This is a genomic window from Oligoflexia bacterium, assembly GCA_034439615.1.
Classification (GTDB): Bacteria; Bdellovibrionota; Bdellovibrionia; order JABDDW01; family JABDDW01; genus JAWXAT01.
The window spans coordinates 1-57,671 of sequence record JAWXAT010000030.1 but is presented as its reverse complement, the minus strand read 5'-3'; the positions used below and the strand labels follow the sequence as shown (position 1 = coordinate 57,671).

50 protein-coding genes and 1 tRNA gene (1 of these 51 running past the window's edge) are annotated in these 57,671 nt (G+C 38.6%); 31 read left to right on the top strand and 20 right to left on the bottom strand.

Annotation, left to right across the window (positions count from 1 at the left end; translation table 11 throughout):
* The 10 genes from SGI74_06630 to SGI74_06585 form a co-directional block, all read left to right on the top strand.
* Positions 1–1,270 carry the 3' portion of a clostripain-related cysteine peptidase gene (locus SGI74_06630; protein MDZ4677171.1) on the top strand. Its footprint begins 134 nt before the window's first position, so 1,270 of the gene's 1,404 nt are visible here — the last part of the coding sequence; the start codon falls outside the window, past its left edge; its stop codon occupies positions 1,268–1,270.
* 19 nt (positions 1,271–1,289) lie between these two features.
* Positions 1,290–2,813 carry a hypothetical protein gene (locus SGI74_06625; protein MDZ4677170.1) on the top strand — a complete coding sequence of 508 codons (1,524 nt, stop codon included), beginning with the start codon at positions 1,290–1,292 and terminating at the stop codon, positions 2,811–2,813.
* 144 nt (positions 2,814–2,957) lie between these two features.
* Positions 2,958–4,484 (top strand): S8 family peptidase, encoded by a 1,527-nt coding sequence (locus tag SGI74_06620; GenBank protein ID MDZ4677169.1) that lies wholly within the window; start codon positions 2,958–2,960, stop codon positions 4,482–4,484.
* A gap of 181 nt (positions 4,485–4,665) precedes the next feature.
* Positions 4,666–5,292, top strand: a complete 627-nt coding sequence (locus SGI74_06615) for a hypothetical protein (protein ID MDZ4677168.1) — start codon at positions 4,666–4,668, stop codon at positions 5,290–5,292.
* A gap of 92 nt (positions 5,293–5,384) precedes the next feature.
* Positions 5,385–6,656, top strand: coding sequence for an alginate export family protein (locus tag SGI74_06610; GenBank protein MDZ4677167.1), 1,272 nt, complete (start codon positions 5,385–5,387; stop codon positions 6,654–6,656).
* A gap of 22 nt (positions 6,657–6,678) precedes the next feature.
* Positions 6,679–9,810 carry an efflux RND transporter permease subunit gene (locus SGI74_06605; GenBank protein ID MDZ4677166.1) on the top strand — a complete coding sequence of 1,044 codons (3,132 nt, stop codon included), beginning with the start codon at positions 6,679–6,681 and terminating at the stop codon, positions 9,808–9,810.
* Entirely contained in the window at positions 9,810–10,211 is a 402-nt protein-coding gene (locus tag SGI74_06600; protein ID MDZ4677165.1) for a hypothetical protein, read from the top strand. The genes SGI74_06605 and SGI74_06600 overlap by 1 nt, the downstream gene beginning before the upstream one ends.
* 10 nt (positions 10,212–10,221) lie before the next feature.
* The gene (locus SGI74_06595) at positions 10,222–11,502 is read left to right on the top strand and encodes a TolC family protein (GenBank protein MDZ4677164.1); all 1,281 of its coding nucleotides are present in this window, start codon (positions 10,222–10,224) and stop codon (positions 11,500–11,502) included.
* A gap of 143 nt (positions 11,503–11,645) precedes the next feature.
* Entirely contained in the window at positions 11,646–11,978 is a 333-nt protein-coding gene (locus tag SGI74_06590) for a nucleotidyltransferase domain-containing protein (protein MDZ4677163.1), read from the top strand.
* A complete protein-coding gene (locus tag SGI74_06585; protein ID MDZ4677162.1) occupies positions 11,968–12,366 on the top strand; it encodes a HEPN domain-containing protein in 399 nt (132 codons plus the stop codon). The genes SGI74_06590 and SGI74_06585 overlap by 11 nt, the downstream gene beginning before the upstream one ends.
* A gap of 36 nt (positions 12,367–12,402) precedes the next feature.
* Here SGI74_06585 and SGI74_06580 read toward each other — a convergent pair.
* The 6 genes from SGI74_06580 to SGI74_06555 form a co-directional block, all read right to left on the bottom strand.
* Positions 12,403–12,478: transfer RNA gene (locus SGI74_06580), tRNA-His, on the bottom strand.
* Positions 12,479–12,537: 59 nt separating this feature from the next.
* Positions 12,538–15,342: a POTRA domain-containing protein gene (locus SGI74_06575; protein MDZ4677161.1), complete on the bottom strand. Its 2,805-nt coding sequence runs from the start codon at positions 15,340–15,342 to the stop codon at positions 12,538–12,540.
* Complete coding sequence (locus tag SGI74_06570) at positions 15,339–19,295, bottom strand: translocation/assembly module TamB domain-containing protein (protein MDZ4677160.1); 3,957 nt, start codon at positions 19,293–19,295, stop codon at positions 15,339–15,341. Before SGI74_06570 ends, SGI74_06575 begins: the two co-directional genes overlap by 4 nt.
* Before the next feature lie 4 nt (positions 19,296–19,299).
* Positions 19,300–20,358: a hypothetical protein gene (locus SGI74_06565; GenBank protein ID MDZ4677159.1), complete on the bottom strand. Its 1,059-nt coding sequence runs from the start codon at positions 20,356–20,358 to the stop codon at positions 19,300–19,302.
* A gap of 155 nt (positions 20,359–20,513) precedes the next feature.
* Positions 20,514–21,086 (bottom strand): elongation factor P, encoded by a 573-nt coding sequence (gene efp, locus SGI74_06560; GenBank protein MDZ4677158.1) that lies wholly within the window; start codon positions 21,084–21,086, stop codon positions 20,514–20,516.
* 58 nt (positions 21,087–21,144) lie between these two features.
* On the bottom strand, positions 21,145–21,978 hold the full coding sequence (locus SGI74_06555) for a tetratricopeptide repeat protein (GenBank protein ID MDZ4677157.1): 834 nt from the start codon (positions 21,976–21,978) through the stop codon (positions 21,145–21,147).
* 74 nt (positions 21,979–22,052) lie between these two features.
* On the opposite strand from SGI74_06555, the gene ruvC reads away from it, so the two are divergent.
* Genes ruvC through ruvB form a run of 3 tightly spaced genes read left to right on the top strand, consistent with a single transcriptional unit; the run spans position 22,053 to position 24,266 of the window.
* Positions 22,053–22,559, top strand: coding sequence for a crossover junction endodeoxyribonuclease RuvC (ruvC, locus tag SGI74_06550; protein MDZ4677156.1), 507 nt, complete (start codon positions 22,053–22,055; stop codon positions 22,557–22,559).
* Positions 22,556–23,179, top strand: coding sequence for a Holliday junction branch migration protein RuvA (ruvA, locus tag SGI74_06545; GenBank protein MDZ4677155.1), 624 nt, complete (start codon positions 22,556–22,558; stop codon positions 23,177–23,179). Before ruvC ends, ruvA begins: the two co-directional genes overlap by 4 nt.
* 22 nt (positions 23,180–23,201) lie before the next feature.
* Positions 23,202–24,266 (top strand): Holliday junction branch migration DNA helicase RuvB, encoded by a 1,065-nt coding sequence (gene ruvB / locus SGI74_06540; GenBank protein ID MDZ4677154.1) that lies wholly within the window; start codon positions 23,202–23,204, stop codon positions 24,264–24,266.
* On the opposite strand, the gene SGI74_06535 is transcribed toward ruvB, so the two are convergent.
* Complete coding sequence (locus tag SGI74_06535) at positions 24,263–24,532, bottom strand: hypothetical protein (protein MDZ4677153.1); 270 nt, start codon at positions 24,530–24,532, stop codon at positions 24,263–24,265. The two genes, ruvB and SGI74_06535, sit on opposite strands and share 4 nt — an antisense overlap.
* A 221-nt stretch (positions 24,533–24,753) precedes the next feature.
* On the opposite strand from SGI74_06535, the gene lpxC reads away from it, so the two are divergent.
* From lpxC to SGI74_06520, 3 genes are read left to right on the top strand one after another with little or no spacing between them, the layout of a single operon-like run.
* Positions 24,754–25,668 (top strand): UDP-3-O-acyl-N-acetylglucosamine deacetylase, encoded by a 915-nt coding sequence (gene lpxC / locus SGI74_06530; protein ID MDZ4677152.1) that lies wholly within the window; start codon positions 24,754–24,756, stop codon positions 25,666–25,668.
* Between the two features lie 9 nt (positions 25,669–25,677).
* Entirely contained in the window at positions 25,678–26,508 is an 831-nt protein-coding gene (locus SGI74_06525; GenBank protein MDZ4677151.1) for a metallophosphoesterase, read from the top strand.
* Between the two features lie 32 nt (positions 26,509–26,540).
* The gene (locus SGI74_06520) at positions 26,541–27,392 is read left to right on the top strand and encodes a YitT family protein (GenBank protein ID MDZ4677150.1); all 852 of its coding nucleotides are present in this window, start codon (positions 26,541–26,543) and stop codon (positions 27,390–27,392) included.
* Here SGI74_06520 and SGI74_06515 read toward each other — a convergent pair.
* Positions 27,389–28,156 (bottom strand): hypothetical protein, encoded by a 768-nt coding sequence (locus tag SGI74_06515; GenBank protein ID MDZ4677149.1) that lies wholly within the window; start codon positions 28,154–28,156, stop codon positions 27,389–27,391. The two genes, SGI74_06520 and SGI74_06515, sit on opposite strands and share 4 nt — an antisense overlap.
* A 126-nt stretch (positions 28,157–28,282) precedes the next feature.
* On the opposite strand from SGI74_06515, the gene ald reads away from it, so the two are divergent.
* Both ald and SGI74_06505 read left to right on the top strand, forming a co-directional pair.
* On the top strand, positions 28,283–29,389 hold the full coding sequence (gene ald, locus SGI74_06510) for an alanine dehydrogenase (GenBank protein ID MDZ4677148.1): 1,107 nt from the start codon (positions 28,283–28,285) through the stop codon (positions 29,387–29,389).
* A gap of 18 nt (positions 29,390–29,407) precedes the next feature.
* Positions 29,408–29,653 (top strand): hypothetical protein, encoded by a 246-nt coding sequence (locus SGI74_06505; GenBank protein ID MDZ4677147.1) that lies wholly within the window; start codon positions 29,408–29,410, stop codon positions 29,651–29,653.
* 12 nt (positions 29,654–29,665) lie between these two features.
* Here SGI74_06505 and SGI74_06500 read toward each other — a convergent pair whose 3' ends face one another.
* Both SGI74_06500 and SGI74_06495 read right to left on the bottom strand, forming a co-directional pair.
* The gene (locus SGI74_06500) at positions 29,666–30,397 is read right to left on the bottom strand and encodes an MBL fold metallo-hydrolase (protein ID MDZ4677146.1); all 732 of its coding nucleotides are present in this window, start codon (positions 30,395–30,397) and stop codon (positions 29,666–29,668) included.
* Positions 30,367–31,326 (bottom strand): ComEC/Rec2 family competence protein, encoded by a 960-nt coding sequence (locus SGI74_06495; GenBank protein ID MDZ4677145.1) that lies wholly within the window; start codon positions 31,324–31,326, stop codon positions 30,367–30,369. The genes SGI74_06500 and SGI74_06495 overlap by 31 nt, the downstream gene beginning before the upstream one ends.
* A gap of 513 nt (positions 31,327–31,839) precedes the next feature.
* Between SGI74_06495 and SGI74_06490 the strand changes: the two genes are divergently transcribed.
* Genes SGI74_06490 through topA form a run of 6 tightly spaced genes read left to right on the top strand, consistent with a single transcriptional unit; the run spans position 31,840 to position 38,481 of the window.
* Positions 31,840–32,628: a ParA family protein gene (locus SGI74_06490; protein MDZ4677144.1), complete on the top strand. Its 789-nt coding sequence runs from the start codon at positions 31,840–31,842 to the stop codon at positions 32,626–32,628.
* Complete coding sequence (locus SGI74_06485) at positions 32,600–32,836, top strand: hypothetical protein (protein ID MDZ4677143.1); 237 nt, start codon at positions 32,600–32,602, stop codon at positions 32,834–32,836. The genes SGI74_06490 and SGI74_06485 overlap by 29 nt, the downstream gene beginning before the upstream one ends.
* 60 nt (positions 32,837–32,896) lie before the next feature.
* On the top strand, positions 32,897–33,547 hold the full coding sequence (locus tag SGI74_06480) for a tetratricopeptide repeat protein (GenBank protein MDZ4677142.1): 651 nt from the start codon (positions 32,897–32,899) through the stop codon (positions 33,545–33,547).
* Entirely contained in the window at positions 33,544–35,223 is a 1,680-nt protein-coding gene (locus tag SGI74_06475) for a LysM peptidoglycan-binding domain-containing protein (protein ID MDZ4677141.1), read from the top strand. Before SGI74_06480 ends, SGI74_06475 begins: the two co-directional genes overlap by 4 nt.
* Before the next feature lie 20 nt (positions 35,224–35,243).
* A complete protein-coding gene (gene dprA / locus SGI74_06470) occupies positions 35,244–36,149 on the top strand; it encodes a DNA-processing protein DprA (GenBank protein ID MDZ4677140.1) in 906 nt (301 codons plus the stop codon).
* A 52-nt stretch (positions 36,150–36,201) separates the two neighbouring features.
* Positions 36,202–38,481: a type I DNA topoisomerase gene (gene topA, locus SGI74_06465; GenBank protein MDZ4677139.1), complete on the top strand. Its 2,280-nt coding sequence runs from the start codon at positions 36,202–36,204 to the stop codon at positions 38,479–38,481.
* Between the two features lie 5 nt (positions 38,482–38,486).
* Here the strand turns inward: topA and lptF are convergent, their stop codons facing one another.
* Genes lptF through SGI74_06450 form a run of 3 tightly spaced genes read right to left on the bottom strand, consistent with a single transcriptional unit; the run spans position 38,487 to position 41,333 of the window.
* Positions 38,487–39,593 (bottom strand): LPS export ABC transporter permease LptF, encoded by a 1,107-nt coding sequence (lptF, locus tag SGI74_06460; GenBank protein ID MDZ4677138.1) that lies wholly within the window; start codon positions 39,591–39,593, stop codon positions 38,487–38,489.
* Between the two features lie 10 nt (positions 39,594–39,603).
* Positions 39,604–40,452, bottom strand: coding sequence for a 3-deoxy-8-phosphooctulonate synthase (gene kdsA / locus SGI74_06455; protein MDZ4677137.1), 849 nt, complete (start codon positions 40,450–40,452; stop codon positions 39,604–39,606).
* A 14-nt stretch (positions 40,453–40,466) separates the two neighbouring features.
* Complete coding sequence (locus SGI74_06450) at positions 40,467–41,333, bottom strand: glycosyltransferase family 2 protein (protein ID MDZ4677136.1); 867 nt, start codon at positions 41,331–41,333, stop codon at positions 40,467–40,469.
* 98 nt (positions 41,334–41,431) lie between these two features.
* On the opposite strand from SGI74_06450, the gene SGI74_06445 reads away from it, so the two are divergent.
* A complete protein-coding gene (locus tag SGI74_06445; protein MDZ4677135.1) occupies positions 41,432–42,115 on the top strand; it encodes a hypothetical protein in 684 nt (227 codons plus the stop codon).
* Here SGI74_06445 and SGI74_06440 read toward each other — a convergent pair whose 3' ends face one another.
* The gene (locus SGI74_06440) at positions 42,116–44,038 is read right to left on the bottom strand and encodes a response regulator (protein ID MDZ4677134.1); all 1,923 of its coding nucleotides are present in this window, start codon (positions 44,036–44,038) and stop codon (positions 42,116–42,118) included. It lies immediately after the preceding gene.
* A gap of 155 nt (positions 44,039–44,193) precedes the next feature.
* Between SGI74_06440 and trxA the strand changes: the two genes are divergently transcribed.
* Entirely contained in the window at positions 44,194–44,520 is a 327-nt protein-coding gene (trxA, locus tag SGI74_06435; GenBank protein ID MDZ4677133.1) for a thioredoxin, read from the top strand.
* Here trxA and rodA read toward each other — a convergent pair.
* From rodA to mreC, 4 genes are read right to left on the bottom strand one after another with little or no spacing between them, the layout of a single operon-like run.
* Positions 44,517–45,635, bottom strand: coding sequence for a rod shape-determining protein RodA (gene rodA / locus SGI74_06430; GenBank protein MDZ4677132.1), 1,119 nt, complete (start codon positions 45,633–45,635; stop codon positions 44,517–44,519). The two genes, trxA and rodA, sit on opposite strands and share 4 nt — an antisense overlap.
* Entirely contained in the window at positions 45,635–47,623 is a 1,989-nt protein-coding gene (gene mrdA, locus SGI74_06425) for a penicillin-binding protein 2 (protein MDZ4677131.1), read from the bottom strand. The genes rodA and mrdA overlap by 1 nt, the downstream gene beginning before the upstream one ends.
* Complete coding sequence (locus SGI74_06420; GenBank protein MDZ4677130.1) at positions 47,620–48,147, bottom strand: hypothetical protein; 528 nt, start codon at positions 48,145–48,147, stop codon at positions 47,620–47,622. Before SGI74_06420 ends, mrdA begins: the two co-directional genes overlap by 4 nt.
* Positions 48,144–49,088, bottom strand: coding sequence for a rod shape-determining protein MreC (mreC, locus tag SGI74_06415; GenBank protein ID MDZ4677129.1), 945 nt, complete (start codon positions 49,086–49,088; stop codon positions 48,144–48,146). The genes SGI74_06420 and mreC overlap by 4 nt, the downstream gene beginning before the upstream one ends.
* Before the next feature lie 142 nt (positions 49,089–49,230).
* Between mreC and SGI74_06410 the strand changes: the two genes are divergently transcribed.
* From SGI74_06410 to SGI74_06390, 5 genes are all read left to right on the top strand, one after another.
* Positions 49,231–50,736 carry a SurA N-terminal domain-containing protein gene (locus tag SGI74_06410; protein MDZ4677128.1) on the top strand — a complete coding sequence of 502 codons (1,506 nt, stop codon included), beginning with the start codon at positions 49,231–49,233 and terminating at the stop codon, positions 50,734–50,736.
* A 213-nt stretch (positions 50,737–50,949) separates the two neighbouring features.
* The gene (locus SGI74_06405) at positions 50,950–52,905 is read left to right on the top strand and encodes a S8 family serine peptidase (GenBank protein MDZ4677127.1); all 1,956 of its coding nucleotides are present in this window, start codon (positions 50,950–50,952) and stop codon (positions 52,903–52,905) included.
* A 269-nt stretch (positions 52,906–53,174) separates the two neighbouring features.
* On the top strand, positions 53,175–53,648 hold the full coding sequence (locus SGI74_06400; GenBank protein MDZ4677126.1) for a hypothetical protein: 474 nt from the start codon (positions 53,175–53,177) through the stop codon (positions 53,646–53,648).
* A gap of 37 nt (positions 53,649–53,685) precedes the next feature.
* Complete coding sequence (locus SGI74_06395) at positions 53,686–54,558, top strand: M12 family metallopeptidase (GenBank protein MDZ4677125.1); 873 nt, start codon at positions 53,686–53,688, stop codon at positions 54,556–54,558.
* A gap of 23 nt (positions 54,559–54,581) precedes the next feature.
* Positions 54,582–55,118 carry a hypothetical protein gene (locus tag SGI74_06390; protein MDZ4677124.1) on the top strand — a complete coding sequence of 179 codons (537 nt, stop codon included), beginning with the start codon at positions 54,582–54,584 and terminating at the stop codon, positions 55,116–55,118.
* Positions 55,119–55,173: 55 nt separating this feature from the next.
* On the opposite strand, the gene SGI74_06385 is transcribed toward SGI74_06390, so the two are convergent.
* Both SGI74_06385 and SGI74_06380 read right to left on the bottom strand, forming a co-directional pair.
* Positions 55,174–56,364 carry a CotH kinase family protein gene (locus SGI74_06385; GenBank protein MDZ4677123.1) on the bottom strand — a complete coding sequence of 397 codons (1,191 nt, stop codon included), beginning with the start codon at positions 56,362–56,364 and terminating at the stop codon, positions 55,174–55,176.
* 307 nt (positions 56,365–56,671) lie between these two features.
* Positions 56,672–57,067, bottom strand: coding sequence for a hypothetical protein (locus SGI74_06380; protein MDZ4677122.1), 396 nt, complete (start codon positions 57,065–57,067; stop codon positions 56,672–56,674).
* Positions 57,068–57,671: the final 604 nt, after the last annotated feature.

Below are 57,671 nucleotides of genomic sequence, written 5' to 3'. Positions count from 1 at the left end.
TTCGAGTGGAAATCTTGGGTACAAAGAATTTGCACATCGTAGTCAGCGTCGCAATTGTTATAAACCTTGGACGGTTCTTGTTTTTATGACCGTCGGAGAAGATTTAAAGCCCTTTGCACTTTGGGATATTGCTGAAATGGAAAGATCTGGTGGTGACCAGAATTTTCAAAGCGCTTCAACAATAAAATCTGATGTGGTGGTTGAGTATACTAAGGCAAACACACCCTTGGTGAAACGACTTCATCTTTTTGAATCAAAAACCAAGAGTTATGAAGGATTAAATGAAACAGATTTTTATACATCAACAGATAACGATATAGAATCTCCAGTAGTCACTACATTTAATCGTAAACTAAGAGCTCCATTAGAAGCAAACTTGAGTCGTTTTCTTAAATGGGGAGTGAGAGAGTATCCGGCCACTAATTATATGGTTGTCATTTGGGGCCATGGAACCGGTTGGAAAGCCAAAAAACAAAATGATCAAGCGCTCTATGGCAACGTTCCACTCTTGGGGCAAGCAGTAAGATCAGCAGTCAACCAGTCATTAGAAGGAAAACCCATTGATATTTTTATAAGCGATGCTTGTCTGATGCAGACTGTGGAAGTTGTGAATGAGATTTCAGATGTTACACGTTACATCATCGGCTCAGCACAGGTTCAACCTTATTCGGGTCTTCCGTATGGCCGTATTATGGCAGCACTAAATTCGGATAAAAACTTTGGGCCACAACAAGTTGAGCTAATGGCAAAATTAATACCAGAATTATCACAAGTAAAAATCACTGAAACTCTAAGTACAATTTCAAGCTTTCAATTAAGATCAAAACTTGTACCTGCATTGTATGAACTTAGTAATCAATTACATAACTATATAAGTGTAGAACCCATCAGACGATTAAAACTTCAACAGGTGGTGATACAAACGCCAGGTTATCTTGGTGGTTTTAAAGAATCAGGTGATTACTTGGCTTTACTTGATAAATTTATCCGAGAAGAAGATATTTCAAATCAGAATAATATTGCTCTAAAAACCGCCATTGAAAATGTAAATCAGGCACTTGATCTTACGGTAATTCGCTCTGTTCTTGGAAGCCAGCATTCAAAACAAGCACGTGGTTTATCAATTTGGTTACCTGAAACAAAAGAAGAGTTACTGCTTCGGCATGAAGAGTTTAAAAGATCTACTTTTTATACAAATGGTTGGGGAGAGTGGTTGGGAGCACTCTACGGATTTGGTGGTTTAGGGGAGCTTACAATCAAGTTTAATTAAAAGGGGCCATGAGGGGGATATGCTTAAGCGGGTAGGATTAAAAATAAATTTTATAATGCTTTTTCTCTCGCTTAGCGGATGCGGTTGGATCAGTGACGACATAAACGTACAAGAATTTCGCACTCACATTAATGTTGCTCATCTTAGAAATTCTGATGGTGGCAGTACCTGGAATGTGAAATATCATTTTTCAGAGCCTGTGAATGGAATTGTTTTTCGAAGGCAGCGTTCTCATTTTCGCACAAACACTTGGCAACCGGTAAATTCTCTTATGAAAGTGGCGGAGTTAAATGGCCATGAGGTAATACACTCATCAAGCGGGTCAGTTACAGAAATTGAAATTAAAATGATTCCTCATTTCTCTGATGCTCCACGCGATTATGAATTTTTTGTTCCATTTTCAGATGGCAGTATGGCGATTTACACTGGGCATTTTGATATTCGCCCACTTTTTTGTCCAGGAATGCGTGTGTGTAATCCAAATGATCTTTTAGAAAAAAGTTCACCAAAAGTTGTAGCTGACTACACATTTACTCCAGCCCCAGGTGAACAAGTATTAGTAACTGATACTTTATCAACGGAAAGTGTCAGTTGGAAAAGTGAGCGTGAGGGGCGGTACATCTATTTTGGAAATATCCCGATACATGAAGCAAGTCATTACAGGGCGATCATTGATCCTAAACTTCCTAGATGGATGCAAAAAAAAATCGCCAAGGCAATTCCGACTTTAATTGATTTTTACACAGTAAAAACTAGTTTTAATTTAGAGGCTAAACCCTTAGTTCTTTTTTCTTATTCAGAGCTTGCTTCATTTAGTGGAACACGAGGTGGAGTTTTGCATCAGCAAGTAAGACTTTCTGCTTTTGGAAGCCAGTGGCATGATTCAACAGATAAAAATATAACTGATGTGATGGAACTTGTTGCCCATGAGTTAGCCCATCTTTGGAATGGTGATCTTTTTTTTCCAGGCAATGGAGATTTTGAAGCTTGGATGCATGAAGGCGGTGCAGATGCCTTTGCTTATCGAGCACTTTTTGAATTATCAGTGATTAATAAAACTGAATATCTTGCTTTGCAAACTCAAGCAGTCAATCGCTGTGTACTGGGTTTGTATAATTCAAGTCTTCGCTCGTCAGATGCACTTAAAAGATATCGAAATTATTATTCTTGTGGTGCAGCCATTGGTCTAATTTCTGATGCGGCTGTAGGTAAAACGGGTAATTCAGGATTATTTAGTTTTTGGAGTGAATTATTTAAAACTGCAACGACTCAAGGCAATGCATACACAGCTCAAATGTACTATTCAGTTTTAAATAATTATGGCGATGGAACAGCTGGAAGCATTATTGAACAAATCGTTGAAACTCAACTCAGTCAGCCTGATTATTTTATCAATAATGCCTTAAATAAATATGGAGTAGAGACTTCGATTTTAAGAGAAACACCACCGTGGTATGAGGCTGAAGCTCGTGAATACACTAACGGTAATCTTTTCCAATTTATTTCTATTCGTAAACACAATGCACTGACATTCTCTCATTGATTTAAAAAAGAGTTTTCATTTGTAAACGTTTGGTACTTTTTTTCCCAAAATGGCAAATTAAGGGTTTCTTTTTCCATCAAACAAAGTTCTGATTCTATTACCGAAAAATTAAAGCAGTGAAACACACCTTAACAAGGGGGTAGGATGAGAATAATAACATCATTTATATTAATTCTAGCACTGGCGGGCTGCGGATCATCGGGAGATGATCAAAATGTTTGCGCAACAAGTTCGTCACAAGATCCATTTTTATCTAGAGGTAAAATTCAAATTAGTTCTGTTGGATTAAATTTATCACAAGGACACCTTGGTGTAGTAAACGGACCAACATCTGATTCTTTAAATAAAATTCTTGATCAAGGAACAGAGCTCGTTGCAGTTATAAAAGATCAATGTCTTGCTTCAGGCAAAATTTTAGAAGGGGTACAAGTAGACTCAGCAGATCTACAACTCACAAGCAGTGGAGTAAAATCGCTTCAATGGATTCTCCCACGAGCAATGTCTGTTGGTGAAATTCAAAATCTCGTAGAAAAAGATGCTTGTCTGGTTGGTATCGCTGATTCTGTAGTACAGTATCCATCGGAACTTTCACCCCAAGCAGTAGATCCTTTGATTAATCAACAACGTCATCTTGATGCCATCGGTGCAAATCAAGCGTATCAAACATTTTATAATGCTCAGGGAATTAAAAAAGATGTGGTGATTGCTATTATCGACACGGGTGTTGATATTTTGCATGAAGATTTACGTGGGAATCTTTGGGTTAATAAAAGAGAAATTCCTGGTAACCGCATCGATGATGACAAAAATGGTTATGTCGATGATGTTCATGGTTATAATTTTGTGAATCGTACTGGTAATCCTGGCCCCGTAGGAAACTGGAAAGCAGTTCATCACGGAACACACGTTGCTGGTCTTGCAGCAGCAGCTATGGGAAATAACAGTGGTGGAATAGGTGTTATGGGTCGATTTGGAAAAATCATGGCACTTAATGTTTTCGGAAACGTATCGGGTGCTTCATCATCTAAAATTGATAACGCCATTCGATATGCAGCTGATAATGGTGCCGAAGTTATTAATATGAGTTTAGGTGGCCCAGGTAAGGCAAGCTCTACTGAATCAGCAGTTAGCTATGCGATCAGTAAAGGTGTAACTGTGGTTGTTGCTGCTGGTAATGACAATCAACAGTTAACAGCAACAAACTTTCAAACACCTGCATCTTATGGTGCCGTATTTAGCGGTATGATAACAATTGGTGCTACTGATGCAAAAAAAGGATCACGCAGTTATTTTTCAAACTACAGCACACAGTACGTTGAGCTAGGTGCTCCTGGTTCTGATTCAGAAGCGGGTGGTCTGATGTCAACTATGCCTGGTTCACGCTACGCAAGATTACAAGGTACATCAATGGCGTCACCTGTAGCCGCAGGGTCTGCAGCACTTGCAATTGGTTTACTTAAATCTCGTGGTTGGAAAGCCACACCAAAAAGTATTGAGTACTTGCTTGCAAATTCAGGCACAACTGATTCAAAACTCACATCATTTTTTAAGAGTGGAAAACATTTGAATGTAAAAACTTTGGCAGACACTATCGTTGCAAAGTTTCCTATGAACGCAAGTGGGGCAATGGCAGATGTGCAAGGTGCACTATGTTTGGTTCCTGAAATGTAGTTCTTGTGCTCATAGTTTTGTCAGACCCTAGAATAATTTCAAACTTTCGATGAGTTTTTTTGAAAGTGAGTCAGTTCGTCACGCGTAAAATGTCACTGAACTGGATAAGAACTACTAATTAATGACTAGATGCGCTATATACTGACTTATCAGTAGCATTTAGTAATTTTTGGAGGTCTTAATGAAATTTACATTATTAGTTACACTGGTAATAGCAGCTTCATCATTGGCATTAGCCGATACAGCAGATGATCGTCCTCAGCGCCCACGTCCTCGTGATACAGGATGTGATGCGAGCATTTCTACTTGTGTAGAGAGCCCTGAAGTAAGTCGTCGAGCCCGCTCAGCTTCCGAGCGTATTCAAAGAATCGCAAACAGCATAGATTATGGCACACGCCATTTACTTTCATTAGCTCAACGTGATTCTGCTTACGGATATCAGTATCAATCTTCAGTTATTTACAGCTTAGAGCGTTTGCAAGAGGCTGCTGAAGATTTTCATGAAGCTGTTCGCAATAACTGCTGCGCTTCTCCAAGACTTCATGATGTTCGATTCAGACGTTTAAGTGACGCGATCAATGAAGTTGCTCGTTGTATTGAATTTGCAGGATTTTCTGGAAGAACATACCGATCATGGTGCAAGAATTTAGCACTCTATGATCGACTTTCAGTTTTCTTCTCTCGTTTGCGTGCTGATGAAGGACGTTATCCTTATAACGACAGACAAATAGATAATCTTGATCGTTTAGATTATGACGACTACAACGATGGCGACGCTCGCAGTGATCGTCCAATAAGACGTCAGTAATCGTTATTTAGAGCCGATATTCAAGCGGGAAACCTTCTAGGTTTCCCGCTTTTTTTTTGCTTAATCAGCTTTTGCGATGTATTAATGACAAAATGAGATTAACCGTGGCGCTCTTAACTATCAGCATCGTTTATGCACTGAGTGCAAATGCTCAAGAACTTCAGCCTCCAGTTATTCCATTTGCAGAACCTCAGTATTTTTATAATCAATTTAGCCTAAAACCTCATATTTTATTGCGTGGTGAAACATGGGATCAAACCGATCTTAAAACAAAACGCTCATCTGTTCTCACGTTTTTAAGAATGAAATTACTCTATGAGATCACACCAGATATTAATGTTATTTTCACGCCACAATACGTAAAGATCTTTGGAAGTGGATTTAATATTTCTCAAACAGGACCAACTTTCGATATTGCTTATGGCCTTTATGAAACTTATGGCTCCTACAAGTTTGAGCATTGGACTTTCACCCTAGGCAGAATGAAGTTGGTCTATGGAGATGAACTTGTTTTTGGAAGCGAACCTTGGGACCCACTTGATCGACTTTATGATGGAGCAAAATTTCAATATGAAAATGATAAATTAAAGGCAGATGTATTTACTCTAAGGCAAACACCAAAGAAAGATTCTATTAACTATGTGAATAGTACTGGTTTGAACTCACACTCTGAAAAAAACATGTATGGCGTGTATCTAAATTATTATGTCGATGAATGGCTGCAAGAGGCTGACGCATATTTTTTGTATCACACGCAGATTGCACCAAATTCATTGCGGTCTGAAATGAATATTTCAGGGCTGAGAGTGAAATCTCCATTTAAAAATTTTGATTATCGCGGTGAAGTGACTAAGCAGATTAATTCAGTTTTTACTGATTTAGACACTGCTATACAATTTAACGGTGAATTGGGCTACACGTTTAGGCCAAATGAGAAATTAAGACTAAGTCTAGAAGGCTTTCTTAGTGGGCGAAATTATATCCCAGTATTTTCAAATATACATGAAGCTTATGGATTATCAGATGTTTTGGGTTTTCGTAACTTACTAGGTTATGGCACGCATTTAAGTGCAAACATAAACGAGAAGTTATCGGTAAAATTTGACTATTTTTTCTTTACGCGTACAACAGCCGACGCATCAGCCTATAGAGCTGACGGGGTTGAAATTCTTGGGACCTTAAGCTCTTCAGCATCACTAAATCTTGGTTCAGAGGCTGATCTTAAAATGCAATATCAACTCAATGAAGTTTTATTCGCTAATTTATCAGGCGGTGTTTTTTTCGCAGGCCCATACTTCACAGATCAATTTAACGGATTCAATAGAGCCTACTTTGGACATCTTGGTATCGAGGGAAAATTTTAAACAAAACTTTTTGGGGTTATAAATGCTTGATGGCGTAATACGATTTTCTTTAAGACATCGAATGCTGGTTTTAGCAATCACAGCCTTTGTACTCGTGTATGGCTGGCTTGTTCTTCAAAAACTTCCAGTGGATGTCTTTCCTGACCTTAATCGGCCAACAGTAAACGTCATCACAGATGCTCACGGCATGGCCCCTGAAGAAGTCGAAGTCGTTATTACAAAGCCTATTGAAGCTGTTCTTAACGGAACATCCGGAGTTACAAAAATTTATTCCTCCTCAACGACGGGAATTTCAGTTGTTCGTGTTGAGTTTGATTGGGGAACTGATCTCAGGTTTGCAAGACTTGCTGTAAGCGAACGACTTCAGTTGGCTCGTGAGAGAATGCCTAAGGGTGTAAGCCCCTTTTTATCGCCGACCTCATCTATTATGGGTGAAATTCAAATGATTGGTTTAACGGCCAAAGATCAGACTAAACTTTCTGAACTTAGAGCATTAGCTGATTGGACAATCAGACCACGACTTTTAACAATTCCTGGTGTCTCACAAATTGGAATAATAGGTGGGGATCAGCTTCAAGCCCAGGTCTTAGTGAATGCTGACAAGCTTCGAAAAAAACAAATCAACATTTTAGAACTCAAAGAAAGATTATCTAAGCTCTCTGAAGCTTCAAGCGGTGGTTTCATTGCCGATTCTGATAAAGAATGGCTTATCAGAAACTTTGGACGCATTCTTAATCACGATGAAATTGCTCAAACGGCCGTTGGTATGCACTTTGGTTATCCAGTACTCTTAAAAGATGTGGCGACGGTTGAATTTGCTCCTGCTCCTAAACGAGGAGACGCCTCAATCTCAAATCGACCTGGCGTTATTCTAATGGTGCAAAAACAAGGAACCGCCGACACCATTAAACTCTCAGAACAAATTGATGCAGCCCTTAATGATTTAAAAAATGGATTACCACCAGATGTTGAGATTCACTCAAGTCTTTTTAAACAAGCAGATTTTATAAAAAATGCTGTGGGCAATGTTAAAGAAGCCCTTAGAGACGGCTCCATCATGGTCGCTCTTGTTTTGATTTTATTTCTCTTAAATTTCAGAACAACCGTAATCACTCTAACTGCACTTCCAGTTTCTTTGCTTATAACAGCTATAGTTTTTTATCTCTTTGGCATTGGAATCAACACGATGACTCTTGGAGGTTTGGCTATCGCAATTGGGGAATTAGTTGATGACGCCATTGTCGATGTTGAAAACGTATTTAGAAGGCTTAGAGAAAATCGAAGCCTTCCAAATCCAAAACCCACATTAAGAGTAGTCTTTGAGGCATCACGAGAGATTAGAAATTCTATTGTTTTAGCGACCATTATCGTCGTTCTCGTATTTATTCCACTTTTTGCACTTTCTGGAGTTGAAGGAAGACTTTTTACTCCCATAGGAATCGCTTATGTTATTTCTCTTATAGCCTCACTTGTCGTTTCGCTTACCCTCACCCCAGTTCTGTGCTCTTACTTATTAGGTAAAGCAAAATCTGGTGATGAAAAAGATTCTTGGCTTGTTCAGAAACTAAAATCTCTTGATAAAAGTATTTTAGAACGCTCCCTTGAAAATCCCACAAAAGTTATTTGTGGCGCAGGTGTTGCTGTTTTTCTTGCACTTCTTGCAATTCCTTTTATGGGAGCTAATTTCCTCCCATCTTTTAATGAAGGAAGTGCAATGATTGAAGTTGAAACAAGAGCGGGTATTTCACTTGAAGCTTCAAGTCGACTTGCTATGCAAGTTGAACAAGCTCTCTTAAAAATTCCAGAAGTTGTCTCAACAGGAAGAAGAACTGGCAGGGCAGAAGAAGACGACCACGCGGCTGGAATAAATCATTCGGAATTTGAGGTTTTACTAAAAGATCTAGATCGTCCACGAAGTGAAGTTCTTTCTGAAATGAGGGGTAAAATTAAACCCCTTATTCCAGCTGATGGGTACTTCAGTATCAGCCAACCCATTACTCATAGGTTAGATCATGTACTTTCAGGAGTTAAGTCTCAAGTAGCCATTAAAATCTTGGGCCCTGATCTTAGAATATTGAGACATCAATCTGCAGAAATAAAAGAAGCCATCAAAGATGTTTCAGGCATTGTTGATCTTCGAGTTGAGGGGCAAGTTCTTTTTCCTCAGTACAAGATTTACGCCATGAGACCAGACATTGCGAAATACGGCATTATTCCAGGGGATCTTATGGAATCTCTTGAAGCGATGCTTCAAGGTGTGCCTGTAACAAAGATCATTGAAAAAGATAGATTCATTGATGTTTATCTAAGACTTGATGAACCTTCTAGAAAAGATATCAATGCCATCAAAACTGTTCCTGTTCATGTTTTGCCCACTGGAAAAGTAGTTCAACTTGGAGAGGTTGCCGATATTTTTGAAACGAGTGGTCCAAATGTTATCGAGCGAGAAAACCTACAAAGGCGTATTGCAATTCCTTTTAATACTGTTGGAAGAGATTTGGAATCCGTCATTCGTGATGTAAAGGCCAAAATCAAAGAAAAAATAAAACTTCCACAAGGATATTTTATTGAGATTGGTGGACAATATGAAAATCAAAAACAAGCTACAAAGATGGTCACACTTTTAGGTTTGGTATCAGTATTGGGAATTTTCTTTGTACTCTTTGCGCACTTTAAATCTATTCCTATAGCTCTTCAAATCATGGTGAACATCCCCCTTGCACTTATCGGTGCAGTTATTGCGATCTTTTTAAGTGATCGAACTATTTCAATCGCGACTCTTGTGGCTTTTGTTACACTTTGCGGGATTGCCTCTAGAAACGGCATCATGATGATTAGTCATTACATTCATTTAATGAAAGAAGAGGGGGAGGTGTTCTCAAAACAAATGGTCATCCGTGGTTCCCTTGAAAGACTTGTCCCAGTTCTTATGACGGCGTTTTCTGCAATTTTAGCTCTTATGCCGCTAGTGATGGCTGCAGATGAAGCGGGAAAAGAAATTCTCCATCCCGTCGCTGTTGTTATTGTTGGGGGACTTTTGTCTTCAACATTGCTGGATATTTTTGTAACACCAGCAATTTTTTATAAATTTGGAAAAAAATCTGCTGAAAGATTAGTTAACAAACAACCCGAAGATGAAGCCTTGGAGGTATAATGAAAAATCTTATTTTCACTATCGCATGTCTGATTTCACTAAACGCCCATTCCCATGAAGGTCATGTCCATGAGCCTGCGGTTGAAGCTCCACCTCATGGTGGACTTTTAAGAGATGCGCTGCCATTTAAAAGTGAAGTCGTTTTAAATGGTGATATTGCAAAAGTTTATGTCTACGACAAAAAGCTTAAGCCCCTAAAACTTGATAAACCTACACTTAAGGGTGAGCTTCAGTTTCCAAAAGATAAAAATCCTAAGCCTGTAACTTTTAAACTTGAAGGCGATCATTACGAAGCAAAGCTTCCTGGTATTAGTAAGGTTTATCGCTTTGATTTGCATGTGTACTTAGATGTCGGTGGGAAAAAAGCTCTAGCTGACTTTGGAATCGACAATATTAATTAAAGGTTTATTTATGAAAAAGAGCTGTATTTTAAGAACGAGTCTAGCCGTAGTTCTTGTGCCATTGATAATTTTTGTGAGCCCCCCAATATTTGCTCAAAGTTCAACGAAAGTGAGTTTTGAAGAACTACCAAAGCTCATACAAGAGCGAAACAATCACTACAAGGGGGCTAGAAAGTTTCTAGAAGCATCAGGGCAAAAGACGGGGCATCTCGTAAGAAGCTATTTGCCCACACTTAAAGCTGAAGTAGGTGGTGAAACTTTTAAGCGAGGAACTCACTCTGAAATGTCTCAGCCTTATGGAGCAATAGGTGCCAATATCAATCTCTTTCGAGGTGGTAAGGACAAACTAGAAGATGACATTCTAGATAAAAATTTAGAGCTTTCAAAAAGTGAAACTGAGAGCATTTATGAAGTGGAGCTTGCTAAAGCAAGAAGAGCCTTTTGGAATCTTGTTTACCAAAAAGAGTTACTTCGAATTTTGAAAGCAGCTGAAGAGCAAAATCAAATGAACTTAGAAGCTGCGGTGAGAAGAATCAAAGCAGGCGCTGCCACAGAAACTGATCGCCTTGATTTTGAGATGGAGAGCACAAAATTTGAACAAGACATCGCAAGATTAAATCTTGGAATCAAAAATTCAATGAGAGAATTAAAAGTTCTCATTGGTTTATCTGAAACGTCTCAATTGGAAACACCTGAGCAAATACCCCATCAACACGAAGACCAGCTTTTAAAGATGTCTGTAAATGCACAGAACCTTAGAGAGGTACGTTCTCTCATAGCTAATCAAGAAATTTCAGAGAATAAAAAGTCTCAATACTATAGATGGTGGGTACCAAATATTGACCTCTATGGAGCTTATGGACTTCATACATTTCGAGAAATAGAAAACGTAGATCAACAAAACCGTAAAGAGACAGTTTTTGGAATTAAACTTACTCTTGATATTTTTGATGGCTTTCAATCTAAAGTGGCGGGCTCTGCACATTCACTAGAAGCTGAAGGTTTTAGACTTGAAGCTAATCAGGTGTCAAAGGAGCTTAAAGCTCGCATCGATGGGGCTCAAGATGAGTTAAAGTTGACCCATGACCTCATTCATTCGGCTGAAAAGATTTTGGAACAAGGGAAAAAGTATTTGCAAAGAACTCTTTCGGAATATTCGCGCGGAGTAAAGAATTCCCCTGACGTATTAGGTGCCAATCAAAGATTTATTGAGTATCAAAGACGTGCCATTGAGTTAAAAAAAGATTATCAGCTCGCAAAGACTGATCTTTTGGCAGTATTGGGGCAGTAAGTCTTGCTGGATTTGGGTTGAAAAAAAGCAGGATAAACATTAACGCAGATGCAGAAATTTATTTTTGGATTTAGTAGTGAAACAGTGAGATTTGACGACAAATTATGTGACTTTTAGATTAGATTTTCGTATGTTACCTACCAATGGCAAAAGCTAAAGATGATAAAAAATTAAAACAAATCGTTGAGGTTCTAAAAGAAGAATTTAAACCTTCTCGCATGTTTCTATTTGGATCTAGAGCTGATGGCAAAGCACACAAAGACAGCGATTACGATTTTGTTTTAGTTGTACCTGGTAATAAAAAGCAACGAATCACCAACATGTCTAAAGCAAGAGAGTTACTTCACCAAACCTGTGATGTGTCTGCTGATGTTTTTATTTATTCTCAAAAAGAGTTTGATGAATGGAAGGATGAGTTAAGTTCAATTCCAGAAACAGCATTGAACACAGGCCTGGAGATTGATCTTGGCCAATAAAAAAATTATTAAAGAATGGTTCACTCTTGCTATTAGAGATCTTAAATCAGCCAAGGCACTCATTCAGCTTAGAGCAAATCATAAAGTTGCAGCAGCATTTCTTGCTCAGCAATGTGTTGAAAAATCCATTAAGGGATATCTTGTAACTCAAGATATCCGCGCGCCCAAAACACATGATATTGAATCCTTAGCAAAGCTCGTGGCACCTGTTGATCAAGAATTATCCAAGAGACTTCTTAAGGCAAAAAAGTTGACCGATTATGCAGTGGCTCTTAGATATCCAGATGCTCAAAAGAAACCCCTTACAAAAGTTAAGGCTGTAGCAGCAGTGAAGCTGGCTCATCAAGTTTATGATGAGCTACTAGGATTAAGTAAGCAGGTTTGGTAGTATTACGTTTCCGAATATTGGCAAAGCGAAAAAAAATGGGGCGACCGACGGGGATTGAACCCGCGACATGCAGAGCCACAATCTGCCGCTCTACCAACTGAGCTACGGCCGCCACAAAGAACATCCTTTATATGCTCGACACAAAGTATCTGTCAACTAAGGCAATGAGGTTTAAAATACGCCAATACTGAAGTGAATTTGGTAGTCGGATTCGCTGCGAGAGCTATCTTGATTGAGTTTACGGGCATATTCAAGGCTAACGGGTCCAACAGGGGTGTTGTAACGAACTCCTACACCCGCTGAATGGCGCCAATCTAGGGTATGTCGGTAGCTCTCCATACCCGGAATTCTTACCGCCCCCCCATCATAGAAAACTGCTCCTCCGAGGTTTCCGTAAAGCGGGAATCTAAGCTCTGATTTTGTTAAAAAGAAATGACTCTCGGTTGTGATTCCATTTCTGATATCTGCTGGTAAAGGAACACTCTCTGAAAAGGCATTAAAACCTCGAATAGAAGATCGTCCCCCAAGATAAAACGCTTTGATTTGTGGAACAGCGGCTCCATGTTTTTCATAATCACCAAGATTCTTTAAAAACCCAGCCTTGCCTTCATTAGCCCAAACAACGGGGCCCATAGGAATATAGCGTGTGTAACTGCCAACAGTTTTATAGTAATTTACAGAGCTCGTACTGCCCATTGAGGGATTTGAATATTCAAATGAGAGTGTTGATAGATCACCTCGTGTGGGATTAAACGGATTATCTCTACGATCAAGTAAAAATGTTGGTCCAGTCGTCGCAATGTTCAGGGGCTTAGAAACATCATAATCATGGATCTCAAATTTATTTGATCTAGTAATACCGTAAACTTGATAAACAAGTTTGAGTTTTCGAGTTAAATCTCTTTCAAATAAAAGATCAGCTTGGGAACTATCTACCGCATATACCTTTTCTTGCGGACGACCTGATCTGTCTGTTGATTGTTCAACAGAGAAGAGTTTTGTGGATTTAATAAGATTTAAGCGTGCTATATTATTGGTTCCGAAAATAAAAGGCTCTGTGTAACCAAAATTGATATCGTTTTCTAAGAAATTAAAATTTACTTTATGATTGAGTTCAACTCTTGCGTTTACGCCTCGTCCAGTACCAAAGAGATTTCTATAAGCTGCACCTAAGAAGCCTTTTAAACTTAATCCGAAATCATTACTAATACCTACACCACCTTTTACAATACCTGGATCATTCTCTACAACGCGAACTAGTACTGTGCGATGTCCTTCGCGTGGATCGTCTTGCATGGTTCGAATCTCAGTAGCAGTAAACAACGACAATCTTTGAAGTCTTTCTTCACTGTAACTAATTTTTTCTGGAGTTAATACATCTCCTGGCTTGAATTGTAACTCACGAGCTATAACGAAATCTTTTGTGAAATCATTTCCTTCAATAGCAATGCCACTAACTGTGATGAGGGGGCCTTCTTCAATTTCAAATTTCAGTGTGGCTTTGGTGTTTTCTTCATTATATTTAATTATTGATTTACCTTGATTAACAACTTGGATGTCGAGGTAACCACGAGAACGATAGAGTTCTACAATTTTACTCGTACTTTCTTCTAATACACTTAATTGTAAATGAGTATTTGCGCGAAGTCCGATGGTTTCTTCAAGTTCTTTTTGAGTTGTACTTTTTATTCCGTTAAAAATAATCTTATCAATAATGGTTTGTGGGCCCTCGTCTAGTGAAATTTGCACAACAACTGATTCTCTTAATTTGTCAAAATCAGCGCGAGTGCCTGTGACCTTGGCGGCAATAAAGCCTTGATTTTGTAGTTCGGTCACAAGATTTTTAACGCCATTATCCATTTCTTCACTGTTATAGATTTTGCTGTTTACGAGATCACCACTGTGATCAATGATGAAATTTCGATAATACTTTTGTGGTCGCGAGAATACCCCTTCAATAGTTATATCTTTAATGCGAACGCGCGGACCTTCTTTGATTTCAAAGATTACACGTCTTATGTAATCTTCGCTAAATAAAGTTTCTTTGTGTTTTACACTGATGTTTGCGTAACCAGAAGTTTTATAAAACCTGATAATGCGCTCATTGAGATCATCAGAAGGGGAATTAGAAAGTTTATTGTCTGTATCTAATTTAAGTGCTTTTAAAATTTTAGTTGCACCAAATATTTCATTGCCTTCAAAAACAAGTGCGTAACGATAGGGCTCATTTATCACATAATTTAAAGCAACTTTAGTACGAGAGGCGTCATAAGTAACTTCTGGAGGTTGAATTTGCGCATTCAAAAATCTCTCTTTAAGTAAATGCTCAAGTGCTTCATTTTGCATATTTAAAAGTAATGCTTGAGAAAAAATACGATTATTATTTGATTTGAATAATTTCTGCATTGTTTTGTTAAGATTTGCGTTAACGCTATTAAATTTTATCTCTGAAATCATGCAGGGAGCCTGTTCATCAATTTGAATGAGTATGACAATATTTGAACTTGAATCAGATGTTTTGAAATCAGCACTTACTTGTGCATTAAGGAACCCTGCTAGATTATAATATTTTTTGATATTCTCTAAGCCTAGTTTAATGCGATCTTCACTAAAACCTTCGTTTTCAGCAATACCAAACTCAGTGAGCAAGTCTACATTCCCTACGGTTTTGTTACCTGATAATTTTATACTTCTGATAAATCGGACAGGTGTTACTTTAAAGATAATATTGGTTTTTGAGCCAACCTCTTCATAGTAAGCCTCGATTCCATTAAAAGGCCCTACTGAGTAAATAGCCCCAATGGCTTCTTGAACATCGTTGGTTGTAAAGTTATCTCGAATGTTTTGTTTTATTTGTTCTAATATAATTTTAGTAGTCCTAGAATCTACGCCTTCAATTGCAATTGAACCTAAAGATTTACCATGAGATTGCTCAGTGAATAAAACCGCCATGATGAATGTGATTATAAGTCTCATCTGAACTCCACCTGATACTGAAGGTCTAACCCAAACACGTCAGGTGTAAAGTTTGATTGCGGCTGAGTAGATATGCTTGTCGATTGTGCAGCAAGTGGATCGTAATCACGGCCTTCATATGAACCTAAGATTGATAAATTACGATTTAATTTATATTCAACATTCACATCACGAGAGACCTGATCTCCGATAGAACGACTAAAACTTGTAGATATTTGAGGAGTCCATTGTTTTTCAGCGACAAGTCGTTGGAGTACTACGTTTTTGGTGGCATCTACAGATTGAGAGAGCCTTACATTAACACCAAATTTCTTTTTAAGTTCATTGCGAAGTGGATTCTCAGCGAGTAAGAGACTTCCAGCTTGATAACCTTGAATTGTTAGCTGTTCATTTGTTCCTGTTTTATCAATTGAATCATCAGTTAAACCTAGTGCTAGGAGTGAAATTATTTTTTGTTCTGGCAAATGTGGTGAGCTTTTTAATTCAATTTTATTTTTTTGCTGTGTGCCTTGCACTAAAAGTTGAATATCCCAATCTCTCACACGAGTGGTGCCTAGAATGTAAATATTTGGATTATTCTCAGTTGGATTATTATATTTAATGCGTGTAGCGCTAATGTTAAATGGAGTTTCGCGAAAGAAAATTTTTCCATTTTGTGTTGCTTCGATATCACCTTTAAAAACCGGATAGCTTGGTTCGCCTTTGATATTGAGATCACCTTTTACTTCAGCATCCATTAGATTATTTTTAACAAATACGAGTTTTGGAAAATGAGCGTTAATATCTAGTTCAAGTGGGTGAAAGTCTTTTTGTAAAATTATTTTTGGGAGATAGGCACTACGTTTTACAGTGGAGTCAGTATTTTCGTCTGTGAAATTTTTGGAGAATAAACCACTTTCAATATTGTACTCAGCTTTAAAAAGATACGGAAACCAATTTCCTAAAACGCTAAATTGCAACGCCCCTTTTGTTGTGAGTCCTTCTGGAATATTTAACGTTGCATTGAGCAATTCACCGGATATCTCAACTGGAATATCGCGATAACCTTTAAATAAGAGACTTCCAGTTGCACTCATTTTTCCTCCACCAAAAACTCCGGTGAATCGATTAAGTAGTGCCTTTGACTGACTAAAAAGAAAATCTGCTTGAATATCTTCAAAGGGGTGGGGGAGTTCATCAAGCTTCACATAACCTTTAGTGATAAAGGCACTTCCCAAAAGATCTGGCTTTGTTGAAGTACCTGCAATTTGAGTACTGAGTGATAATAGGCCTGTCATGTCTCTGAAAAATGGCGTGAGAAATGTTAAAAGACTTAAATCAATACGCCCATTCACATTGAAGTTGATTTGATCATTTTTTGAGCGTGTTCCGTTTAAAGTAAGTTGTGTATTGTCGCCATCAATTTGGGTGCGGCCTAGTGTCACAGTGCCGTTATCAAATTTTGCAGAGATTGGTTGGGTGTTTCGCATTTGAGAATTGCCATGGCGAACATAGAATTTTGAAATGTCAATTGTACCTGAGCTATCCCAAAATCCGCCTTGAGGGCTATTGAGATCAATCTGTGCTGTAAACCCAGTTTCATAGTCTCGTTTTGCAGACTTTCCAAAAAGGCCCAAGAGATTTGAAAAATCCCAATTATTTGTATCGAGTTTAAATGCAAATGGGCCTTTCTCATTAAACGGATACAAGAGTGCAAGTTTTATTTTTTGTGCAAACACTTGTGCACTTAGATTTAATGATTGAGGAGCAATCGTCATCGAGAATTGAGAATCCTCCATCACTTCTTGGTTTATTGTCGTTTGAGTTATTGTGCCAGTGATTGTAGTTTTAGGTTTTAATATATACTCGCGCATGACGATGTCGGCATTAATACGCCCACCAAAGCCTGAAGTTAAGTTTTTAATATAATCAAAATCAGTTACATGAAAACCTCGTCCTGCGATTCCAACGTTCATGATGCCATTATTATTAACATCACCTGTAAGGACAAAATTGCCATCACCTTTTTTGATATAGATACTATCAGCTACCGCATTACCTTTGATTGCATGCATATCGAAATGTGCTTCTTTGAAAGCTTCATCTGCAATCATGCCTGACTTAAAGTGACTTCTTACTTTGTACGTGAGCGCTGAGAATTCAAACGGTCCTGACACATCTATTGAGCCTGAGCCAATTCCATTTGCTGCAAATGGAAGTTGAACCTTTTTAGAGAACATATAAATTATATCTGCAATATCAATCTTAGGAATATCTATGTGTGCGCTTAGACCTTTTTTCCCGGATAGATTAAATATTGCTTTGCCTTTGTAATTTGTAGAACCAAGAATTGCATCTACATCAGAAAATGTAAGTGAGCCTTTTTCATAATAGGCTCTCATGGTGCCACTGCCAAGTGCATGTTGTTCAAACCAGAAATTTTTCATTTTTAATTGTGTGTCAATGATTCCCCAGTCAGAGGTGCCGCGTGTTGAGCCTGTTGTTGCTACAACTCCTTCGTAATCTAAATCAGCAAGGCTTTTTACATCTTTAAAATCTAATCCATCGGTATGATAGTTAAAAGAGAAGCCTGTTGTATAATTAACACTTCCTGAAGCCGTGCCTTGAGAATTACCAATGGAGATGAGTGCTTTTTGAAAAACTATTTTTTCTTTATCTAAACTAAGACTTCCTAAAACTTTAAAGTTATCAAGTGCTACAACTGTGTCATTTTCAGGTTCAGTGTAAACTCTAAATTTTTCACCCGTAAGCTCACCCGCACATGATATTTTAATTTCTGGAAGTAACATTCCCTCACAGGGGATGCGTCCTTTAAATTCCAAATGAACGGGCACGTCTATGTCTAAATTTAGTAAGAGCTGTCTTAATTCCAGTTCATCAGCAACTATTCTTCCAGCAATATGTGTTTCTTTTCCAATTTTTGCGTTTAGATTCTGCACACGAATTCTACCCGCTGTAGTTGCAAGGCTTACTTCATCGCTTGTGAGTACACCTGATGAGTATTTGAGTTTACTAAGCAGATTGCCAATTTTATATTCTTGTATTTTTGCATCTTGAGTTTCAACCTGAGCGCTAATTTCGGGCTCTTGACCTCTTTTTTGTTTTGCTGATACTTCAAAATTAAGCATGCCCTCCATGGCAGGGAGTTGTGCGGCAGGATAAATATTATTCACAAGGTTTACAAAGTCTGTCAAATTTGTGTGTGCAATTGTTTTTCCATTGAGTAATGACCAGTCAAGTTTTGTGACAGCCCCCTGTGCAACGCCTCGAGCGATAATGAAGTTTTCACCAAAAGTGAGTTTAAGTGCTGCAACTTCTGCGGCATTTTTTTCAATAACAATTCTTGCTGCTAAACCAATGGTGGTTAAACTATCAGGAACATCTATGCGTTTAACTTTAATATCGGGGCCAAAAAATTCTACGCGTGCTGCTTGGAAATTTTTCACCACTGAGAGATTAAAGCCAGTGAGTTGAAAAGCTAAGTTGGTATCTTTTACTAATAATCTGATATCGCCATCGATGATGTTAACACTTTTAATCGGAGTACTTAAAAATTGATCCCATGGCAGTTCAAATTTTTCATTTTTATCATCATTTTTTCTTTTAATAAAAACATTTGTTTGTGGGTGAATAAGGGTAATGTTTCCAATTTCAAACCGCCCGACAAGAAGTGACAGGGGGCTTAAATAAATTCCAAGTCCGTCAAGAAGAGCTGGCGAAATAATAGCACTCAACTCTTTTTTAGGTTGGATTCTAAGTTCAGTGAATTTAACCCCAAGAGGTATTAATTCAAACTCAATACTTTTTGCTTTGATTTCAATTCCGAGTTTTTGAGTACTTACAATTTGTATTTTTGCGAGGAGCCATTTTTTAAGCTTAGGTACTTCACGAGCATACACAATTCCAATAATTAAAAATAAAACTGTAATTAAAAAATAACGGATAAATTTCATGGGCCTAAGACTCCCATTCCCGTAATAAAAGCGGAGCATCTCTATAGTCAGGGCGGTGTTTGAGGAGCCCTCGAATAATGCTGGTGGCTTGTTCGAAATCTTCAAGACCCCTATATGCTTTTGCTGAAATATAAATTGCTGTAAAAATTAATTCTGCATCGCCAATTTGTTCTTTTAGAATTTTTTGAGAATTTTCTAATGCCTGTGCAAATTGCCCTTCAGCCAAAAGCAATTCCATCTCAAAACATCTTTCGCGATCCATCCATTTATTTTTTTGCGTTCTTAAAATCAAAAGAGCATCTTGATGCAAGGCCATTTGATGAAGACCAATTGCAAGTTCATAGGCTGATTCAAGATTTAGACGCTTTTTAAGTTTTGCCAAGCGAGTAGAGAGTTTAGGCCATTTTACTTCTGGTTCTTTAAGGGATCTAGGTTTATCGCGACGATCGTGATTGCGTCTTATATTTGCCAAAGTTTCATCAAGTGATTGTTCTTGATGTTTTACTGCGAGTTGATTTGCATCACGGTCTTGTGGAAACATCGCTAAAATATTTTTAACAACATCTTGTTGTTCTCGATGCATCCCTTCTCGTTTAAAAATAAGTACTTCTTGATAAAGTGCGTCGCGTTTTTTCTCTGCAGCAAGATTTTTTTCTTTGATTTCTGAATCAAATATTTTGAGCCAACGTGGATCTTTTTCATTGTGAATTAATGCTTGTGCTGAAGTTGAAAGTAGAAGTTTGTCTCGTGTAGCTCCAATAAATAGAGAATCAACAAGTTCTTTTGGAATATGATCATTGTCAGTAAGGACAACTTCAATAACATGAGCCCACGGCAAAGCGGTTCCAGCTGCCAAAAATTTTCGAAGCATTCGAATAAGTGAAGTGTAATAGCCGTTAAGAATGCAAAAACGAGATGCCGTATGTTGAGCTGAAATAGAAAGTGATGCACTTTCCCACTGACGAATAATTTCATCGGCGATTTGGCTTGTTTGAATACCAGAAATCATTTGCCGACTGATCCAAAGTTCCAAATCTTTGGATTCAATCGGCGCGTTACCCATGTCTTCCATGACGATGTTGCTTGCGCCTCATGTAATCAGTTTATCTACTTTATTTTACGCGTGATGCGGCGTGACACTCAATGACAGAAATAGCCAAAGATTTGGCGTAATTAGCTAAGTTTCTGCGATGAATTTGAAGCGGTGCAATATTGCGATTATTTATTCATTTTTTCGATATATGAATTAGTCCGTGTATCGACTTTGATCTTATCGCCTTCTGATAGATGAAGGGGGCCATTGATGACAAGGCCTGTTTGAAGCTTTAGGGGCTTGGTTCCGCCACTTACTGTGTTGCCGCGAACTCCCGGGTCTGTCTCGACGATTGTCAAAACTACACTATTGGGTAGGTCAATACCAATGGCCTTGCCGTTAAAAAATAAAATATAGATCGTCAAATTTTCAAGGAGATAATCAGCCGCAGCACCTACGTTTTCAGCATGAAGATTGATCTGTTCGTAATTAGTGGTGTCCATGAAGTTAAAACCAGATTCGTCTTTATAGAGAAATTGCATCTCTTTTTGCATGAGGTCGGGCACATTGAATTTTTCACCACTCTTGTATGTTTTCTCAAGATTGGCGCCAGTAATGAGATTGCGGAGTTTTGTGCGAGTGAATGCGTTACCTTTTCCGGGTTTTACATGCTGAAAATCAGTTATTTCCCAAGGGACTCCATCGATTTCGACTTTGAGTCCTCGTTTAAAATCTGAAACTTCGTAAACTGATGCCATGTATCCTCCAAATGCGCCGTAGCGAGAAAAGCAGATGTATCTGAGGAGGCGATTGAAATCAAGCTTTTCGGCGAGAATCGATGGTAGATAAGAGATTTTCTAGTTTTTCGATTTTTTTATTCTTCACATTACTTTGAAGAGGGCTGATCCATTCACCAATATCAAAAGAATTTTGGCTGAGTTCATCGATATGGGTTTTACGTTTAAGTAGTTCACTATTTTGAGGGTAGAGTTCTAAAAGCTGATCTAAATGATCACAAGCTGTGGTCCAATCACCACGGTTCATGCGTGTATCTAAGAGTGCTAAATTTCTTTCAAAATCTGCACCTTCTGATGAAGTAGAAAGTGCAACGTCTTGAGTTTTATCATTCTTGTTTTTAGAATTTTTAAAACCCACAGCGTTGGCTTTTGTAGCGACATCAGCTAGTTTTTCCATGGAAAAATCTTCTTCGGCCCAAGTTTGTGGTTTTACTTCAGCGTATACTTCATCTTCAAGTTTCCGAACGATTTCACTGGTTCGTGCATCATGGGGATTTATAAATAAAACCATTTTATAGGCATTTAATGCGTCTGTGGGTTTTTTGAGTTTTAAATAACAGTCGGCCATAATTTGGTGAGCTAAGAGATTCTCAGGTGAAAGATCGGCGGCGATTTTTAATTCTTCTAGGGCTTTTTGGTACTCGCGTTTTTGGAAAAAACATTTTCCAAGAGCCACGCGTCCACTTGCAAAATGAGGGTGTCTTTTAACGCCTCGTTCTGCAAGATCTATGGCTTCGTCAATCAAACCCATGCGCCTATAAGCTTCAGCCAGGGGTGCAAAAACTTTTGATTGAGGGTCTCGTTCATAAATGAGCTGATAGCGCTCAACAAATGAACTCACATCTTGGTTCATACTTAATCGCTAACATAGGCTGTTGCATTTTGCCATAGGCATACAAAAGATCCTTGTGATAGATATATATAAATATGGGGCTAGTTCTTGGGATTGATCCTGGAAGTCATTTTACCGGCTATGGACTTGTGCGCGAAGTAGATGGCGTACTTAGATGCATTGCGTTTGGTGTGATTGAAGGAAATAAAAAAGATTCCATGCCCAAAAGACTTTTAGATATTGGCCTTGGCCTTCAAGAAATATTTCAACAACATAAACCCGACGCAGTTTCGATCGAAAAAATGTTCTTCGCTAAAAATGCAGACAGCGCAACTAAACTGGGCCAAGCCCGTGGTGTTTGTTTGTATGAGTCAGCTCGTTTTGGGTGCCCCATATTTGAATATGCACCTACTGAAATCAAAGCAAGTCTTGTTGGTCATGGGCGAGCAGAAAAAGAGCAGGTTCAATTTATTGTGCAAGCTCTTTTAGGGTTGCCAGCTATGGCACGATTTGACATGAGTGATGCCTTAGCCCTTGCTATTCATCATGTAAGAATCGCGACGACACGAAAACGTATGAAAGATTTGGAAGTGTTAACATGATTGCTTTTTTAAACGGTACAATCATCGATAAAAAAGACTCAGCCCTCGTGGTCGATGTTTCAGGCGTCGGGTATGAAGTGTTTTGTGCAAAAAACACTATAGAAAATCTTGGTGAAACAGGTGCTGCCTGCAGACTTTTTATTCATACACAATACAGATCTGAAGGGGCCGCGCTTTTTGGTTTTATATCGGCACAAGAAAAAGAACTTTTTTTATCTTTAATAAAAGTAGACTCCGTAGGGCCAAAAAGTGCTCTTAATATTATGTCAGGGGCTTCATGGTTCGATCTCGCTCACTTAATTGAAGAGGGTGACGTCGCATCATTAACTAAATTACCAAAAGTCAGTAAAAAAACCGCAGAACATGTCGTGGTGAAACTTAAAGGGAAATTATCAGAACTTATTTTAGACGATGGTCAAAATGCAGCTCCAACCACAAAGCTTCCAAAGTCAGTGGGTGTGAGAAAAATGCGCGCAGAAGTTCAATCAGCTCTTACGCATTTGGGTTACAAGCCATATGAAATTGAACGCACACTTGATGGTTTAGAAGAAGACGTTTGGATGGACGATATTCAATCAGTCATTCGCAGTGCGCTAAATGGTTTATCAGGAAATATTTAATGAAAAAAATGAGTGGTGTGACATGACAGATATTGAATCCCTAACGAGTAGTGAAGTAACTCTAGATGATGCGGGGCTTGAACGTTCTTTACGACCTGAAAGTCTAAGCGATTTTCCTGGGCAGACAAAAGTAAAAGCTAATCTTGAAGTGTTTATTGAAGCCGCTAAAAAAAGAAGCGAAGCACTTGATCATTGTCTTTTTTATGGCCCCCCGGGGCTTGGTAAAACAACCCTTGCACATATCATCGCAAAAACCATGAACGTTGATATGAAAACAACATCTGGCCCAGCTCTTGATAAAAAAGGTGATTTAGCTGCGATTTTGACTAATTTAAAACCCCATAGCATTCTTTTTATCGACGAGATTCACCGTCTAAATCAAATCGTTGAAGAATATCTTTATTCAGCAATGGAAGATTTTTTCTTAGATATGGTTACGGGTGAAGGTTTAGGTGCACGCACGATGAAGTTTCAATTGCCAAGATTCACTCTCATTGGAGCAACAACAAGAGCGGGTATGTTGACATCTCCTTTGAGAGATCGCTTTGGTATTGTTTCACGACTTGAATTTTACGAGCCAAAAGATCTTGTCACAATTTTACGTCGAAGTGGGGGCATCTTACGAGCTGAGCTGGGCGATGATGCTGCTGAAGAAATCGCAAAACGTTCACGGGGAACTCCGCGTATCGCAAATCGTTTACTCAAGCGTGTTCGTGATTTTGCTCAAGTTCAAAATGATGGCAAAATAACTTTAAAAATCGCAAAATCTGCACTTCAAGCTTTAGAGGTAGATACACGTGGGCTTGATTCCATGGATCGAAAAATCCTAAGTACGCTTATTGAAAAATTTGGTGGTGGCCCCACAGGTATTGATACTCTCTCAGCTGCGATAAATGAAGAGCGTGAAACTATTGAAGATGTTTACGAGCCATTTTTAATTCAAGAAGGGTTTGTAATGAAAACTTCACGGGGGCGTTGTGCGATGCCTTTGGCTTATGAACATATGGGTTTTAAAGTTCCTGCAAATTCACCTCTACTTGCTTTAGGGCAAGCAAAACGTGAAGAAAATCAGTCATCACTTTTTTAATCTGAGTAGTAACAAGAAAATCTTTTACCACCGTAAAGACCCCATTGCCCGTCTTCTTCACATGAGCGGTTAAAAAATTGTGAGCTGGGTTTTCGAGGTGTGCTTCTTGGGGCGGGTGATGATTGTCCGATCCAAAATGCATTATCGTCATAATTATTTTCGCGGTATGAATTGCTGGCACAACCGGCGGTAAAAGCCAGTGTTGAGATTAAACAAATAAAATACAAAGTTAGCTTTTTATTTTGATTTAAAATTTCTGGCGTCAATAACTTCGTCGTTATTCTCATAATTTAGTGATCGGAATGTTGTGTAACTTATTTGATGCATAAATGCATAAAACTGTGTTGTTATTTTGCAACACACATGTGTAATTTCTTAATCTAGTCTATAGTCTGGAATTTTCTTAAACACAGTTATATCAAAGTGTTAACCTTGATTATTACGATTCCAAGTTCACGGCATAAACTTTGCGTATAAGTAGATTGATATGGTTTACCAAAAAACAATTCAAAAGGCAGTAAGTGTTGAAGGTATCGGGCTTCATTCAGGAACTCGTGCTCATATTTCCTTTAAACCAGCTCCAGAAAATACGGGCATTTACTTTGTACGAAAAGATATTTCGGGTTTGCCTGCATTACGGGCCCAATCAAGAAACGTGCGTGCAACTCAAATGGCAACTGTTCTTGGCAGTGAGCTTTTTGCCATATCTACAGTAGAACATTGCATGTCTGCCATCGCAGCTCTTCAAATTGATAATCTCTTTATCGAGCTTGACGGCCCAGAACTTCCCATTGGTGATGGTTCAGCGAATTGTTATTTCAGGGCACTTCAAGAAGCTGCAATTGTTGAGCAAGGGGCTTTAAGAAAATATTATTATGTCACGCAGCCAATCTATTTTTCGCAAGGTGATAAGTACGCATACGCACTTCCACACAATGGATATCGATTAAGTTGTGTTATTGATTTTCCACATCAAAAAATCGGACGTCAACGTATTGAACTAGATGTGAACGAGCATACTTTTAGCCGCGAGCTTTCTACTGCACGCACTTTTGGGTTTCTAAAAGACGTCGAAGCGCTTAAGAAAAAGGGTTTAGCTCTGGGTGGAAGTCTTGATAACGCTGTTGTATTAGATGAGCGCGATGTTTTAAACCCTGATGGTCTACGTTACAGTGATGAGTTTGTTAGGCATAAAGCAATGGATGCAATTGGTGATCTGCTCATGGTGGGTTCACCCATATTAGGACACATCGTACTTCATAAAGCCGGTCATGACGTTATGCATGGTTTTGTACAAAAGCTCCTATCAGCGATAGATTCATATCGAATTATCGAACTTTCAAGTCCACTTTCTTACTCTTCAGGTTTTGAAGATCTTTACCTTAGATCTCAGTTCGGCTAAGCTTTTTTAATGATTTCCGAAAAATTAGCTCTCAAAGTTGTCATTGGATTTGCCGTCATCTATGGAGCATGCACAAATCTAGAAATAGATGGTGTGACGCAACGCTTTTGGGAAAACATGAACAGCGGACTTCGCACATTTCCAGATCTCTCTGTGGCAAATCCAACGAGTTTTAGTTTTGCCGCAATGGGTGATACTCATATTGGAAGTTCTTCAGGTGGAAATGTCATGGCCAGAGCTTTGCAAAATAGTCGGGCAGATGGTGATGCGTTTGCGGTTATCGCAGGAGATGATTCTAACACAGGAATCGAATCAGAACTTACAACGTTTATGGCGCAAATAAATGCAAGCAATCACCCTGTGTATCCAGCAATCGGTAACCACGATATTTTTTTTGGCGGATGGAACAACTATAAGCGCATTGTTGGTAGATCGATCTATTCTTTTAACGTCGGTAATGCACATATCATTATGCTTGATTCTGCAAACGGAACATTTGGCGAAGATCAACTCAATTGGTTGCGAAATGATTTAAAAACGACAACAAAACCCATTAAAATCATAGTCACGCACTTTCCTATTTTTTCAGGAGAATTTTCAACACTTTTTAAACTTTCAAGCGATGAAGAGGCCACGGTCTTTAAATCAATCATGCGTGAATATAGTGTGAAACTTGTTATCGGTGGTCATTACCACGGCTATAGTGAACAAGTTATTGGTGGCACCCGGTATCTTGTGACCGGTGCATGCAATAATATCCTCGATATCGGTAATCGCGTGGGTTATGTGAAAGTAGTTATCAACGGCTCTGAAATTGCGATTCGGCAAGTGAATTTATAATAATTAAAAGTAGTAGGGTGGTGTTGTACTCAATGAGGAATCGATTTTTATTTGAAACAAAAAATGCCTTCTTGATTGTCATTGGTATTTTTTCAGCGGCATTGGGTCTTAAGGGATTTTTATTTTCAAGTAACTTTATTGATGGCGGTGTCACCGGAATTTCAATGCTTTTAGCTAAAACCACATCTTTGCCTCTTTCGATTTGGTTGCCACTTGTAAACATCCCATTTATTTTTATTGCGTATTGGCATCTTGGTAGTGCATTTGCAATTCGTAGTACTCTAGCCATTGCAGGTCTTGCACTCACTTTGGTGGTGTTACCATTTCCAGATATAACTCAAGATCTCATACTCACAGCTGTTTTTGGTGGGTTTTTCATTGGTGCTGGTATCGGTTTTGCGATTAAAGGCGGTGCTGTACTTGACGGAACAGAAATCGCAGCTTTGTTAATTAGTAAACGTGTTCACATCTTAAGGGTCGGGGATGTGATCTTAGGTTTTAATATAGTTCTATTTTTAGTGGCCTTGTCATTATTGGGAGTAGATCAAGCTCTCTACTCCATACTTACTTACGTGACCGCTGCTAAAACTTTAGAATTTGTTGTTAACGGATTTGAAGGTTTCACAGCTATTACAATTATATCTGCACATAATAGTTTAATTCGTGAAAAAATCACGGGCATGTTGGGTCGAGGCGTAACGGTGCTTAGAGGTTTCGGTGGTAAGAGCCAAGTTGATCAAGAAATATTATATTGTGTTGTTACACGTTTAGAAGTGGGTGAGATTAAAAAAATTGTACATGAGATTGATGCTCAAGCATTTATCGTCATTAATGCACTGGCAAGTGCTGAGGGTGGTGTGATTAAAAAGGTTGTGCATCATTAAAGGCCGGTCATTATTCCCAACAAAAAAGTCTGCTCGTTAACATTTGCCGTACCCGATAACAAACTTGAATAGCGAGTGCTACTGGTGAGGCGCCAAGTGAGTGACTTACCTGAAACAAGATTAAGTGTCACATCTGAGGCTAGATTATCTCCGTTGTAAGAATTAAAAACATCACGGTTATTGAGATCAACGGTAATATAATTGTCGCCATTTAAAAGTAACTTTGTACCAAAGCAAAACTCTGGGTAATACTCTTTATCTTCGGTGTTGTAGTTTGTGGGGCTCCATGTGGGTGTGTTCCAACTATTAAGTGAAAACCTGTAGTACATTCCCAATGCAAAATAAAATTTTGCGGTTTTACCAATTCCCAAACCTGCGTTGTAATTTAGAGAGATTATATTTTTACCCGCATTGATGTAGCGATAATCAATGTGAGTGAGTTTGAGTGACATCGATTGGTTATAAAAGGTTTGATCGTATCTGATAAAATAGCCATCGCGATCAGCGAAACGGTTTCCAGCTGTGACATGGCCCCCGGCTGTAATGTAATTTCCCGCCCGATTTCCCACTGACACATAAGTTTGAAATGTTTCATAATCAGAAAGCCAAGAGGGGTTCACATAACCAGCGTTTACGTAGAGAAGGCTTTGGTTTTTGCCTCCACGGCCACCAAGTGCATAGGCCTCTAAACCCTCAGGTGGGACGGCATAGGCTTGTGGCAGTGCAACGAGAGTTGTTGCTACCCAAAAAAGCCCTGAAATCATTATAAAACATAGTGTTCTTAGCATTGACGTTTCCGAAATAGTGAGTATAGAATCGGCTCTCTCAAAACTCAACTTCAACGTGTAGCGTATCTTATTTTGAGCGTACACAAGTTCCAGGAGACAAGCATGATTATAGGTGTACCAAAGGAAATTAAACAAAGCGAAAATCGAGTTGGCCTTGTTGAAAGTGGCGTTAAAGCCCTTGTAAGAGAAGGTCATAAAGTACTTGTTGAAAAAGACGCAGGTATCGGCAGCGGTATCAGTAATGCTTTATATGAAAAAGCGGGCGCGACGATTATTGATTCTAAAAAAGAAGTCTACGCCAAAGCTGATATGATCATAAAAGTAAAAGAGCCACTTCCTGAAGAGTACCCAATGCTCAGAGAAGATCAAATTCTTTACACCTATCTTCACTTAGCTCCAGAACCCGTACTCACAAAAGCACTCCTTGATCGTAAAATCAAAGGGGTTGCATACGAAACAATTCAACTTGATGACGGAAGTCTTCCACTACTTGTTCCGATGTCTGAAGTTGCAGGGCGTATGGCAACACAAGTGGGCGCATCTTATTTGCAACGCGATCGCGGTGGAAAAGGTATTTTATTAGGCGGAGTTCCCGGAGTTCAACGGGGTAAAGTTACCATTCTTGGTGGCGGTGTATCAGGAATCAATGCGGCTAAAATGGCAGTCGGCCTTGGTGCCCAAGTTACAATTTTAGATATTAGCCTTCGTCGTTTAGAATATTTAGATGATGTGTTCGGAAGCAAGGTTCAAACTCTGCATTCAAACATCACCAATATCGAACGCTCTGTACCAGAAACCGATTTGTTAATTGGTGCAGTACTTGTTCCAGGAGCAAAAGCTCCCCATCTCGTTACTCGTGAAATGATTGGTCAAATGGAAAAGGGCAGTGTTGTAGTTGATATCGCTGTTGACCAAGGGGGTTGTATTGAAACATGCAGGCCCACAAGTCATAAAGACCCTACATTTGAAGTTGATGGAGTCATTCATTATTGCGTGCCTAATATGCCCGGAGTTTTCTCTCGGACATCAACTTACGCATTAACAAACGTGACTTTGAAATACGCCATCATGCTGGCTAATTTGGGTGTTGAAGAAGCGTGTGCAAAAGACAAAGCGCTTTACAAAGGTGTAAACGTTTATCGTGGCAAAGTAGTTTACGAACAAGTAGCTCGCGATTTGGGTTTACCTTACGAACCACTTAAAATCTAAAAGTGATTCGATACTCAAATGCGTTTTGAATTTGTTGAATTGGTAGACAGTTTGGTGTTGCCAGAAGGCGCTCAAAGCCCAGCAACACCAACTGTTCTTATTATCACTAAGGCCGGAAAATACCTCAGAGGTCATATCACTGATCACAATGTACGTATCACTTCAGACGGCCGCGTTCGCGGTAGACTTGTATTTTTGTATGATGGTAATAAAAAAGACATCGATGCAAATGATGTCAGTAGTTTAGAAAAAATCAGCTCTTAGCAGGCACAAAACCTATAAATCCATAACAAGCGAACCCAACTGATCTGTTCTTAAAGGGATGCAATGATTTTGTGTCAATCGTTTTAGAACTTTTGGGTGAGGATGCCCGTAGGTGTTTTTCACACCAACACTAATAGCACACGCTTTTGGTTTTGTTTTTACAAGAAACTCATCAGTTGTACTGGTGTTACTTCCGTGATGTGCAACTTTTAAAATATCAATTGGTTGAAGTTCTAATTTGCGTTCAACTTTTTTTGAAATATCTCCGGTTAATAAGATTTTTAGCCCGGAGATATTTAATAAAAGTACAAGACTGTTGTCATTTTCATCTTTAGAGTGCTTAAAGTTTTTCGGAGGCCACAGACATTTCAAATCAACTTTAGAGAATTTCTTTTTAAAACCATTGCTTATGATATGTAAGTCTGAGTGCAACATAAGTTTATGCATAAACTTTTTGCCCATAAAGTTTTGTGGCTTTGAAGTTGAAACATAAACTTCTACTTTCTTTAAATGTTTTTTAAGTCTTTCAAAATTCATCAAATGATCGCGGTGAAAGTGTGAAATGAAAATATGATTCGTCTTCTCTCGACACGATTCACGTAAAAACAAAAGCATCTTCAGTGATGCGTCAATACTTCCTCCCGCATCAATAAAGAGACATTCTTTTTGATTAATTATGCTTATGAAATCCCCTTGGCCTACACTCCAAATTCTTAATTGTGTTTTTGGCGTTGGCTTTTCCAAAATAGGTATCGCGTAAGTGAAGGTAATAATAAGCGCCATAAAAAATAAACAATACTTACGTAGATAAATCCCCATGTTTTTAAATTCCTTTCTTCAAAGCAGAGAACTGGGTTTTCAAATTCACTTAAAAACCGTGTGAGGTTAAATAAAATTTCTAGTACTGGTTCTAAAATCGGTCTTAAAAGCGGGCAAACAACGTTTAAAAAACTCAAAGGCAATAAAATGAATTCAAATACAGGGGCAGCTAGAATGTTTGTCGGAATGATGAGCCATGAAAGGCATGGCTGAATACTATAGAGTAGGGGAGTCATCACCAAAGTACATAAAAGCGATTGCATGCACCGTCGTTTAAAGCTGTTTTGAATTTGAAGTGATGCCGCAATACAAAGACCTAAACTTGCAGCACTTGATAGCTGAAAAGAAAGAGATTCTACCCATTGAGGGCTTAACAAAAGACACACGCATGTGGTTAAAAACTGCAAGTCTGCTTGTGCAAGTGATGAAATTTTAAATAATTTGCCCAATCCCAAATGAATAACTGCGCGCACACAAGACGCTTGCAGGCGATTGGCAAAGGTGAAGGCAATTAGAACTATGGTCACAATTAGATGAGTAAGACTTTGGGGTAAAAATATTGTGAAACGGCGCGTCCAATGATGAACATTCACTACATGACTGCCTGAAACGACAATGAGATGATAAATGCCAAGTATCAAAAATGATTGCATAAGAGGGTTAGCTCTAACCATGTCTTGATTGCCAATGAGCAGAGCTTCATAAAGCCAATTCCAGGAGCTAGGATTTTGGCTGATAAAATTTTGAGATTTAAGAAAAACCCAATTTGAAAAAACTATAAGACACTTTAATGAGTCGAATCTAATGAGGGTTATTTGAATTGCGCAGCCGATGATCCAAGAAATCATTTTCATGAAACCAGTACCAGTGCAAGGTTTGGTATAGCCTCAGATACGCTTTAAAACGAAAGTGACGCCAGATAAGGCTTTTACCGGCGGAATTTAAGATTTCTTCATAAACACTTAACTTAAGTCCAGGTTCTGATAAAATTTCGAATCATTTTAGCCATTTAATGACTGCCTCTTTTTGCACCAACTCGCTGGAATGTTGAATCTACGTGGGGTCTAGGTCATTGAAAGTGTCTTTTTCCACAAAGTTTGTGGATAACTCGAAAAAAAGTGAAATTTAAAAATTTGATTTTAATTTTGTTTCAGAATTTTAAGTACTTAGTGCATCAGGTTCAATGTGGGTTAGAAATAGTCTGACCACGCGGAAAGATACTTATTAACAATACTTGTAAACTTATCCACAAGTTTTTGATAAATTTTAATGTAATGAGGTCACAGCAAGTTATTGGGATGCGGTTAGGAAGTCAATATAAAATCTTTTTATCTTGCTAGTTTTTTCAAAAATTCTTCAAATCAATCATGGCCACAATTATCAGTGTTGCAAATCAAAAAGGTGGAGTCGGAAAAACAACTACCGCCTTCAATCTTGCATGGGCACTCACAGAACTTAATTCTCAAGTACTTCTCATTGATAATGACCCGCAGGGTAATCTGACAAGCTATGCTCTTTCAGAAGATAATCCTCCTCAACTCACTATCGATGAAATTTATGTGACGCGAAAATCTCAAAATATTTTAGACATGTCGCAGCTAACAAAGATTAATGAAAATCTTTTCATCTTAGCAGCTGATTCGATGCTCGCGGGTGTGGAGTTTTATTTAGTTTCACGTCCTGATAAAGAATATATCCTCAAGCGCGCCATTAGCTCGGTAGTTGAACATTTTGATTATGTGATCATCGATAACCCTCCAGCACTTAATCTACTCACGGTAAACGGTCTTGTGGCTTCAGAGTCTGTGATCATACCTGTGCAATTAGAGTTTTTCTCACTTGAGGGAATAGTCCTTCTTCAAAATACTATAAAATCTCTTCATGATCGAAATCCAGGTTTAGAAATTTTAGGAATTATTCCAAATATGTTTGATAATCGTCGAAAACTTAATTGGGAAGTTCTTGATGCGCTTAAGAAACAATTCGGAGAAAAAGTTTTTGAATCAAAAATTCATAACAGCGTTAAAATTGCAGAAAGTTCCGGCCACGGAAAAAGTATTTTGAGTTATGCTCCTCAGAGCCGGTCAAGTGCGGAATACATTGAATTTGCAAAAGAGGTAATAAGCCATGTTAGAGAAACAGAAACTGGGGCGTAATCCGTTAAATAAGTTAAAAAATCGCAGCACCCAGGACCAAATACCAGTTGAGAGAATAATAGCCGCAACTCCTAAGAGTTCAAATGTCGATGGCCTTGCTAAAATCAAAGAAATGCAACTTGAAGTAAATTGGCAAGAGCTTTTTGATTCGACAGTGAAAACGCAACTTCGAAAGATTTCTCGGTTTTTCCCATTTAATCGTGCTTAGAGTCTTGCGTCTGTACCCAGAGCTCTTTACAATTAAATGATAGGATAAAGGGCTTCTGAGATGACACAACGTATATTATTTATTATTGCCATGTTGGCTTTGACTGGTTGTATGACCAGAGGATCGCGCGTTACATCGCCTGATCAAATCCAAATTAAAAATCAGGTTTTAGAACTTCAAAAAATTCAAGGCAAACAAGCTGCAACCATCGAAGAACTTAATAACAAAATCTTACTCCTTAAAGATCAATTAGATAATGGGAAAACGGTTCCAGTAATAACAACTGCACCTGCACCTGCACCTGAAAAAAACCCCGCAAGTAATCTAAGTGGACAAGAAAGATTATGGGCTCGAGCTTTGGCTAATGCAAAAAAACCTGAGCTTTATGATTTGCAAAAAGATGTTGAAATTCTACTTAAGTCTTACAAAAGTTCACCCATAACTAACAATGCGCTTTATCTACTTGCTCATACTTTTTATGAGCGTGGAAATTTCACTCAAGCAGCACTTAAGTTTGAACAGCTTTACAAGAATTATCCCGACGGTAACAAAGCTGTAGCCTCACTTTACAAACTTGGTCTTTGTTATCAAAAATTAGGGCGCAAAGATGAGGCTCGTGAAGCCCTTCATAACGTAGTCGCGCTTTACCCGGGGAGTCGTGAAGCTACACAATCTGAAGCTTATTTAGCGCGAGGCGAAACAGTTCAATGAAAAATCTTTGGCTGATTATCATCACATGCACTTTATGTTTTTCAACTTTCGCTCTAAGCCAAGAAATTCCAAGTGAAGATGAACTTCTTGATTTTGACAGTCTAGATAAGGCTGAAGAGAATTCAGATAAACTAACCCCACAAGTTCCACCAAAAAAAGTAGCGCCACCTGTGCAGGCAAAACCTGCACCTGAAACACAAACGCCAATACCTGCTCCAGAAGAATTACCCACACCTTCTGCAGCTGAAGCCGAAGCACCACCACCTCCGCTACCTGACACCCAAGAATCAGTTGCACCACCACCACCGCCTGAAGAAACAACAGCTGAATCTCCTCCTCCGGCAAATGAAAATGCTGGGCAAGTGGCTGCTGAAAATGTGAGCGGTGAAGATGCAAAAAGTGAAAATCGATTTGCCAGAATTTATGAGAAATTTAATAAATCAGAAATTTCTGATGATTCCTGGGCGCAAATTGCAGGTAATAGATCTTCAGAATCATATGTTATGCAGCAAGGTGATAATCTTTGGGATATTTCAACAAAGTTTTTTGGAAATGGATTTTATTGGCCAAAGGTTTGGCAACTCAACGATGCGATAACAAATCCCCATAATATAAAAGTTGGAAACACACTTCGTTTTTCACCTGGTTCTTCAACGTCTCCACCGCGACTTGATGTTGACAAACCAAATGATGAACCAGAAGTTGAATCATTGCCCATGGCACAGACTGAAGAATCAACTGAACCTGGAGCTCAAGTATTTCAAACAGTGGTTATTCCACCTAAATATAAATCAAAACCTGTTCTTAAGAAAATTCCACCCAGTTTTCCTGATTGGAACAGAGGGTTTGGTGATCAATATGATACCAATGGTTTTTCTACAGAAGTATTAAGTCGTTATAAAATGGGGCCAGCTCCAAAAAGTGCAGTGCAATCAATTATTGTAGACAAACTTTGGGCGTCACAAGGCAAAGTAGTTGAAATGGAAGGTGGACTCACAGTCGCATCAACTTATCAATTTATAATCTTAAAACTTAAAACTGCAGCGCAACCAGGAGACATGTTTACTGTGTTTTCTGATAACGGGCCTATTGAAGATGAAGTTGATGATATCGAAGTGGGTGTAGAAATCCAAACACGTGCCGAAGTTGAAATTGTAGAACCAATCGATGGCAACGAGAATACCTATAGAGCACTTGTTAAATTTACGGTTTTGCCTGTTAGAATCGGCGATAATGTGATCGTCGGACAAAACATCACCCGTGTTGAATTTGATGTGGAGGGTCCTCAAAGTGCAGTGGCTGCACGGATCATCAATGGTGAATGGGGAAAGCGCCGCGTGTTTAGTCTTCATAACGTTGTGTTTTTAAATCGTGGCGAGCAAGATGGTTTGCAAGTTGGAATGCTTCTTCCTGTAATTAAAAATGTAAGGCTTCGAAATAAAGAATCAATAGTTAAATACGATACAAAACCAATCGGCACCCTCAAAGTAGTTCATGTGGGAAGCCGTGTTTCAACAGCCCTTATCGTAGCTGAATTTGATGCCATCATTCCAGGTGATGAAACAGCAATGAGTGCATCAAACTCTGTTGAGGCCGAAAACTTGGATGATAATTCGGATACCGGAACCGAAGATACGCCAGATGCAATAGAGGCTGAAGAAGGACTAGAAGAGTAATTGCAGTTGCCTCAAGCCATATGAATCAATGGTGGTGGTTTTCAAATTTATGTCCATTCTTAAATGTTTTCGATGCTGAAAAGATTAGTAGCGAATTTGGCTCTGATTTTACTATCACGACGCGCCTACTTTCCCACTGCGGTTTTTCAAAAGCTGCAAACTGGTTAGAGAATAATCTAAGTCATTGGCTAAAATACAAAGCTCAAATTCCAAAATGGCTTGATCATTCATCAGGCGGACGTTTTCAAATAACATATTGGGATTCAAAAAATTACCCCCAAGCACTTAAGAACATTAACCATCCCCCTGGTATTTTATTTAGCCGAGGTAATTTGAGTGTTTTTGAAAAGCCATCTATTGCTGTTATTGGTGCGAGAAATCCAACCAATCTAGGAAGACTCTGGGTTCAAGCTGTTATTCCAAAGCTCACTGAGGTCACGATTATCAGTGGGGGAGCTCGGGGGATCGATGCAGAAGCACATTGGGCATCACTTAATTCAAATGGAAAGACCGTGGCTTTTTTACCTGGAGGAGTAGAGACTCCTTATCCTCAAGGCAATAATTTGATGTTTGAGCGGATTTTAGAAAGCCAGGGTGCATTAATATCTGAGTTCCCACCAGAAACCATTGTTCGCCGTGAAAATTTTCATCGCCGTAATCGACTTATTGCGGGTTCAGCGATGTTTATCGTAGTTGTAGAAGCATCTCAAAAAAGTGGGACTATTATGACAGCTCACCATGCTCTAAAGGAGCACGTTGATGTACACGTAGTCCCTGGCCCGCCAATGGTTACTACTTATGCAGGAAGTCTTGACCTTTTATTTGAAGGGGCCTATGTGGTTCGTGACCATCAAGACATCTTGAACGCCATTGCTAAAAAAAATACTTTGAAAAATATGGTTCTCTCACCTACCCTAGGGTCTTGATGTTTGACAGCTCGCGAAGCACTTGAATTCCTTTAAGAGGTAATAAAACGTTGTGAAAAAATCCCTTGTAATCGTTGAGTCGCCGGCCAAAGCCAAAACTATTGAGAAGTACTTAGGCAAAGAATATCAAGTTCTTGCAAGTGTCGGGCATATTCGCGATCTTCCGCCAAAAAAATTAGGTGTCGACGTTAAAAAGAAATTTAAACCCACCTATGAAATCATCAAAGGTAAAGACAAAGTAATTGAAGCCATTAAAAATGCCGCAAAAAAAGCTGAACACATTTTCTTAGCGCCTGACCCTGATCGTGAAGGGGAGGCAATTGCCTGGCATATAGCTGAAGAACTAAAAACTGATAAAAAGAAAATCAGTCGTATTCTTTTTAACGAAATCACAAAAAAAGCCGTTAACGAAGCTATCAAAAAGCCACTAAAAATTAATCAAGATAAAGTTGATAGTCAACAAGCCCGTCGAATTTTAGATCGTCTGGTGGGTTATCAAATTTCCCCAGTTTTATGGGATAAAGTCAGGCGTGGTTTAAGTGCAGGGCGCGTACAATCAGTTGCTGTGCGTATAGTTGTTGATCGTGAAAAAGAAGTTTTGGCTTTTAAGCCCGATGAGTATTGGTCTATTGCTGCTAATTTAGATGCGGGTGAGCCGTTTTGGGCAAAACTTGCGAAAAAAGGTAAAGACAATATTGAAATTCACAATAAAGCTGAAGCCGATAAAATCACTGCTGAACTTAAAAAAGAAACATATAAAATTACCGATGTTGATAAATCAGAGCGAAAGAGAAATCCTTTGCCTCCATTTATTACGTCAAAACTTCAGCAAGAAGCTGCTCGAAAGTTAAGATTTCCTGCCAAAAAAACTATGATGGTGGCGCAAAAACTTTATGAAGGTATCGATGTAGGTTCTCACGGAACCACAGGTCTTATAACTTACATGAGAACAGATTCTACACGAATTGGTGATGAAGCTCTAAAAGAGGTGCGCACGTATATTAAAGACACTTTTGGCGCAAAATATTTACCATCTGAACCTGTTGTTTATAAAACAAAAAAGAGTGCTCAAGATGCCCATGAAGCAATCAGACCAACAAATCTTGAATTAACACCTAAAGAAGTAAAAGAGTATCTTGCCCCTGATCAATACAAACTCTATGTATTGATTTGGAATCGCTTTATAGCATGTCAAATGGTTCCAGCTGTTTTTGATCAAACATCTGTTGAAATTAAAGCGGGCTCTTATTTGCTAAGAGCATCAGGGAGCATTATGAAATTTGATGGCTTCACTGCAGTTTATGAAGAATCAAAAGATGAAGATGCCCCAGCTGATGATGATGACAAACAACTGTTGCCTGAAGATCTCAAAGTAGGAATGAGTCCAAAACTCAAAGAATTAAAACCGGAACAGCATTTTACTCAGCCACCACCGAGATTCACTGACGCAAGTCTTATAAAAGATCTTGAAGAAAAAGGTATCGGAAGACCTTCTACCTATGCAGCCATTATTTCAACAATTCTTGATAAAGAATACGTCGAGAAAGATCAGGCCGGACGCTTTAAACCTACAGATCTAGGAAACATCGTTACAGAACTTTTAGTTGAAAATTTTAAAGATATTTTAGATGTCGAGTTTACGGCCTCAATGGAAGATCAACTTGACCGCATTGAAGAAGGTGAACGTGGTTGGGTTGAAACATTGACTGCGTTTTATGCTCCATTTAAAGCAACACTTGATATTGCAAAAGAGAAAATGCGCAATATCAAGGCACAAGCAATTCCTACTGATATTATTTGCCCAAAAGATTCAGCACTCATGGTTATTAAATGGGGGCGAAACGGTCAGTTTTTAGCATGCACTAACTACCCTGATTGCAAATCAACGGCTGAGTTTGAAAAAAACGCAGACGGAGTAATCGAAGTTAGAAAAGTCGAAACGACTGATGAAAAATGTGAGAAATGCTCAAGCCCCATGGCCGTAAAATTTGGAAGATTTGGTAAATTTTTGGCATGTACGGCATATCCTGAATGTAAAACCACAAAAGCTATTTCAACAGGAGTAAAGTGCCCTAAAGGTTGTGGTGGTGATGTTACATCACGTGTTTCACGTCGTGGGCGCGCTTTTTACGGATGTTCAAGTTATCCAAAATGTGATTTCGTTTCATGGGATAAACCACTGACGCGTCCTTGTCCGACTTGTAAAAATCCATTTCTTGTTTCTAAGTACACTAAGAAAAGCGGAAATATTATTAAATGTCCGATTAAAGAATGTGATTATACCGAAGATGTACAAGACAATAACCCTGAGAACACTCCCGCGGTAAGTTAAAGCGATTACCAAGACCGCTTAACTGTCCATATACTTATGGTGCCGAAAATAAAATTGGCCATCCACATCGCAAGCCAAGCGGGGATAGTTCCATTTCGAGCAAGGCTTTCTCCAGAAATATATAAAACCCAATAACTCACCATAATGATGAGTGACACTACAAGGCCACTTGCTCTTACGGCTCGACGATTCGTGAATGTTCCAGCACCCACACCTAATATTCCAAATACGATGCAGGCAAATGCGAGTGCCCAACGCTTGTGGTATTCGGCAACAAGGACTCTATGTTCGCCTAAATCTTTTTTGGGATTTTTCATTTCGTCTCGTAGATCATTATAAGTATACGAGGGAGGGCTTTTTTCTCGCACGGCATCTGCTGCGGTATTTGTAAGGCTTATGTCATAGGCTTTAAAATCAACTTTCGTATAATTGTCATCACTTGTGCGATGAATATTTCCGCTTACTAATCTAAGTGTAACGCCTTTTCCTGGAAAGTTGGGGTCAGAGTCAATGAGTAAGCCTTCTTGGGCGATGACGGTGACAGGAACAGAGCCTTCTCTTTCATCGTAGATAAAAACTTTTTTAAGTCGCCCGTGTTTACTATCGACTTTATCGGCATACAAGACGAGATCAAAAAAACCTTCAGAAAAAACACCTTCTTGAATTGTTGCTGCAGCTTTAGTGTTTGCAAGACGTGTGAATAAAACTTCAAAACCTCGATTGCCCCAAGGAGCACCGTAAAAACTTACATATGCAGAAACTGCTGCGACGATCATGCCCAGTGCTACTGCGGGTACAAGGAGATGCCCCATGTGTAGACCTGATGCTTTAAATGCGACAATTTCACTATCGCTACTTAAACGCCCATAAGTGAGTAAGATACTAAAAAGTAAACTAATAGGAATACATGCGGGTAAAAAACTAATGGTCATGTAAGTAACAAGTTTGAGAATAGTTGCAAAGCCAACGCCGTGAATGATGATGAATTCACTCAAGCGCAAAACTTGAAACATCAACAATATGAAAATGAATACGATATTACCCAGCACAAAGCTGGGTACCATTTCCCAGAAAATATAGAGACCTGCATGCTGAGCGCGGTACAGGCTCATTTAGTTTCCTTTAAGGGCGTCCGATAGCCTTAGTTATTGCTAAACATTTCTTCATCAAGGGTTCAAGTAGATCTAGTTGAAGCATGGATGCTCCATCGCATAATGCTACTTTAGGATTAGGATGAGTTTCTAAGAAAAGACAATCTGCCCCTGCTGCAACAGCAGAGAGAGTAAGGTGTGGAACAAACTCAGGCTCACCACCTTTTGGATCAGCAGATGAAATTCCGTAAATGCGAATAATATGTGTGGAATCCATTACTACTGGTGCACCAAGATTTTGCATAATTGGAATACAACGAACATCATGAACTAATCTGTTGTAACCAAAACTAGCACCTCGCTCTGTAAGCAAAACATTTTTTGCACCAACGCTGCGAAGTTTGCCTAGCGGGCTTTTCATATTTTCAGGAGCTAAGAATTGTCCTTTTTTGACGTTTACGGCTTTACCGGTTTCACCGCAGGCTAAAACCAAACTTGTTTGCTGACAAAGATAAGCTGGTATTTGCAAAACATCTAAATACTCTGCAGCCAGTTGAACATCTTCTTGACGGTGAATATCACTTAAAACGGGAATGCCATAAGTGTCTCGTACTTTTTTAAGTATCTTGAGACCATCTTCAGCGCCAGGTCCTCGCCAATTTTTTTCAGAGCCGCGATTGTCTTTTTCATAACTGCTTTTAAAGATAAGTCCGATCCCTAAACGATCTGCGATATCGACAAGTTTTTTAGCCACATCCATGATCAGTTCTTCTGATTCCACAACGCAGGGGCCAGCGATCAGGGCTATTTCATGGCCTTTTCCAATTTTTACTGTTCCGCGTTTAGTTGTGAGTGAAAACTGTCTGTCTGCGATTTCCATTTAACAAGACTCCTTTATTGTTTGATCAATATATAATTTTTATGCTCACCGAATCGATGACCTGTGATTTTCTCAACCACATCGCTGAAAAAATTCTTATAGTCTTTCATATTCCAGTGGGCCACACCTTTTTTAAGGTTAAATTGCCAATCTTGAGCGGCCACAAGTTCTTTCATAACGGCAGGATGTGCACCTTTGAAATATCTTAGTCCGTAGCCACTCTTATACGCAAAATTATTGAATGCGTCATCGTATTTATTCCCATGCCACCAGCGAAACATATGTTTGTTCTTTTGGCCCATTGCTTCAGGTTTTTTTACCCATCCATAATGATAAACAGTGCCGCCACATGACTTGACCAAAGGCTTGCGGTTATTGACCTTAAAGCCCTGCGCATCGCCAAAACTACGAGCACCTGCGCTTCGTCTTACGATACGGACTTCATTGCGGTACCAATTGCGCGCTTGGGCTACGACTCCGTAAGAACCGTAGAAGTGGAGGTATTTGAAAAGTAGGCCTTCAACTTTAGCGTCGTTACGATATTTTTCTAATGATTTATAAATAGTTGCGAAATCTAGTTCATGAATTACTTCGTCTGCCTGAAGATAAAAACACCAATCTCCAAGGCATTTATCTAAGGCTTCATTGGTTTTTTCACTTAATATTAAACCGCCAACTGTTTTTGAAGTATCCCAGATTGAATCAAAAATTTTAATTTTAGGATCATTGATTTGATTAAGTAACTCACGGGTTTTATCATCACTTTGACCAAGGCCAATTACGAACTCATCAACCAGTGGCAAGATGGAGCGTATGGACTGGACAATAGGATAACCCATAATTTGGGCATTTCGAATGACGGTGAACCCACTTACTAACATGGGTTCTATCCTAACTTAATATAGAGATGCGTCAACAATTGTGTACAAAGCTATGGCTAGATAGAGTTGATCTCCATTATAATAATTGGGAGGGTAATATGAAACGCATTTTATTGGTTATAGAAGATTATAATGAATTATTGTTTCTTGAAACATTACTCAAAAAAGTAGGATTCGAAGTTGAGTCTATTCGCAACGAAGTAACACTTGCTGAACGCATGCTCGCCATCTCACCAGATCTTGTAGTTGCCACAGGAGATGGGCATAAAATAAATGGTGTCCGCGTTGGTAAAAAAGTTAAGAAAAAAGGAAATCACTCAAAACTTTTACTCCTATTTCCTCGAAATAAATTACAAAATCCTGATCTGCTGGATGCCTTTATCGCTGATGCCGCAGTTGAAACGCCATTAAATCCAAGAACGATTATTACATCTGTAAGTCAACTTTTGGAGGTTGATCTTGCTGCCATAATGGTAAAGTTTGATAAACTTTCAATAAGCAAAGATTCAAGTGCAGATAATTTGCAACACATCACAGGTAAAAAAGAAAAACACGTATCGACATCAGAAAGTAATCATACTTTGCATCCTGAATCAGATCAGCTACGAGTGCAAAAATACGCCCAGTTTTTAAAAGAAGCTCCAACCTCCAATCTTAATGGATTCCCTCACAATAAAGTTCAAGAAGAGTTGTCAAGCATACGTCAGTATGAAAAAAGCACAGATCTCACTCTGCTTGAGCAAGAGCGAAAAAACTTTGTTTTAAAATTATTTAAAAAATAATTATTTTTTCTTAAAGAAATTTCCGACAACTGATGTGATGTCACCACTGAGAAGATCAACCTTTTCATTGTTTTTCTTTATTTCAATAAAGCGTAAAACGCGCTCTGCTTCTGTAAATTTAGGATTTAGTGAAAGTGCATGTAAAACGTTTTTCTTTGCAGCTCCATCTTCACCCATGATGTGCTGAAAAAGCCCTTTTACGAAATAATAAGTAAAATTGTGTCTATCTTCGGGTGGAATTTTATTAAGGGTGTTTTCAACGTACATGAGCTGTTCTTCGTTATTTGGCTGATTGATCATGCTCATTATTTTCGCCCATGCCAAATGAATAAGTAGTTCACTCGTAGGAGGTCTGAGTCTGATGGCTTCTTCAAATCTTTCTTGCGCCTTTGTAGCTAGGCCTGATTTTAGAAGTGTTTTACCCTCTTCAAGTAAAGCTTCTGCTTGAAGAATAGTTTCGGCTCGACCCATTTCAATTTCTTTTACATGAACAGCCTTTTTTTGCTCATTTGAAAGTATGTCGTAAGCCTTAGTCATTTGACCAAATACTTTTTGCGCAAGATCTTTGAGTTGAGGACTTGCACTTCCAGATAATTTATCAGGGTGAAATATTTTGGCTAATTCGTGGTAAGTTTTTTTAATATCTGTGGCTTTAGCATTTCTATTTACACCAAGGGTTGCAAAAAAATCTTGATTTTGCATTTCATTATAAAGTTTTTGCAAACGTGCAAGTTGAGCTGTTTCATCGATGGCTCTGACTTCACGTTTGAGTCTTATGTGATCAATCAAAATGAGTAAGTGAAATACTTGATAAATAAGATCTTCTTTGTACTGAGCTTGGGCCAAAACCTGACCCAGTGAAGCGCCTTTATCAAATTGGCTAATCATGGCTGGAACGTTTTTCAAAGGAGGTAAATTCCAAATACGCCGATGTGGTGAACTGGTTTGACTACGCACAGTGGGAGAGTTGATCCATTGAAGATAGCGTTGTTCAAGCCAAGAAACTTGAATCTTACTGTTGATCCAATCGATTAAAAACGAAGAGAGACCTTCAACATCAAGACTTGCTGGGCTTGCCTCTGAGGTTTTATCACTAACACTAATTTTATAAGAGGTGTCTTTGATTATTTTAGAAAGTCTAATTGCAGTTTGTTCTGCATTAATTAAATTAATAACATGCGGTGATAGTAGATTTAAATCTACAAGGCGCTCGCCAACTCGCTTTGGCGATTGTAATTTTAAAGCCGCATCTAATTGTTCAGATGTGAGATATTCCCCTTCGATAAGCAAAGCTCCAAAGTATGATTCAGGATTTTGCATTTCTATTTGAACAATTTTGCCTTGGTTAAAAGAAATAGACGCTTTCTCTTTTTCATTTTGAAACTGTAAAGTGACTTTAATTCCTTGAATCATCATCAGGCTGCATATCCAAGGAATATCAAAAGCATCTATGATTCCTAGTTGTGAAATAAGTGCTGTTCTTTCTGCCGGGCTAAATGAGCCCGTCATCAAACTTTCAAGTGGTGATTCTTGCTTATTCGCAAATTTTTCAAGAGTTGTATTAATGAGCGCTGATAATTCTTCAATATTAAATGGTTTAGTAAAAAATGCGATAGCCCCCGTTTTTAAAACAGAATCTTTGATAAAACCCTTATCTTTGTAAATTCCACTCATAAGAATAATGGGGGTTTCTTTTGCGCCGTCAGATCTTAATTTTACTGCCAAATCTACACCTGGCATTTTAGGTAAAAGACAATCCACGATGATAAGATGTGCGCCTTGAATGCGGTATTGATTTTGAGCTTCAGTAGGGTTGGGGCATAAAACAGGCTGGTACCCAAGTTTCTTGACCATTTCGACCAGAGCTTTACCCAAGGTGATATCATCTTCTACAATGAAAACGCGTATTTCCGATTTATCCAAAGATGCTTTTACCTCCTCCTTAATACTCCCTTGTGGACCTATATGATGTCAAGATTGCCCCCTTGCCAAAGTGGCTTATCGTGACTACATTAAGTGCATAATCTAATTATGCAGCTAGTTTTCGAGTTTAACGTTTTAAATTGAGTGAGGAATTTATGGGAGCCAATACAACTGTAGTAACAGACGCCACTTTCGAGTCTGAAGTATTAAAGTCAAATGTGCCAGTACTTGTCGATTTTTGGGCTGAATGGTGCGCACCATGTCGTGCACTTGCTCCAACTTTGGAAGACGTAGCTGCGCAATATAAAGATCAAATCAAAGTTGTGAAAATAAACATCGACGAAAACCCTGAGGTGCCTACTCAATTTGGCGTTCGTAGTATCCCGACTTTGATCTTGTTTAAAGCTGGTCAACAGATTGATCAATCTTTAGGAAATATTCCCAAAGCTCAAGTTGTTTCACTTGTTCAAAAAGCGCTCTAAAAAAGAAATCTTCGTAAAGAAACACTCGATACTATTCCTAAGCAAACCATGATGGTGAGAAGACTTGATCCACCGTAGCTAATGAGTGGAAGCGGAATACCAACAATGGGGAGTAGACCTGTGGTCATCCCCACGTTTATAAATACATGCCAAAATAAAACGGCCATCAGGCCTATGACTAAGAGTACTCCGAATTTGTCTTTCGCTTGGCTTGCAATCCTAACTCCCATTAAAAAAAGCAGGCTAAATAATCCAAGTGTTGTGATGCTTCCTACAAAACCGTGTTCTTCAGAGAGTACACTAAAGATAAAATCAGTGTGTCTTTCGGGTAAAAATTCAAGCTGACTTTGAGTGCCCTTTCTAAATCCTTTGCCAATGACTTTGCCTGATCCAACTGCAATTTTTGATTGAATGCTATTATATCCAGCTCCACGTGGGTCACGATTAGGTTCGATAAATGTGAGGACCCTATTTTTCTGATATTCCTTGAGTGAATATTTCCAAGCTAAAGGCAGTGCTATGCAAAGTATCAGTCCCGCGACGAGTAATACCCGTTTTTGCACTTTTACAAATACGAACATCGTAAAAATAATTCCCATTAAAAGCATCCCTGTTCCCAAATCAGGTTGTTTGATCACAAGAAGTGCTGGGATCATCACAAGTGTCGCTGGGACTATTAATTCCTTAAGGGTATGCCCTTCGGGCCGTGCGTGTGTATGGAAATATCTTGCTATAACAAAAACCATAATGGGCTTCATGGTTTCTGACGGCTGATAATGAACGGGGCCAAGATCAATCCAGCGCTGTCCGCCAAGGACTGTATGGCCGATAATAAAAACTAAAACTAATAGACATAAATTAATACCGTAAAGCGGATAAGCAAGTTGTAAGAATATTCTATAATCAATAAAGGTAATTGCAGCATAGATGATCCAAGCAGCTCCTAAATACATTAACTGCGCCCAAAATAAATTTGAACCCCCACCTCGAGTATTTGGCCCGTGTGTGGCTGAGTAAAGATTTATAAGGCCTATAAGATTAAGGGCTAAAATCACAAGTGCAAGATTGTAATCTACTTTTCTTATTGTTGTTCTTTCTTGAACTTGTAACGCCATTATTGAGCCTCTTTCGCGGGAACTACGATTTTGCCTGCTTTTTTCATTTTCTCATCATAAGTTTTTAAATATTCAGGGGCATATTTTCTAAAATAGGCGAGCATCATGTCTTTAACGATGGGCCCTGCTGTTGTGCCATGACATCCATGTTCAACATGTACTGCAACGGCAAACTTGGGTTTGTCTTTTGGAGCAAAAGCAACAAGCCAACCGTTGTTTCGTTGTTTTAGTTCTCTTGCTTCACATTTTGCAAATACTTGTTCTTTGGTAAATGTAAACAACTGCACTGTTCCTGTTTTACCTGCGATCTCTAACCCTGGGATCTTAAACGCTTGTGCTGTACCGTGATCTCCCTGAAAAACTCTACTCAAACCAGTTTTTACAATTTCAAAATTTTCTAGACTAATTACAGCGTCGTTGCCATCTTCAGTGCTTTGAACATTGCGAATTGTTTTGGATCCAAATTCTTGTCTGGAATTGCCATCAATGTCTTGAATTTTTTTAATGATGTAAGGTCTGTTTACTAATCCGTCTAGGCCAATAGCAGAATATATGGTGACCATCTGTAGTGGGGTGAGCAGCATAAATCCTTGGCCGATTGCATTTGAAAGATTCTCGCCAGGTTGCCATTCTTCGCCTAAAGTTTTTTTCTTCCAATCAGTATCTGGTACAAGACCAGAGCGTTCGTTATCTAGTAATATTCCAGTGCGAGTGCCCATGCCTAATTTTCGTGCATACTTTGCAATGCGATCAATCCCAAGTTGAAGTCCCACATGATAGAAAAATACGTCACATGAGCTTTCAAGAGCTTGAAAAACATTAACGCGCCCATGACCATGTTTTTTCCAGCAGTGATAATCTCTGCGTCCAAACTTCATAAATCCGCCACAGTGATATGACGAATTAATAGTAATTACTTTTTCTTGAAGTGCCGCTAAAGCGACAATCGCTTTAAAAGTACTCCCAGGAGGAAAGTGATCTTGGATAACCTTATTTCTTAAAGGCTTAAACGGATCATTTACAAGTTGGGCCCAAATATCTGGGGGGATACCCGTAGAAAAATGATTTGGATCAAAAGACGGAGCATTCAGGAGAGATAGTATTTCACCCGTGTTGGGATCAATAGCTACAACACTTCCAATTTGTTTGTTACGTTTCATTGATTCATAGGCTGTGGCTTGTAAATCTTTATCGATAGTGAGAACAAGATTTCTTCCAGGAATAGAATCCGTACTTTCTGGATATCCTGTTAATATTAAATCTCGACCTACCGCAACTTCTCGTTCTCTCGCATCAACAGAAACAAACCGTTCTCCATCAACGCCGCGAATTTCAGCATCCCACCGTTTTTCTAATCCTGATTTTCCAATCACATCCCCTGATCTAAGTTTGTTATCGGGTGTACGAGATGCGTTAAGTACAGGGAGTTCTTCTTTACTGATCTCACCCGTATATCCGAAAATTTGAGCGCCATTATCACTCAAAAGATAGTTACGCTTAATTCCCATAACGACTTTGAGACCTGGGGTATCAAACTTGAGGCGTTCAACCATGGCAACTTCATCACGACTTACGTTTTCTTTAATAGCAACGGGTTTAAAAATACCATTTTGTTTTCTGCTGGATTTTACTTTATCAATGATGCCTTCTTTTTTGATTTTTAAAATTACCGAAAGTTCTTGAGAAGTTTTATCAAGCGAAATGAGATACTGCGGTGTCAATGTCACATTGAATGTTGGAAGATTATCAACCAAAATTTGGCCATCACGATCTAATAACATTCCGCGAGGTGCTTGAATTTTTTGTTCTTTAATTTGATTTTTTTCACTAAATCTTTTGAGTTCACTGCCTCTGATTATTTGAAGATACCACAACCTTCCTATTAAGATGATGAATGTGACGATGATTGCACCATACACAAACGGATACCTCTCTTGGTATTCTTTTACATCTTCGCTATTTTCTATCCAGTCATTTGGTGGCGTCATGAATTTAGCTCAATGATTGTGAGTCGTTTTGTTTGTCGATCAAGCCAAATGAAAATCACATACAGGAGTCTGACAAAAAGTGAAGTAATTAAAACCTCAAGCACCCAATCAAGAACATGTGCATGGGGTGGATTTGTTTCAAAAATTTCTGCAGTCAACCAACTGATCAAGTGAAAGCCAAAGATTGCTCCAAGGGCAGTCCATGTGAAATGCACGGGGCTTGAAGAATAAATTCTGGTTCGAACAGTTCTTAATGCTAAAAACATGCAAATCGCAGAAAATACACTCACACTTTGCAGCATGTTTGACATCAGCCCAATGCTGAAAAATGCCACAATAGAAAATAACAGTGCTTCAGTTGGACTTCTGTAAAGACAGATGTAAGTAAAAATCACAATGACAACTTGAATAGTCGCGCGCCAACCGATGAGCCAATGTAAAAGGCTACTTTGCACAGAAGCTGCCATCAACACGAGTAGTAGAAATAATGTGAAATTAGTTATTACCCATGATGTTCGATTCATTGAGTTGGCTTGGCCTTTACTGGGACTTTATCAATAGTTTTTTCTACCGGTTTATCAGATGGCTTTTCAGCTAATTTATCAGCATCGGTATCAGTAGGTGTTAATTTTGATTCGCGTATATCAGGAGCAATGACGATGAATACTTCTTCAAGTCGGTTTGTATCTACAACTGGGCGCATCTCAACGTTTTGAGTAACACCATAATTTTTCTTACTCACTTTTGTAACAAGGCCTACAGGAAATCCTTTTGGAAATATCCCATCAAAACCACTTGTAATGACGAGATCACCAATTTGAACATCGTCTGTTCTCTGAAGGTATTTAATGCGACAAAGATCTCGACCAATTCCCTCTGAAATCCCACGAGCTCGCGTACGCTGTACGAGTACATCAATTACGGCATTTTGATCTGTAAGGGCCAATACGGTAGCATATTTTGCGCTGCTATTAAGTATATAACCCACAGCACCTTCTCTGGTGATGACGGCCATGCCTTTTATTATTCCGTGATCTGAGCCTTTATTAATATTAAGGGAGCTGTATTCTCCCCAAAGATCAACGCCAATGACCTGTGCCCCTAAGAGGTTATTGGGGGATTCTTCTTGGAATTGGAGTTGTTGTTTTAATCGAGAGTTCTCAAGCTTTACCTCTACAACTTGTGCGAGATCTTGTTTGAGTTTAAGAACTTCTTCTTTTGAAACGCGATTTTCAGTTTTGATGTTTACGAGATTTAAATAATGACTTGTAGTATGTGACACGCCCAACGCAAACTTAGAAAAAAATTCTTGAGTGGGGTGAACAATCCATAAAACGGGCTGTTCATACCACCTGGGGCCGGTATCTGAATCTCGTCTTTCAAGATTTACTGAAATCAGAGGAAGAGCTAGAATAAGTATAACTAAAAGCAGTTTTTTTAAATCTAACTCAAAGAATCCGAACATTGAATCTCTTCTCCACGCCCTAAATCAATGATGTACCCTAATATATAACAAACTCTCATCTCAGCTACCATTAAATTTGCCTTGATATTCCGGTCGTTGTGAAGTGAAATGCAGCCATCAATTGACCCTGCTTGGAGGTTTTATGATTGGCTTTTGGCGAAAGCATACAAAAAGTTTTGTTATTCACTTGGTCTTTTGGCCAATCATTGCCGTTTTTATCATCTGGGGTTTTGAAAAATCAGATAATGATGGGGTAGGTGGAGCGGCTGCGGTCGTTAATGGTAAAACCATCACGGTCGCCGAATATCGCAATGCGTTGCAGCGTATGATCGATTTCTATTCGCAAATGATGCAAGGCAATTTCGATGAAAATGCTCAGCGCCAATATCGTGTGAAAGAAGCTGCCTTACGACAACTTATCAATAGTGAGTTGGTAACACAGCAAGCTCATAAAATTGGGCTTCAAGTCACAGATGCTGAAGTCCGAAGATCTATTACTGAAATTCCTATGCTTCAAAAAGATGGCAGATTTTCTAGAGAAAATTATGATTCACTTTTGAAATACTACCGTATGTCAGCTTCTCAATTCGAAGATAACCTTCGTAAAGAAGCATTGATTGAAAAAACACGTAGGCTCTTTGAAAAGTCATTAAATCCAAGTCAATCGGAGCTGGATAAAGAAAAAACGTTGAGTGCGCAAAAGATGAATTTAGAATTTTTGCGATTAGAAAAAGAGCAATTGGCAGGTAATGTTTCTGCAACTGATGCTGAGGTTGAGAGTTTCGTTAAAGATGCGGAAAATCAAAATCAGTTAAAAGAATATTTTGATCTTCATAAATCTGAGTTCTCGCATCCTGAACAAATACGAGCTCGTCATATATTAGTAAAAGCTGATCGCGGTAATAAGGTGGCCCAAACCCAAGCTTTAGAAAAGATCGCAAAAATTAAAGAAGAACTCAACAAATCTTCATTTGAAAGCCTTGCGAAAAAATACAGCGATGATCCAGGCTCAAAAAACAAAGGTGGAGACTTAGATTGGTTTGATAAAGGTCGGATGGTTCCAGAGTTTGAGAAAGTGGCATTTGAATCACCAATCGGAAAAATCTCTGAACCTGTTCAAACTAACTTTGGTTATCACTTCATTAAAGTTGAAGGTAAAAAAGCAGCCGAAAGCACTCCATTTGATGTCGCACGAGTCACTATTGCTAAAAAACTTGTAGCACAAAAGAAAATAGAAAAAGCATTAGCAGATGCAGATAAGAAAATTGCAAACGACCCTAACGGTGCACTTAAAGAATTAGAGAGTATAACTAAGGGAGTTAAATGGGAACAAACTGGTACATTTTCATTTAGCGATGATCGAATCCCAAAAATCGGTGAGTATGACGAGGTAGTGAACGCTGCTTTTTCATTAACTCCTCAAAAACCTGTGTTTCCAAAACTTATTCAAGTGGGAAGTGCTGTGTATGTTTTGCGCTACAAAAATGTAGATAGCAAAGCTTTGCCAGTCGCAGAACCCCCTATGATGGGTGGAAATTCTAAAGATCTTGGTCGAAACGTGTACACGGCTTGGACTTCGAAGCTTGTGGAAAAAGCTAAGATTAAGCCTAACCCTCAGATCTTTGCCGAGGATGCACAAGCTCCTTAAAGCGAGTCGAATTCTTGAAGAGTTAAAGCTATTTAAACTGTCAAACCCTAAGGCATGTTAGCTTGTTTCACAGTTTTGATAAGGCATTGATTTGATTATTGAATATTAAATCAAAATTGTTTTTTGACTATAATTTGGTCAATCTAAAACACCTGATTAACAATTTAAAAACATGTTAAATATCTGATTATATTAACTTAAACTAAGTTTGATGTGCTTGGCTTTGCCCTTGCTTTAGTAACCCCTAAGGGAAGTGATCCTGGGGGGGAAGCTATACTTTCGCGTACGTTGGTTTTCAGTATTATTATATGTTTTCTAGGTTCATCTGAGGCTTTATCTCAGCCCAATAAACCTACGCGCTATCGTGCATCTGAAATCATCGTTAAATTAAAAGATCCAAATCGTAGTTCATACGGCTCGGCGCAAAGTGCAAAACCTCTCTCAATGAAATTTCAAAGTGATTTTAAAAACAAAGTCAATCGTCAGCATCGCATGCGCGCCCTTGAGTCGTGGGACAATATAAACATGCATCATATGAAAATTGATGATCCAGGCAAAACAGTAGAGCAAAGCATTCAAGAAATTTCAGCACTCGAAGAAGTAGAATACGCAGAGCCAAACTACATTGTAGATAAGTTTGAAGAAGACGCTCCTGCAAGTTCAGCTTACTCGCTAGCACAAGTACTTTCGTTTATTGGATTCAGTTTTGGTATGACATCCGCTGCCATACAAGCAACTCCAACGTGGCCCATAATTACAGGAACTCAATCTTCAATTGTAGCCGTTATCGATACGGGGGTTGATTATACTCACACTTCATTTACGAATGCGATTTGGTCAAATACTGCTGAAGTAAACGGTGTGGGTGGTGTTGATGACGATCGTAATGGTTTTGTAGATGATATTCGTGGATGGAACTTTGCTTACAACAATAACAATCCCTATGATGATGAAGGTCACGGTACACACGTAGCTGGCATTGTACTTGGTGTAAGTGAAAATATATTTACAATACCTGCATCAGCGACAAAAATTCAAATCATGCCATTGAAATTTTTAGATAGCACGGGTTCAGGCACAACAGCTGATGCTATTAAAGCAATTTACTACGCAGCTAATAATGGTGCGCGGGTGATGAATAATTCATGGGGCGGCGGTGGATATAGTATTGCACTCGCCGAGGCTATAACTTATTCGTACTATAAAGATGTCGTATTTGTTGTTGCTGCTGGAAATGCAAATAACAATAACGATTCAGCTCCAACGTATCCTGCAAGTTATGAAATTCCAAACGTAGTGTCAGTTGCCGCTTCTGATGATAATGATACACGCGCTAACTTTAGTAACTTTGGAACAAAATTAGTTCATTTAAGTTCACCTGGAGTTGGTATTTTAAGTACATATCCTGGTAATTTATTTGCGTACTTATCAGGTACCAGCATGGCAGCGCCATTTGTTGCAGGTGTAGCTGGCATGATGCGTGTGGAATCTCCTGTAATGAATTGCTTTCAAGTAAAGAGTCTTGTTTTGGCGACTGTTGATCCAAAAAGTAATCTTGCTCCTTATGTGCAAACATCCGGACGCTTAAATGTTTATAATGCGGTAAATGCAGCAAAAAACACTGCAGTGAGTTCGTACAAACCAAATTTTATGCTTACTGTAAATCCTGCTGATCGCGGTCTTGCAAGTTCTATTGCAAGTCGTGGTGGCGGTTGTGGTTTAGTTTCAGTAGTGGGAAAAAACATTGTTGATAAAAATATCGGCCCACAAGATCGCGTTAAGCAAGTTGTTATAACTTTAGCGATGTTACTGTTACCATTAGTTCTAATTTCTGCTTTGAGAACACCTGAAAAAGCAAGTAATCGTCGACGCTTTGACCGCTACGCAATTAATAGTTCTGTCACACTTAAACTTGGCGACAAAGAACTTGTAGGCGCAATCAAAACTATCTCTGTCGGTGGTTCTGAGATCAATGCCGATGCGATGCTCAAGCAGGGAAGTGTTGTCACTATGTCTATTGCGAGCCCCGATGGAAAAACAAAAATTGATGTTCAAGGACATATCGTTTGGAGCGAACAAGAAAAACGATACGGCGTTCAATTCAACGAAGTCGCTGATACAGTAAAAGCTCAAATTGTTCAGTGGTCTCGCGTTCTCACTAAGGTTTAAAATTAAAATTTAGCATTACTGCCGCTCTTTGATCCTAAGAGCGGCTTTTTTCGCGCCCAAAAGCGGCACACCTTAAGATTTTTTCATAATCATCTAAATATATAAAAACAGGCCATTATTAAGTGGTGTCGTTAATAAGTGGTTAAACACTTACCAAAAGCTCCTCTGAAAGCACAAGGCATCTCAAATATAATAACATCTGGCGCCCCTAGTTTGCGGCATGCTCTATGCTTTAGTAGTGTGCAGCGAAAGGAATTTTTCTGAGCACTATGAAGACGACATACTTAAAGACATTATTTGTTGCACTGGCATTAACGGCAGTAACTTCGGTTATTAACTGTGCTCCTGCAGAATTCACACAAGTTCCAAAACCAACTGGGGGGCTCGAACCTACACATTGCCCTGGTTACAATCCAGATCCTCAAGGTTGTTTGAAATCACGCTGTGAAGGCGGCGTCGCGAATCCACGTGTGTATCTCACCTGGTGTTCATATTCAGATGCCAATTCAAATAGTTTGCAAAAAGGTGATTCAGATCTAAATGATCCAAATAAATTTTGGGGCTGGGTAGCACCGAATTCGAATAATACAGGCAGTGACTTTACATCTGATCAAAGAGATTACACCGATTATGCTGTCTCAGCTGGAAATACGTATTCTTATCGTGCAAAGTTTCGCGCTGAAACATCTTCAAATGAATCTATAATTACACTTCCAATCGACAGTTGTACTTGCGGTTCATAAACAATTTTCGTCTTCCCCTGTTTATGGGATGGTGCATATGAAAACGATGGCTAATTACTTTTTAATTCTAGCTTTAATTATTTCATCTGTTAGTTCGGGATCTGAAGTCTTAAGTGCAATTGATGCTACGGGTATTAGCTTGCAAAGCAATCAAGTCATCAATGGTGATATGGTTGTAACATTAGAAGAAATGTCTATTTCTGACATATTAAAAACTCAAGCCGCCATACCCTCTGTCCTAAGCAATAGCATGCTTCATACTTATTCAGTTTCAATACGCAAATGGCCTAATGGAATAATACCTGTAGTTTTTGAAGAAGATGTCACTGTAGATGAAAAGAAAATATTTTTTAGTGCCTGTGCAGAGTGGGCCCAGATGGGAACCGTGAGCTGCATAGATTATACAGACAATATGTCAGGACTTGTGCAATCAAACCTTAGTTATCTAATCGTTTCAAAACGTTTGGGGGGCTGTTGGTCTTATCTAGGCGCAGGTGAACCAGGTGTTGCTCATCGAATGAATTTGGCACCTGGTGGCTATTGTTTTAGCCACAGGACCGTTTTGCATGAACTTGGTCATGCTTTTGGCTTTATTCATGAGCACCAGAGACAAGAACGTACACAATACATTGATATGATTGAGTCAAATATAGATCCTGAAATGAGTTCGCAGTTTGATACTATGCTTGTAAAATTTGAAAAACCAACTTATGACTTTCTATCAATTATGCATTATTCAATTTGGTCAGGTGCAAAAAAATACGGCTTACATACCATGAAAGTTAGGCCTGAGTATGCTGAGTTTAATGATGTTATCGGCCAAGGTGATGGATTAAGTAGTGAAGATAGAAATGCAATTTTAAATTTTTATCATCCACGAAGTAAATCCTCACAAAGAGATCAGAACTAACAATATTTACCAAGGAGTTGTTTATGTTTCGGCTTTTGATTGTTTCAGTTTTGTGTGTACTTAGTTTCAAAGTACAAGCCTCAGATGTTAAACTTTTTGCTATTAAGCTCACCATTAATCATACTGGATTTAGCCATGAAAATGGTTCTCCAGTGATTGAAACTTTTTCTTGTAAACTTAATGATTTATCTATTCAAGATTACGATCAACAAGGATGGGACGATGGTGCTACAGATTGGAAATCAATACATATACTTCGATACAATTGTTCCAATGCAATAACTGGCAATTTTGAAATAAATTTTGAAGATCGAAAACAACATTATAGAGGTATATCAACTCCCGATCATATGATTAGTAGTGAATTAAATGGGAAGATTGATAGTCAACGTACATTAAATGCTTCGGGAATTTCTTCTCGGATTTTATATGATAATTTATTTTTAAACAAACTCACTAAGCTTTGCTCAACAAGTGGTTATGTCGCACAAGCGATTCAAATTGAAAATAACCATGTAACAGTTTGTGTTGAAAAGCCAGGTACAAACCTCCGCAGATAAAAAAGAAAAAAGGGGAGTTATGCCTATGGGTTTAATTGATCCCTATTAAAATTTTTTATTTGTGCGAGTAATACTCTAACTTTTTAAGTGTTTTAACTCTACGTTTTGAGAGTTCACGAATTCTTTGATCAATAAGATCTAAAATGTAATTCTTTGTGTATACGCCTACTTTGGGCTTATCCAAAACTGATGCGTCCAAAATTCTTTGTACATCCAAATAGGGGCTGATTTCTTCCCGTACCATTTTATAATTTACGACGGTTGAATTATCAGTAATTTCAGTGGTTAAAAGGTTGAAAAGAATATTTCTGAATTTCTGATTTAGAACATCGTCTTTAGCTATCTTTTTATCGATGGAATCTTCAACGGAATATACTAAAGATGATTTAATCAGTTCGCTATTCCAGATGTTTTGAATACTTAAATGAGAACTTAAAAAGAGATCTTCAAAATCCCACCCTGCAATATCAAAGTAAATTTTATCACTGCCATCTGGATTTGGAACTGCAAAGATGAAAAGCTCGTCTGTAAAATCACCGTTTTTTAAATAGTAATTTAAAGCGAGCCATTGCATGTAGTGATCAATGTTCATTTTCTGTTTTAAGAAGTTATAAAGATCTTCGCCTTTATAAGTTTTAAGGTTTGAATAAATTTCTTCGTATGCTTGAACAAACTCTTCTTGTGTGTGGGTTTTTTGTTTTTTATTATAATATTTTACTTCAATGACGTGTTTGAAGCCTCTTCTTGCAATAAAGGGTGTATTTGTTGCTTTGATTAGCGCTTTCTCGGGGTTTTCCATAAGCAAATAGAGACCTTGAGATTTTTTATTGATAAAAAGTTCTACATAGAGAGTGGTGGAGTGAAAAAGTTTTAGTTCTTCGAGAAAAAGACTGCCAACTTTTGTATTGATATAGCCATTGTCGCTCGTAAGACTTGTTAATATAAATGCCTTTCCTGATATCATTTTCCCATAAGGTGCACGCATAGCTATGTGGGTGTCGGTGCTAAATCCTAAGCATTTTCGGGCAGGGCGTACGCAATGTTCTCCGCGTGTATGAAGTTTTGCCTCAGTCCATTCACCTTCATTGAATTTTACTCGGGGAGTGTCAAAATCATAGCGTTGTTTAAGAGTGACATAGCCAGAATCTTTATTTTTGATTTCAATATGAATTTGGTTTGGAACATCAGCAGCAAATATTGGCTGAAGAAAAAAGAATACGACGATAATAAAAATATTTTTTAACATAAAATCCCAACTCCTTAGTTTAATCTTGAGTTGATGTAATGTTTTTTAAAATTAATTACAATGAATATGAAGAAAATCTCAGATAAAAAGTGAGTAAATTATTTTAATAGTGTGTAAATTATTTTAATTTAGAAATTATTCATATTTCATTCATCATTTCCTGTAAATACTTCCGTACTACGTAGAGTAATGACCCATTAAATTTTTTTTATTGTATAGTTTGTTATTATAAATAAAAAATATTTAATCTTTTCCAAGTTGGATTTTGAGAATTCAAAAGTTCTGGGCTTTAGGTAAAGGGTGGAAATTATCTTGTCGATCCTCGAGAGGGAGCAACATCTTCTGCCCTTTTATAGTTTCTAATTTGAGGCAAATTGCCTTTACCTGACATTGAGTTTAACTCACTAAATTCGCTATAACAGGATCTAATGCTTTTTGTATCTTCGTCGATGCATTTGGCCACCTCGGGACTTGAATCTCTTGGGTCGTGATAACGTCCATTATAACTTTCCTGCTTCAGGATCCCTAAATTACACAATGCTATTACTTTCCAATTTCCCGGACCCCAACCTCCAGAAAAATGTCGAGCAACATGATAGGTTTTGCTGTCAGAGCAGCTAAATGTATCTCTTTGAATGTACATAACAGAGGCCTGCGCAATCGATGAAATGGCCAAAACTAATGAGAACAAAAGTATTTTCATAAAATCTCTCCCTTTTCACCAAATATTCTGCAAAAGAAGGGCCGTTTAATGAGCACGTTAATTTCACCTGAAGTTCATTTAACGACCACATTTTATGCAGCTGTATAGATTCAATCAGCTTTGAGCTTCTCCGGAGGGTGTCTGGAAAGTCATGAAAGCTTCTCCGGAGGAGCGATTCGTCCTAAAAGAAGTTGTGTCATTGATAAATAGATCATCGCAACGCTGTTTATAGATGTTTTTTTAAGCAGCTAAAGCTCTAATCACTGCCGAAATCGTTGAAAGCTCTGGATTGAATTCCTTTTTTGGATCAATCAAATCGTAGAGAGTTCTACGGCCAATGCCTGCTTTTTTGCGATCTTCACTTTGTTTGCCACCACCAGAACACTGAAGCTTTTAGAATCAGCGCCCAAAGAACAGCAGCGGGAGATTTTCTCTAATGTCATTCAATTGTATCGATTGGTGCCTCCGGGGAGAATCGAACTCCCACACCCGTGAAGGTACTGGATTTTGAGTCCAGCGCGTCTACCAGTTGCCTCTTTATTCCCTAGAATTGTCCTGTCCCACGTAGTTTGACCGGTTTTAGGGGGGGCAAATCCCACCTAAG

Bases quoted from the DNA above. Each gene is read 5' to 3' on its own strand.
- SGI74_06570 (MDZ4677160.1), bottom strand. From the start codon at position 19,295: ATGAAATTTATCCGTTATTTTTTAATTACAGTTTTATTTTTAATTATT.
- dprA (MDZ4677140.1), top strand. From the start codon at position 35,244: ATGAATCAATGGTGGTGGTTTTCAAATTTATGTCCATTCTTAAATGTT.
- efp (MDZ4677158.1), bottom strand. From the start codon at position 21,086: ATGGCATCAGTTTACGAAGTTTCAGATTTTAAACGAGGACTCAAAGTC.
- SGI74_06590 (MDZ4677163.1), top strand. From the start codon at position 11,646: ATGGCAAAAGCTAAAGATGATAAAAAATTAAAACAAATCGTTGAGGTT.
- SGI74_06475 (MDZ4677141.1), top strand. From the start codon at position 33,544: ATGAAAAATCTTTGGCTGATTATCATCACATGCACTTTATGTTTTTCA.
- SGI74_06380 (MDZ4677122.1), bottom strand. From the start codon at position 57,067: ATGAAAATACTTTTGTTCTCATTAGTTTTGGCCATTTCATCGATTGCG.
- SGI74_06445 (MDZ4677135.1), top strand. From the start codon at position 41,432: ATGAAACGCATTTTATTGGTTATAGAAGATTATAATGAATTATTGTTT.
- SGI74_06515 (MDZ4677149.1), bottom strand. From the start codon at position 28,156: ATGATTTCAGGGCTTTTTTGGGTAGCAACAACTCTCGTTGCACTGCCA.
- SGI74_06620 (MDZ4677169.1), top strand. From the start codon at position 2,958: ATGAGAATAATAACATCATTTATATTAATTCTAGCACTGGCGGGCTGC.
- SGI74_06625 (MDZ4677170.1), top strand. From the start codon at position 1,290: ATGCTTAAGCGGGTAGGATTAAAAATAAATTTTATAATGCTTTTTCTC.
- lpxC (MDZ4677152.1), top strand. From the start codon at position 24,754: ATGGTTTACCAAAAAACAATTCAAAAGGCAGTAAGTGTTGAAGGTATC.
- ruvB (MDZ4677154.1), top strand. From the start codon at position 23,202: ATGACAGATATTGAATCCCTAACGAGTAGTGAAGTAACTCTAGATGAT.
- SGI74_06605 (MDZ4677166.1), top strand. From the start codon at position 6,679: ATGCTTGATGGCGTAATACGATTTTCTTTAAGACATCGAATGCTGGTT.
- SGI74_06490 (MDZ4677144.1), top strand. From the start codon at position 31,840: ATGGCCACAATTATCAGTGTTGCAAATCAAAAAGGTGGAGTCGGAAAA.
- SGI74_06480 (MDZ4677142.1), top strand. From the start codon at position 32,897: ATGACACAACGTATATTATTTATTATTGCCATGTTGGCTTTGACTGGT.
- lptF (MDZ4677138.1), bottom strand. From the start codon at position 39,593: ATGAGCCTGTACCGCGCTCAGCATGCAGGTCTCTATATTTTCTGGGAA.
- kdsA (MDZ4677137.1), bottom strand. From the start codon at position 40,452: ATGGAAATCGCAGACAGACAGTTTTCACTCACAACTAAACGCGGAACA.
- SGI74_06485 (MDZ4677143.1), top strand. From the start codon at position 32,600: ATGTTAGAGAAACAGAAACTGGGGCGTAATCCGTTAAATAAGTTAAAA.
- SGI74_06505 (MDZ4677147.1), top strand. From the start codon at position 29,408: ATGCGTTTTGAATTTGTTGAATTGGTAGACAGTTTGGTGTTGCCAGAA.
- trxA (MDZ4677133.1), top strand. From the start codon at position 44,194: ATGGGAGCCAATACAACTGTAGTAACAGACGCCACTTTCGAGTCTGAA.
- ruvA (MDZ4677155.1), top strand. From the start codon at position 22,556: ATGATTGCTTTTTTAAACGGTACAATCATCGATAAAAAAGACTCAGCC.
- SGI74_06495 (MDZ4677145.1), bottom strand. From the start codon at position 31,326: ATGAAAATGATTTCTTGGATCATCGGCTGCGCAATTCAAATAACCCTC.
- SGI74_06450 (MDZ4677136.1), bottom strand. From the start codon at position 41,333: ATGTTAGTAAGTGGGTTCACCGTCATTCGAAATGCCCAAATTATGGGT.
- SGI74_06595 (MDZ4677164.1), top strand. From the start codon at position 10,222: ATGAAAAAGAGCTGTATTTTAAGAACGAGTCTAGCCGTAGTTCTTGTG.
- SGI74_06420 (MDZ4677130.1), bottom strand. From the start codon at position 48,147: ATGAATCGAACATCATGGGTAATAACTAATTTCACATTATTTCTACTA.
- ruvC (MDZ4677156.1), top strand. From the start codon at position 22,053: ATGGGGCTAGTTCTTGGGATTGATCCTGGAAGTCATTTTACCGGCTAT.
- SGI74_06385 (MDZ4677123.1), bottom strand. From the start codon at position 56,364: ATGTTAAAAAATATTTTTATTATCGTCGTATTCTTTTTTCTTCAGCCA.
- mreC (MDZ4677129.1), bottom strand. From the start codon at position 49,088: ATGTTCGGATTCTTTGAGTTAGATTTAAAAAAACTGCTTTTAGTTATA.
- SGI74_06520 (MDZ4677150.1), top strand. From the start codon at position 26,541: ATGAGGAATCGATTTTTATTTGAAACAAAAAATGCCTTCTTGATTGTC.
- SGI74_06390 (MDZ4677124.1), top strand. From the start codon at position 54,582: ATGTTTCGGCTTTTGATTGTTTCAGTTTTGTGTGTACTTAGTTTCAAA.
- SGI74_06610 (MDZ4677167.1), top strand. From the start codon at position 5,385: ATGAGATTAACCGTGGCGCTCTTAACTATCAGCATCGTTTATGCACTG.
- SGI74_06410 (MDZ4677128.1), top strand. From the start codon at position 49,231: ATGATTGGCTTTTGGCGAAAGCATACAAAAAGTTTTGTTATTCACTTG.
- SGI74_06575 (MDZ4677161.1), bottom strand. From the start codon at position 15,342: ATGAGACTTATAATCACATTCATCATGGCGGTTTTATTCACTGAGCAA.
- rodA (MDZ4677132.1), bottom strand. From the start codon at position 45,635: ATGGCGTTACAAGTTCAAGAAAGAACAACAATAAGAAAAGTAGATTAC.
- SGI74_06555 (MDZ4677157.1), bottom strand. From the start codon at position 21,978: ATGAACCAAGATGTGAGTTCATTTGTTGAGCGCTATCAGCTCATTTAT.
- SGI74_06615 (MDZ4677168.1), top strand. From the start codon at position 4,666: ATGAAATTTACATTATTAGTTACACTGGTAATAGCAGCTTCATCATTG.
- SGI74_06565 (MDZ4677159.1), bottom strand. From the start codon at position 20,358: ATGGGTAACGCGCCGATTGAATCCAAAGATTTGGAACTTTGGATCAGT.
- SGI74_06600 (MDZ4677165.1), top strand. From the start codon at position 9,810: ATGAAAAATCTTATTTTCACTATCGCATGTCTGATTTCACTAAACGCC.
- SGI74_06395 (MDZ4677125.1), top strand. From the start codon at position 53,686: ATGAAAACGATGGCTAATTACTTTTTAATTCTAGCTTTAATTATTTCA.
- SGI74_06400 (MDZ4677126.1), top strand. From the start codon at position 53,175: ATGAAGACGACATACTTAAAGACATTATTTGTTGCACTGGCATTAACG.
- SGI74_06525 (MDZ4677151.1), top strand. From the start codon at position 25,678: ATGATTTCCGAAAAATTAGCTCTCAAAGTTGTCATTGGATTTGCCGTC.
- mrdA (MDZ4677131.1), bottom strand. From the start codon at position 47,623: ATGACGCCACCAAATGACTGGATAGAAAATAGCGAAGATGTAAAAGAA.
- ald (MDZ4677148.1), top strand. From the start codon at position 28,283: ATGATTATAGGTGTACCAAAGGAAATTAAACAAAGCGAAAATCGAGTT.